The sequence below is a fragment of the Vannielia litorea genome, from assembly GCF_018424695.1.
Lineage (GTDB): Bacteria > Pseudomonadota > Alphaproteobacteria > Rhodobacterales > Rhodobacteraceae > Vannielia > Vannielia litorea_A.
In genome coordinates this window covers 1-51,095 of sequence record NZ_QTNQ01000024.1, presented here as the reverse complement: position 1 = coordinate 51,095, position 51,095 = coordinate 1, and the positions used below count along the sequence as shown (strand labels likewise).

Genomic DNA, 51,095 nt, shown 5'->3' with positions numbered 1-51,095 from the left:
GTACGTAGACGTTGTCAAAGTAGAGCTGCGACCAGGTCTCGCCGTTCATGAAGGTGGAGGGCTTGCCAATGGTGAAGCCGGGGGTGCCCTTTTCGATAAGCACCGAGCCGATGCCACCGACCCCGGGCTACCTCCTGCAGGGCGTGCTGGTGCAGGAAATGCGCCCCGGCCGCGGCGAGGCGATCATCGGCCTCACCCGCGACCCGCTGGTCGGCCCCGTTGTGACCGTCGGCGCGGGCGGTGTGCTGACCGAGATTTACCGCGACAGCTCCACCCGCTGCGCACCGGTCACTCTGGACACCGCCCGCGAGATGGTCTCCGCCGTAAAGGGCTTCGCGCCCCTGCGCGGATATCGCGGGTTTGCCGAAGGCGACCTCGAAGCCCTCGCTCGGGCTGTGGCCACCTTCTCCCGCCTCGCCCTCGCGCCCGCCATCGAGGAGGCCGAAGTGAACCCGGTGGCAATCCTCGCGCCCGGCGCAGGCGTGGTGATGCTCGATGCCCTGATCCGCCTCCGAGAGGATGCCGTCACTTGAAGTCACTTAGCGCGCTCGCTGCCCTCTACACGGCTTCCGGAATCGCGGGGCTGGTCTTCAGCCTGATCGGAATACCCCTGCCCTGGATGATCGGCCCTCTGATCGCAACCGGCCTCCTTACGGCGACCGGCACTCTCGTCGTGCGCGTCCCGATTCAAACCCGCCCCTTCGGCCAGGTCACCGTGGCCACCTTCGTGGGCGCGCATTTCACCCCGGCGGCCTTCCACGCTCTGCTGCAAACCGCCCCGCTGCTGATCTTCGTGAGCCTGTTCATCATCGCCGCCTCGGTTGTGGTGAGCATCTTCCAGCGGCGGATTTACGGCACCGACGGCGTCACCGCCTTTCTCTCCGTCGTCCCCACGTCCCCCGTCGAGGCGGGGGTGCTGGCCGAGCACCACGGTGTCGCGCCCGCCCCGGTGATCTTTGCCCAGACCATGCGGATCGCCCTTGTCGTCACGATCTTTCCGCTGATGCTCTACCTCGCGGGTGACACCTCCGCCGCGCTGCCCCCGCCCGAGGTCGATCACGGCCTCGTCGCCTTCTGCGTCACCCTCGCCGGCGCTATCGTCGGCCCGTCCCTGTTCAAGCTGTTGCACTTGAACAACCCCTTCTTCCTCGGCCCGCTCTTCATGGCCGCCGCCCTCTCGGCGCTGGGTCAGCCCGCGTTCGACATTCCGCAGCCGGTGCTGGCGCTGGCCCAGGTCGTGCTCGGCACCTGGCTCGGCTCCTGCTTCACCCGGCGCACCTTCACTGAACGCAAGAGCCTCGTGAGCTCGGTGCTCGTGACCTCCTCATTGCTGCTCGTGCTCTGCGTGTTCGGGGCCTGGCTGGCCAGTCGAGTGTTCGACGCCATCTTCCCCACCATGGTCCTCGGCTTCGCGCCTGGGGGCACCACCGAAATGGCGCTCACTGCGGGTATTCTCGGACAGGACGTCGCCCTCGTGACGGCCATGCACCTCGCCCGCATCTTCGTGATAATGCCCAACCTGCAATGGCTCACCCGGCTCACCAGCCGCGCTGGCCACAAGAACGACGCCCCCTGAGGCGCCGACACACCCATCAGGAGACACCCCCCATGCCCCGCGCTTTTGAAGGCCTCAAGGTCATCGACGCCACCCACGTCCTCGCCGGCCCCTTCGCCGCATACCAGCTCGCCGTGCTCGGCGCCGACGTCATCAAGATCGACCGCCCCGACGACCCCGACCAGGTGCGCCAGCAAGGCCCCGACAAGGAGTTGAATGCGGCCAGCATGGGCACCACCTACCTCGCCCAGGGTGCCAACAAGCGCTCAATCGGCCTCGACCTCAAGACGGAAGGCGGGCAACAGGTGCTGAAGGCCCTGCTGAAGGACGCCGATGTCTTCGTGCAGAACTACCGCCCCGGCGCACTTGAGGCCCTTGGTCTCGGCTACGACGAGATCAGCAAGCTGAACCCCAGGCTCGTCTACTGCTCCGTCTCCGCCTTCGGCCGCGAGGGTCCGCGCGGCGAGGAAACCGGGTACGATTTCGTCTTCCAGGCCGTCGCCGGCCTCATGGCGCTCACCGGCAGCGAAGAGAGCGCGCCCCTGAAGACCGGTGCGCCCGTGGTCGATTATGCCACCGGCTACATGACCGCCTTCGCCATTTCCGCCGCTCTGTTCCAGCGCAGCCAGACAGGTCGCGGCCAGCACGTCGATCTCGCCATGTTCGACGCCACCTTGATGCTCATGAGCACCCATATCGCGGCCCTGAACATCGGCGGCAAGGCCCCCAAGCCCGAGGGCAATCGTTTCGCCCTGGCCGGGATCGGCGCCTATGAAACCGCCGACGGGCTGCTGATGCTGGGCGCGGCAAACATGCGCCAGCAAAAGCGCCTCTGGCTGGCTCTGGGCCGCCCGGACATGGTGAAGGCAACCAATGCGGAGCGCCTCGAAAGCCACGCCGCCGAGGAGGCCGTGCTGCAGGAGGTGTTTCTCACCCGCACAGCTGACGAGTGGCAGGACTTCCTCCGCCAGCACCAGGTGCCCGCAGGGCGCATCCGCACCATGGAAGAAGCGCTTGCCGATCCGCAGCTCGCCACCCGCGGCCTGTTGCAGGAAACCCCTGCCCCGCTGGGCCGCGAGGGCAAACATAAGGTGCCGGTTGCCCCGTTCCTGATGTCCGAAGGCAACCCAAGCATCGAACGCCCCGCCCCCTCCATCGGCGAACATACCGACGAGATCCTGGCAGCGGCAGGTTACACGCCCGACCAGATCGAAACCCTGATCGCCTCCGGCGCTGCGCACTGCCACAAACAAGGATAGCCCATCGCCCACCGGGACAGGCTCGCCAAAACCCGACCTTCCTCCGCCCAAAACCTGCCCCAGGTCGATTGGGCAATTTGAGGCACCGGCCAGCGTGCTAGTGTCACCCAATGGACTACCGCTGACCCGGCAATACCGTGAAGCTGGCTTCTGCCACCGAGATCGAAGGAGAGGAATTAGGAGCCTTACACCGCGTTATGCCCCATCCTTCCTTTAATGTCTGCGCCTCACGGAGCTGCGAAAGACAACCCTCTTGCCGAGGTCACTACGGGACCGTGCACTACTTGTGGTGAAGCCGATCAACACTGATCAGACCCGGCATGCCAACATCCCTGATGCGATGCCGTCGTGATCAACTTATGCCCGACAACGGGGCTTCCAGGGACGCTCACCGCGCGCGACAGAACCGGCCATCTAAACCGATACCAAACACCCGTAACACCCACCCAAACGCCTTCAGGCCAAGAGGGTCAACGAGAATAGTGAAAGGCCGGTCCCGGCCCGAAGCGGACCTTCGTGGTGAGCGCGGCAAGCGCCCGCTTCGCGCCCAAACGAACTGACCTGCCCCCAGCGAAATCCCTCACCGGAAGTAGAGTCTGCGCCAACTCTGAAGGAGCAGACACATGCGAAAGAACCGTTTCACCGAGGCGCAGATAATCGGGATGATCAAGGAGCAGGAGGCCGGGATGCCGACAGTGGAGGTGTGTCTTGAGCGAAGTCAAATCGCTCAAAGGTCGCAGGCGGCACTCAAATAGGCGCATGATCCGCAGCAGGTGCGCGCCAACGAGAGGATTAATGTGTTCGTCCCGGTTTGGCGCACGGGAAAGGGGGTAGGCAAAAGACCCAAACTTGCGTGGTTCGGACCGGCTTACCCTCCAAAACCCCACCGTCACAAATCGGAGCATTTGCCATCCATAGGGAACGGGATGGAGGGCATATTGGGGGCTGACCCATCTGGCGATCAGGCAAGCCCTTGTTAAAAACACTTATGTCGGATCGATTGGCGGACCCAAGAGGATTCGAACCTCTGGCCTCTGCCTTCGGAGGGCAGCGCTCTATCCAGCTGAGCTATGGGTCCGCGTGGCGCTTCGTATAACGGCCCTGCCCTGCCCCCGCAATCGGGAAATTCAGGGCCGGGTCAGGGTTTGCGGGCCTTGGCGAGCATGGTCATCTTCGGGATCAGCGGCGCGACGGAGACGGAGTCAAAGCCCGCCTTGCCCAACCGGTCGGCCAGGGTGCCCGCATCGAGCGAGCGCGCCTCGGGGGTGAAGGCGGTGTGCTGGAGCTGCCAGAGGGCGGCGAGCTTGGGGCCTTCGCGGGAGGCCTCCACGATGAAATCGTGGATCAGGTAGCGCCCGCCCGGCGCGAGATGGGCGAAGGCGCGGGAGACCAGGCCCGCGTGGGCCTCGGCGGGAACACCGGAGAAGAGGTAGGACATCAGAACCAGATCATTTGCCTTTGGCCAGATGTCGTCACGCCCGTCGCCCTCGACATAGGTGATCCGGTCGCTCAGCCCGGCCTTGGCCACGTAGTCTCGCCCCAGGGCAGCCACATTGGGGAAATCGACAATGGTGGCGTGCAGCTCTGGGTTGGCCTCGCAGAGCGTGATGGCAAAGGCGCCGGTGCCGCCGCCGACGTCGAGCAGGTGGCGGGCGCCGGAGAGGTCCAGCGTTTTGGCCAGTTGTCGCGCCGGGCCGAGGGAGCCGGCGTGCTGGCTTTCGGAGTAGAGCCGCGCCTCCTCCGGGTCGGAGAACCATTGGGCGTAGGAGGCGGTGGCCTCTTTGGGCAAGGAGCCTGTGAGCGCCTCTTCGATCTGGTCCATCAGCGGATACATCTGCCGGGCAACCTGGCGCTCCAGATAGTCGGAGAAGTCATATTTTGCGCCCTTCACCAAGAAGTTCTCGGCGGCGGGGGAGTTGGCGTAGCGGCCCTGCGCCACAGTCACGAGGCCAAGGCCCGCGAGCGCCGTCAGCAGGGTTTCGGCGCGCGGCGCATCTAGATCGGTGGCGGCGGCCAGTTGTTCCGCCGTCATCGGCCCCTTGGCAAGGTGAGAAAAGACCCCCTGCCCGATCGCCGCGAAGAGCGCCTTGGAGCCCATGAAGGCAAATGCAATCTCGGAAATCTCGTCGGCTTCGGTCAGTGCCACTGCGGCCTCGTCTGTTGCTGCAATGCGGCAAGACTAGCAGGTGGCGGCCTGAATACGACCCCTGAATGTCGTTTTCAGGCGAAAAGCTCGTGGCAGAGTTCCAGCGCCGAGACCAGCCGATCCACCTCTTCCTCGGTGTTGTAGAGCCCGAAGGAGGCGCGGCAGGTGGCGGTGACGCCCATGTGCTCCATCAGCGGCTGGGCGCAATGGTGCCCTGCCCGCACCGCAACGCCGCGCTTGTCGAGCACGGTGGAGATGTCATGCGCATGGCCCGCGCCTTCGAGGGTGAAGGAGAAGATCGCACCCTTGCCCGGCGCGTCGCCCTGCACGGTGAGCCAGTTGAGGCCGAAGAGCTTTTCGCGCGCATAGTCACGAATGCGGGCCTCATGTGCGGCGATGTTCTCCATCCCGAGGTCCATCATGTAATCGAGCGCCACGCCCATGCCGATGGTTTGCACGATGCCCGGCGTGCCGGCCTCGAACTTCATCGGCGGGTCGGTGTAGCTCACGGCCTCGCGGGAGACCTCGCGGATCATGTCACCACCGCCCATGAAGGGGCGCATCTCGGCCATACGCTCGGGGCGGATGTGGATGGCGCCAGAGCCGGAGGGGCCATAGAGTTTGTGGCCGGTGATGGCGTAGAAGTCTGCGCCGATCTCGGCCACGTTGACGGGCATGTGCACCGCCGCCTGGCTGCCGTCGATGAGGGTGGCGACGCCCTTTTCGCGGGCCGCCTTGGCGATGGCGGCCACGTCGACCACGGTGCCCAGCACGTTGGACATATGGGTGACGGCCACGAGCTTTGTGCGCGGGCCGATGGCGTCGATCACCTTCTGTGCCGGGAGCGAGCCGTCGGCCTCGGGCTCGACCCACTTCAGCACCACGCCCTGCCGCTCGCGCAGGAAGTGCCAGGGCACGATGTTGGCGTGGTGCTCCATCACGCTCAGAACGATCTCGTCGCCCGCCTCCAGCCGGGGTGCCGCCCAGCCATAGGACACGAGATTGATCCCCTCGGTGGTGCCGGAGGTGAAGACGATCTCTTCCTCGCGCGGCGCGCCGAGGAAGCGGGCCACCTTGCCGCGCACCGCCTCGTATTTGTCGGTTGCGAGGTTGGAGAGAAAGTGCAGGCCTCTGTGCACATTGGCGTATTCCATCTCGTAGGCCTGCGTCACCGCGTCGATGACGGCGCGGGGCTTCTGGGCCGAGGCGCCATTGTCGAGGTAGCTGAGGGGCTTTCCGTTGACCTCGCGGGCGAGGATCGGAAAGTCGGCGCGGATGGCGTTGACGTCATACATTGGTGGGCATTCCGGGAATCGTGACGCCTGCTGCGGCGAAAATGATCGACAGGATGATGGACAGGCCGAAGATGGCGCCCAATCCGGTGAGAAGGATGCCGAGGAACACCAGCGGAGGGCGGCTGAAGCCGTGCAGCGCCGTGGTGAAGCTTGTCAGCAGGTAGAAGAAGGCGAAGACGTTGAAGAACAGCACGCCGGCGGCGAGGCCAGGCAGGAGCACGATCAGCAGGATCTCGACGGCCTGAAGCACGACGAGGGCAAATTGCAGCAGCGCCATGAGCAGGATCGCATCTTCCAGCCGCCCGGCGCCACCAAAGGCGCGCCCGACCCAGTGGATGCCGAAGATCATCAGGGTCAGCAGGCAGGCCTGGATCGCGCCCAGCAGGATCGGGTTGAGCGCCAGCGCGGGGCCAAGCGCGCCCTCGGGAGCCTCGGTTGGGCCGAGCATGAGGCCGAGGAGCTGGGCAAAGATCAACTCGATCACCAGCACCAGAGCGAAGACTTGCCACGCCACGGTAGAGGGCAACCGAAGCGCCATCACGGTTTCCATCGCCTCGCGCGGGCGACGGGCGCAAAGCTCCAGCAGTTTCAGAAGGTTGGGGGCCTCGGTCATGCGGCGGCCCCATCAGCAGAGGGGCCAAACTCGGCCTCGGCGAGGCAGAGCCCCCAATGGGCGAAAAAGCCGACGATAACGACCACCCCCACGAGCGTGGCCTCCGGCCCGTTGCCGATGAAGCCCCGGGTGAGCCCGTAGAGCAGCATCAGCGGCGAGACGACAAGCACCGTCCAGAACAGCGCGAGCCGCGCGCCATAGGCGCTGCCCCGCCCGCCGAAGGGCCGGAGCGCAAGATGGGACAGCCCCGCAAGGGCATAGAAGACGATGGGCATGATGAAGAGCCAGGCCAGAAGGGTGCCGCCGATCAGCATTTGCAGGGGCTGCTCGGCCTCTTCGCCCAACCGCTGGGCCAGCTCGGCATCACGCGCCAGCCGGGGCCATTGGGCAACGAAGATCACGAAGCAGCCCGCCATCAGCAGCATGAGCGCCCTGTCTTCGCGCTGCCCGGCGGCGAGCATCCGGCGCAGCGTGGCGCGCGGCGCACGCCAGCTGGCCAGCATGTTGGTGGTAATGGCCACGACGCCCCCTGCCCTTCAGCCGCTGTGCCGCTGGAGCCAGGCGGCAAGCCGCTCGGTCAGCTCACCGGCGAGATCCTTGTTCTCGATCTCCTCGATGGCCTCGGCCACGAAGGCCAGCACCAGAAGGCTCTGCGCCTCTTTGCGCGGGATGCCGCGCGACAGCAGGTAGAACAGCGCATCCTCGTCGATCGCCCCGGTGGTTGAGCCGTGCGAGCAGGCGACATCGTCGGCGTAGATCTCCAGCTCGGGCTTGGCGAGGAACTGGCTGTCATCGTCCAGCAGGAGCGACTGGCTGATCTGGTAGCCGTCAGTCTTTTGCGCGCCTTCCTTCACCAGGATCTTGCCTTGGAAAACACCCTTCGCCCCGTTGCGCAGCACCTTCTTGAAGACCTGCCGGCTTTCGCAGTTCACCGCGTCATGGGTGATGAAAACGGTGTCATCATGGTGGAAGGTGCCATCGCCAAGGCAGGCCCCGGCGATATGGGCGGTGGCATTGTCACCGGTGAATTCGATGACCGCTTCATTGCGGGTGAGCACGCCGTTGACGGTGAGGGTGAAGCTCTTGAAGGTGCTCTCTTCGCCCAAACGGGCGAAGATGTGGCTCACCGCGCGGCGCTGATGGTCGCGCCCCTGCGCGCGGATGTGGTGGAATGCGCCTGTGTCGGCCACGTCCACCTCCAGCACCTTGTTGAAGCGCGCTGCGGCGGGGCCGTTTTCCAGCAGGGTCAGCTCGGCGCCCGGCTCCACCTTTACAACATGGTGCAACATCGCGTCGGAGGCGGTCTGCTGGTGCAGGTAGGTGATGTGCACGGGCTTCCTCACCTTCTGCGTCGCGCGGATCAGGATGCCGTCGGCGGCCAGCGCGGTGTTGAGCGCGGCAAGCGGGCGGGCGACCGGGCTCTGGCCCCGGGCTTCCAGCGTGCCGTAGAGGCCCTGCGCCCAGTGGATATCGGCGCTTTCGGCTTCGGACAGCCGGGCGATCTCGATGCCCTCCCCTTCGAGGCTGTCGGAGGCCTCGGCATCGAAGACACCATCCACGAAAGTCAGGTGCAGCCTGTCGACCGCACCGAAGATCAGGCTTTCCTGCGGATCGAAGGTGGCGGCCTCCACCGGCTCGGGCTGGCTGAGCGTAGTGGGGTCGGTGAACTTCCAGTATTCGTCGCGGCGATGGGGCAGCCCCATTTCAACGACGCGGCTCAAAGCCTCCTGGCGCGGCGCGGCGGACCAGCCCGAGGCGGCGGGCATGGGGGTGGCACCCAGACGGGCCTCTGCCTGTGCCCGCCGGTCGGCCGCCATGGCCTCCTTGCGGTTTGCTTGCCGTGCCATCACGCCATCTCCGCGAGAATGTCGGCATAGCCGTTGTGCTCGACCTCAAGCGCCAAGTCCGGCCCGCCCATCTTGACGATACGGCCATCGGCCATGATGTGCACAACGTCGGGTTTGATGTGATCGAGCAGCCGTTGGTAATGGGTGATGACGAGGAAGCTGCGCCCCTCGGAGCGCAGCGCATTCACCCCATCGGCCACCAGTTTCATGGCGTCCACGTCGAGGCCGGAGTCGGTTTCATCCAGCACGCACATCTTGGGGGCCAGCATGGCCATCTGCAGGATTTCGTTGCGCTTTTTCTCGCCGCCGGAGAAGCCCATGTTGACCGGGCGCTTCAGCATTTCGGCGTCGATCTTGAGGCTCTTCGCCTTGGCGCGCACCTCCTTGAGGAAATCGGTGGCGCTCATCTCGTCTTCGCCACGGGCCTTGCGCTGCGCGTTCACCGCAGTGCGCAGGAAGGTCATGTTGCTGACGCCCGGAATCTCGACCGGGTACTGGAACGCCAGAAACAGCCCCTCGGCGGCGCGCTCTTCGGTTTCGAGGTCCAGCAGATCGACCCCATCCATCACCGCAGAGCCTTCAGTGACCTCATAGCCTTCGCGGCCGGCAAGTACGTAGGACAGCGTCGATTTGCCCGAGCCGTTGGGGCCCATGATGGCATGCACCTTGCCTGTCTCGACGGTAAGGTCGACACCCTTCAGGATCTGCTTGTCCTCTTCTTCAAGTTTGACGTGGAGGTTTTTGATTTCCAGCATTTTTCTTACCTTTTCATGGCGAATGGCCCGGCGGCCCGTGGGGCTGCCGGGAGCGTTTGAAGCCAGCCCTGCGGGCCGGTCAGAAGAGCGTGATTGAATAGCCCACGCGGATCAGCGAGGCGTATTGGTCGTTGAAGAGCGTGGCGGCCAAGCCGGGCGCTATATGTGGAAGCATGGACTCGAACCACAGAATTTCTGCCAGCACCCCGGCCACCGTTCCACCGGTTCCCAGAAAGCCGCGCGCCGGCAGGGCATGCCCCAGCACATAGGCGATGGCCATGATCGCCACGATGCCCACCATCGAGCCCCGCCCGTCGATATAGGCCATGGCGTCGCCGCCCAGCCAGAGGTGAAACTCCACCATCGAAGCGCCAAGGCTGGCGAGGAAACCAAGGATCAGCCCCCGGGCCACGTCCATCGGCCCCGGCTCGGTGTTGGCAGCGCGAATGGGGGCACGCGACTGCGGCTGTGGCGCTGGCGCTGGCGCTGGCGCTGCGCCGGGTTGTGGCGCGGTGCCCAACCGGGCAAGGCGATCCTGAAAGTCCTGCTGCGACATCACCATTACTCCCTACACCGGCAAACGCTGCAACAGGTGCCCGTAGAGCACCATGTTCGGGTCGGTCGTGGTGACCACGGCATTCACCCAGGCCGGGCCGAAGATCTGCACGAAGAGATCCGGCGCGCGGTGGACGGCCATATGCATCGTCAGCGCCCCGGTCGCGACGCCGAGCGCAGACACCATGACCTGCGGGATGGAGCGCATCGAGACGATCTGCGCCAGCACGAAGCTGAGCACCAACGCCAGCACGGCGTCGATCAGCAGCGTTTCGGTCAGCACTCCTCCGCCCTCGGGCACCCCGCTCACCGCCAGCCGAGCATAGCGCGCAACCAGCATGGCGATGAGCCCCAGCCCGAAGGCCATGGGCAGGGAAATGCCGTGAAACAGCCGCGCAACCGGCCCGCGACGGCCCTTGCGGCGCGCGGCCTGTATCGGCGCATGCACCACCCCGTCGGGCGCCCACTGCTTGCCCTTGTTGATCCGGGTGATCCGGCTGTTGAAGGTATCCATGTTGGCCATGGCTGCGTGGTGCCTCGGTCCTCGTCTCGCGCGTTAAGACGAGGTTTACCAAGGGAATGGGGCAGGATTGGGGTTTGAGCGTCCAAAAACGTTGACATGGTAAACACTTCAGCGCCCGATTTCGCAACGTTGCGTCACCTCGCCCGGCCCTGCTCCGGGCCTCCAGCTGGCGCCCAAGACCCGATACCGCAGGTGCAACCAGCCCCCGGGCCAGAAGCCTGCGCTCCGGCTGCGGCGGCATGGTCTTCCGCATCGTGAATATCGAGAACAAACCTTGCATTTCAGCGCCTTACGAGAGGGTCACCGCCGTGCCGGAGGCGGAAACCATCAGCATGTTGTTGATGACCTCGTAGTCGAGATCGACGCCCACCACCGCATTGGCGCCAAGCTCGGCGGCGCGCTCCTCCATTTCGCGCAGCGCGGTCTCGCGGGCGCGGCCCAACTCCTGCTCATAGGCCGCCGAGCGCCCGCCGACGATGTCACGGATGCCGGCGAAGAGATCGCGGAAGATGTTGGCTCCAAGGATCGCCTCGCCGGTGACGATGCCTTTGTAGGAGGTGATAGACTTGCCCTCGACGGAGGGGGTGGTGGTGGTGATCATATATCCAAAGCCCTCACACGATTGCGGTTCAAAACCTCGCTGATGTGCGAAATAATGTCTGTGAGCCACGATTTACGCACCTCGCCGCCCTGCTCACGAAAGGCATACAAATCGTCGCCTGCGGCAAAAAGGTGGGCGACGACTTCGCCGTGCAGCAAGAATTGAAGCTCCGTGTGCTCACAGCCACGCAGGCGAACATCGTTTCCGAGGTCACAGTATCCCTTAATAACTTCTGTCAGTTGGTTGAATGAAATCATACGACTCTCCCTTGGTTGAGTGGCCTGATTCTACCGTGGTGACTCGCGGAACTGCGGCAAACTTCACCCAACCGACCCTTCCAGCGAGATCGCCACAAGCTGCTGGGCTTCCATGGCAAATTCCATCGGCAGGGCCTGCAACACCTCCTTGCAGAATCCGTTGACCACCAGCGCCACGGCCTCTTCCTCGTCCATGCCGCGCTGGCGGCAATAGAAGAGCTGGTCGTCGTCGACCTTGGAGGTGGTGGCCTCGTGCTCTACCCGGCTGCTGTTATTCTTCACCTCGATGTAGGGCACCGTGTGTGCGCCGCAGTCGGAGCCGATGAGCAGGCTGTCGCATTGGGTGTAGTTGCGGCTGTCCTTGGCCTTGGGATGGATCGAAACGAGGCCGCGATAGGTGTTTTGCGCCTTGCCCGCCGAGATACCCTTGGAGACGATCCGCGACCGGGTGTTCTTGCCGAGATGGATCATCTTTGTGCCGGTGTCGGCCTGCTGCATGTTGTTGGTGATGGCGATGGAGTAGAACTCGCCCTGGCTTTCATCACCGCGCAGAATGCAGCTCGGGTACTTCCAGGTCACGGCAGAGCCGGTTTCCACCTGGGTCCACATCACCTTGGCGCGGTCGCCGCGGCAATCGGCGCGCTTGGTGACGAAGTTGTAGATCCCGCCCTTGCCGTTCTCATCGCCGGGGAACCAGTTTTGCACGGTGGAATACTTCACCTCGGCGTCATCCATCACCACGATCTCGACCACGGCGGCATGCAGCTGCGAGGTGTCGCGCTGGGGCGCGGTGCAGCCTTCGAGGTAGGACACGTAGGCGTTGCTGTCGCAGATGATCAGCGTGCGCTCGAACTGGCCGGTATTTTCGGCGTTGATGCGGAAGTAGGTTGAAAGCTCCATCGGGCAGCGCACGCCCGGGGGGACGTAGACGAAGGAGCCGTCGGAGAAGACGGCCGAGTTGAGGCAGGCATAGAAGTTGTCGGCCTGCGGCACGACCGAGCCGAGATACTTCTTCACCAGCTCGGGGTGTTCCTTGATGGCCTCGGAGATGGAGCAGAAGATCACGCCCTTACTGGCCAGCTCAGCCTTGAAGGTGGTGCCCACGCTGACGCTATCGAACACAGCATCCACGGCGACCTTGCGGCCCTCGGCCGGGGCGCTCTCCGCCCCTTCGACGCCTGCCAGAATCATCTGTTCTTTCAGCGGGATACCGAGCTTTTCGTAAGTGGCCAGCAGCGCCGGGTCGACCTCGTCGAGCGACTTCGGCTTTTCCTTCATCGAGGCAGGCTTGGCGTAATAATACTGCTTCTGGAAGTCGATCTCGGGGTAGTCGACCATCGCCCAATCGGGCTCTTCCATCTGCTTCCAGCGCTCGAAGGCCTGAAGCCGCCAGTCGGTCATCCACTCCGGCTCGCCGTTGTTGGCCGAGATCAGGCGCACGATCTCCTCGTTCAGCCCCATGGGGGCGAAATCCATCTCGATGTCGGTGTTCCAGCCGTATTTGTAGGCCCCCATGGCCTTCACGGCTTCCACGGTTTCGGCGTCCACGCCTTCTTTCACGTCAAGATCGTTCATCGTCTTTCCTTTCAACGGCTTGGGGTGCGTTCTTCACGCAACCCGCGCCTGGTGTTTCCTGTATGCGGCGGCCCAGCTCTCGGCGAAGCGGGCGATGTCATCCTCGGTTGTGTCGGGCCCCAGAGAGACCCGGATGGCCGAGCGGGCGGTGGCCTCGTCAAAGCCCATGGCGCGAAGCACCCGGCTTTCCTTCACCTTGCCCGAGGAGCAGGCCGACCCGGCGGAGATCGCGAACCCGGCGAGATCCATCGACATCACTTGGGTTTCGCCCTTCCAGCCCGGCGCTGCAAAGCAACTGGTGTTGGGCAGGCGCTTGGCCTCTTGCCCCACGAATATGGTGTCCGGCGCAGCCTCTGCCACCCTGGCTTCCAATATGTCGCGGGCCTCTGCCACGCGGGCCCAGTCACCCGCCTCCAGCCGCTTCTGCGCAGCTTCAACTGCGGCCCCGAAGCCTGCAATTCCAATCACGTTTTCGGTGCCGGAGCGGCGGCCCATCTCCTGCCCGCCGCCCTTGAGCAAGGGGGCGATATCCAGCCCCTCGCGGACGATGAGCGCGCCGACGCCCTTGGGGCCGCCCAGCTTGTGGGCGGAGAGAATGGCCAGATCGGCGCCCGACCAGCCAAAGGCGAAGGGGATGCGGCCCACGGCCTGAGTCACATCGAGCAGCAACAGCTCGCAGGGGCGCTCCTGCGGCAGTTCGGCGATCACGCCGGTTTCACTGTTGGCAAGGCCCATGGCGTAGATCCGGCCCTCGCCGGCATGGTGCGCCCAGAGCGCATCATGCGCCATCGGCTCCACCACGGCCCCGGCGGCCAGAACCTGCGCCGCCTCGGTGGCCCCGCCGGTGAACACCACCTCCTGCGGCTTGCAGCCGACGCCTGCGGCCACCTGCGCCCGCGCCCGCTCGACTGCGGCCTTCGCGGCCCGGCCCTCGGCGTGCACCGAGGAGGGGTTGCCGACAATCTCCATTGCCGCAAGCATCGCCGCCCGTGCCTCGGGCAGCAGCGGCGCCGTGGCGTTGAAATCGAGGTAGGTACGGCTCATGCCATCAGCCCCCGTTCCTTCAAACGGACGGAGTAATCCGCCAGGAGGCGCTCGGCGGCCTCCAGAGGCAGGGAAATCCGGCTGGCCGCCACCACACCTTCGGGCCGGTCATGGCCAAGAACGCGCGTGACCGTCAGCAGCACCGCGCCGCTCAGCTCGACGCGCGCGGCATCGGAGCCGGTCATCGCATTGTAGAGCCTCCCGAACAGGCCCGACGCCCGCCGCCGTGCGTTGGCCGCTTCGGCCACGCGGCGGTGCAGGTATTGCAGGGACAAGCCCTCATCCATGCCGACGGTATCGGCCATGTCGGACAGGCGCCCGACGAAAGGCGCGGCCCCGATGACGGATGGGGTCACGGCATTCGCGGTGAACTTGCCCTGACTGGATCGCTGGCTCACGCTTCGGCCTCCGCTTCTTCTTCGTCAACGACCTCGAAGAAACTCGGCACCGCGGGGCAGGTCGCCATCGGCTTTTCGATCACCGAGGCGAGCGTGGCCTGGTGCAGGTAGACATAGACATGGGAGGAAAGGCCCTCCCAAAGGCGGTTGACCATGCTCTGGGCGCGCGACCCGGAGACAGCGCCCTTGGCCCCTGCCCCGGTGTGCAGCGCGCTCACCGTCTCGTCGACCGCCTCCAGCACCTCGGCCACGCGGATTTCGTCTGGGCAGCGCGCAAGGCGGTAGCCGCCGCCCGGGCCACGCACGCTCTCCACCAGTCCGGCCTGCCGCAGTTTGACGAAGAGTTGTTCGAGATAGGACAGCGAGATGCTCTGGCGCTTGGACACGGCCGCAAGAGAAACGAGCGCCCCCTCGTCGCCGCGTTGCGCCAGGGCCAGATCGGCCAGGGCAACCATCGCATAGCGTCCTTTGGTCGAAAGCTTCAAACGTCCGGTCCTTGCGGCTGAGAGCCCCCGAGGGGCCAAATTGCATTGACGACGAAGGCAATGGCAATTACCTCCATCGCACCCGTCCGGGTGGGTTCGCGCCGATTTAGAATAATTCTAGTTTCGGCCCGCGAAAGCGTCAACCGCCCCCGGGCATAAAAGAGGACAAAAAAGGTCAGGTATGCCCGAAGTGATTTTTCCCGGCCCCGAGGGTCGGCTCGAAGGCAGGTATCACCCCCAAAAAGGCGTCAAGGACGCTCCCATCGCCATCATCCTGCATCCGCATCCGCAGTTCGGCGGGACGATGAACAACCGGGTCGTCTATAACCTGCATTACACCTTCCATAAGATGGGCTTCACGGTGCTGCGGTTCAACTTCCGGGGCGTGGGGCGCAGTCAGGGGGAGTACGACCAGGGGATCGGCGAGCTGTCGGATGCCGCCTCGGCGCTGGATTACCTCCAGTCGATGAACACCAACGCCAAGCATTGCTGGGTTGCGGGCTTCTCCTTTGGCGCGTGGATCGGGATGCAGCTGCTGATGCGGCGCCCCGAGATCACCGGGTTCATCAGTGTCTCGCCGCCCGCGAACATGTATGATTTTTCCTTCCTCGCGCCCTGCCCCAGCTCTGGGCTGATCCTGAACGGCACAGCCGACCGCGTGGCGCCGCCCAAGGACACCCACGCGCTGGTGGACAAGCTGCACGAGCAGAAGGGCATCACCATCACTCACACCGAGATCGAGGGTGCGGGGCACTTCTTTGAAGATCCCTACATGGACCAGATGTTGGGCGAGGTGGACGGCTACGTGCGCCGCCGCCTGACCGAAACCACCCGCTGACGCGGCTCAGGCGGGCGCTGCGCCCGCCGTCTCCGCGCGCTCCAGCCAGCCGCGTGCCCCGGCACGGACGGTGGCGAGGGTGATGCAGAGGGTTGCGGCAGCGAGCCCGTTGGCCACGACAGGCGGAAGCTGGTGCAGGGGCGGAACCGGTGCGCCCGCCCCGAAGATCGCATGGATCAGCAGGGGCTGGCCAACAGTAAGGCCAAAGATCACCCCGGCCATCGCGGCGAGCAGCCCCAGAAGCGGCAGGCCCGCGGGCACCTCGCCCGTGCGGCGGGCAAACAGCAGCCCGGCAGCATAGCCCGCCACACCCGCCGAAAGCAGTCCGGCGGCGGGCAGCCCCTGACCCAGCGCCCGCAACAGCAGGATTTCCGACAGGCCCAGACTGAGGGACATGGCCGCGCAGCACAGCGCGAAATAGCCGGCGACAAGGGCTTGGGTCGTCATCCTGCTCGCTCCTTCTGCTGGGCCTGTTCTGGTCAGGCCCTTGGCTCCCCTTTGGCGTTCGGGGCCCGGCCGCGCGTGCGGGGAGCGGGGGCGCGGCGGATCGCGAGCAGCTTACCCCCGTGCCCTTACTGCGCCATCCGGAAATAGGCCGCCTCGTAATTGTCTTCCATGCCTGTGACGCAAAAGCCCATGTTCATGTTCGAGGTGCCGTCGATCCGGGTGCCCGAGATCATCGAGGCCCCCTCGATCCCGTCGGCATTGGCCGAGAATTCGATGTTGGACTTGGCCACCAGCTGGCCGCCATACATCCGCAGGTCGGAGGCAAACTCCATGCCGCCAAGGCTGAGCATCTGCGCGCCGCCGCCCTCGGCGCAGTGGTCGTCGCGCCCGACCTGGAGCGTGGAGGGGGCGTTCATCGACTTGGCGCCGGTGTTGGTGGTGGCGATCACCACGTCATGCAACTGGGTGCCTTGGCTGAATTTCACCTCGCAGTTCGTCACCAGGACGATCCGTTCTAGCGGCACGCTCGGCGAGAGGGTGAGTTTGCAGTTGTTCGCCCCCATGGCCCGGTGCAGCCGCCCGGTCTGGAAATCGGCCTCGGTCAGGGTCTTGCCCGAGAGGTCCACCGCCGTCGTGGTGGTGATGTAGTCCGGCAGGAAGGTGTCTTGCTCGTCGATGAAGTTCTGGATGATGGCGGGGAGCCGGTTGATGATGCGCAGTCGGTAGACGCCGGAGCGCAGCGCGGCCTCCAGGCCTTCGTTGGTCTCAAAACCGGACTGGGGCAGCACGATATCGCCGGTGTCGGGCATCGACACGATGGTGCCGGCCTCGAAGACATTGTTCGAGTTCAGCTCGACATGGCCGTTCGCGTGGATGCAGAAGCCGTTGTAATAGTTGTTGTTCGACTGGATATCCACGACCTCCTCGGCCACGAACCCTTCCCTGAAGCAGGTGGGCCGGTAGGTGGTGAAGACCGAGTTGGTGGCCACGTCGAAGGTATCGCGCCCGACGAAGCCGAAGAGATAGGGCGTAATGCCGTTCTGATTTTCGGCAATCCGCTCTGTCGTCACCAGCACCGCATCGCGGGAGGTGTCGGAGGGGCGAAAGGCCTGCAACTCGTAGGACCAGGTCCCAAAGGTGATATCCTCGGGCCGCAGCACATCGCCGTAGACATCGGCGGGCATGCCGTAGCCCACCACGTCGAGCGCCATCTCCTTGGCTTCGGCGGCGGAGTGTGTATCGCGATAGTAGAGCGCGGCATGGGCGGCGGCGTCGGCCATGATCTGAAGCTGGCTCTGGGCCGCGCGCAGCCGGGCCACATCAAGCGCGATGGCGGCGATGACGCAGGTGGTGAGCGTCAGCATGATGCCGAGGCCGGTCACCCCGCCATAATCGTCTCGCCAGAAGCGCAGCCGGCGCCAGGCCGGCGCGGCAGCCATGGCTCAATACTCCACGAAGTGCCGCGACCCCACGGTGATAGTGGTTGTCAGGAGCGAGTTGATCAGCCCGGTCGCCGCGAGATCGGAGCTGGGGATGCGGACATAGGAGTTGACCATGCCCTGCGTCACCGAGCTTTGCACCACGGCATTGGGCGAGAGCGAGGCGAGCTGCGTGGTAATGTAGGTTTCCACCTCGTCAGAGCTCGACAGCCGCCCGATGGAGAGCGAGCGGTTTGCGTCCTGCACCACCCTGTAGGCCTGGTTTTGCCCGAAGAAGATGAAAGAGGCATCCGCCGCAAGGCAGATGAGCCCGATCATCGCGGGCACCCAGAGGGTGGCCTCCACGGTGGCGCTGCCGTCTTCGGTTTTTGCGAATGTTGCGAGCTTCCTCAAGATGCCCATCGCCCTGATCCTTCTTCACGCCCCGACCCGTGGCGACACTCGGCCCGAAACATGGCGCAAAGGGGGCAGAGGCGCGGTGCGGGGTTGAACTTCGTGCAGGATTCTAAGCAAATGCGGGCGAGCAGAACCACGAAGCCGGGAGATCCGTGATGGGCGTTTTGGAAGACCTTGCAGACGAGCTGGCGAAGGACACGATTGCAAATGCCGCCAAGCTGGGCGACGAGGATGACGTGATCCGCGCCGTGGCCAAGAAGCTGGGCACCTCCTCGACCACGATGGAAGAGGCCTTCATGACCTCGATCCGCGTGCGCCTGGCCGAACGCCGAGCGCGGGCCTTCCTGACCAAGCAGATCGAGCAGGGCTTCCTCGAGAAGGACACGGGCCCGCAGCTCATGGATGACGGTCATTGACCACTGACCTCGACCGGCAGGCGGCTTTCCTCACGGAGGCCTGCAAGCTGCGCGGCATCGAGCGGGCGTCGAAGCTGGCGGATGGCTCGCGGCACGAGAACTCGGGCGAGCACAGCTGGCATCTGGCGCTGGCCGCGTTGGTGCTGGAGGGAGAGGCGCCCGAGGGCGTGCGCATCGACCGGGTGATCCGGATGGCACTCATCCACGACCTGGTGGAAATCGATGCGGGCGATGCGCCGATTTTCGAGGCCGGGCTGGACCAGGCCGCGATCGAGGCCGCCGAACAGGCGGCGGCAGACCGGATCTTCGGGATGCTGCCCGAAGCGCAGGGCGCCGAACTGCGCGCGCTCTGGGACGAGTTCGAGGCCGCCGAAACCCCGGACGCCCGTTTTGCCAAGGCGCTCGACCGGTTTCAACCGCCACTGCTGAACCTCGCCAACGGCGGCGCAAGCTGGACACCCTATGGCGTGGATTACGGCAAGGTGGAGGCTCGCTTGCGCCCCACGATGGAACGGGGCGCGCCCGGGCTCTGGGCCTGGATCGGGCCGAAGGTGCGCGCCTTTTTCGAGCGGGAAGACGGCTGAGGGGCGCCCTGCCCTGACCGTGCGGCCTGACGGCCCTGCTCGGCCAGTGGGGGCCAGCCCCCACACCCCCGGAGGTATTTTCCGCAAGAAAATGAACAGGGTCGACGCTCAGTGGTCGGCGCACAGGTCTGCGTCGAAGGGCTTGAGGGATGGCGGCCTGTACGCATCGAGTGCGCGGTAGCGGGTGCGCGCGGGCGTGGAGATATCCCAGACGTAATCCGGGCCGATGGAGACCTCGGTGGTGCCGCCCGTGGCCGGGTCCGGCACCTTCATCCGGCCGACGCGGTGCAGCACGCGACGGCGGAGCATGCGGGTGAAGAAGCCGGGCGGACCGGACTTGTTGAAGAGCGAAGGCTCCAGCGGGTTTTCCTGCGCCTCCAGCACCGAAAGCGCCGTGCCGTCGAACTCCAGCTCCTGCTCCTGCGCGCCTTCGACAATCCAGCGCAGCGCGATGTTGGACAGGCCGGTAATATCACCACCCCCACCGACCGAGCCGTGATCGCCCGCGAACCAGAGCTGCTGGTAGCTGCGCGCCTGCTCGGGGTTTTCGCGGTTCAACTCACCGAGGTTGCCCCAGAGCGTGGGGGGAAAGGCCTTGCGGCGCTCGTCGAGTGACACCGCGTGGCGGGCGGACATGACCATCGAGCTGAGTTGCGTGTCATGAAACCCTTGGCTGCGGTTGAAGATCTGCGCCAGCCACTTGTAGTAGCCCGGAATCCCGAGCGCGCCGACGGTATCCCAGATGCCGAGGTAGGTGACGGTGAGCAGCGGCACCGGCGGATGGCCCTGAGCCGTGCGCCAGTCGGCCTCTTTCTGCGAGGTGACCACATCGGGCGAGAAGCCGAGCCGAAAGCCATGGCTCTCCTCGCTGGAGGGTTTGGTGGCCGGATCGGCGCTGCGGTAGCGCTTGAGCGCCTCCGGGGCCTTCCAGGCCTCGGTGTGGCGCGGCAGGCCCGAGGCGCGGATGAGGCCCACCAGCGACCGGGCGGTGAACGCGCCGCGCGAGAAACCGAAGATGTGGATCTCGTCCCCCGGCTCGTACTGCTCGATCAGGAAGGTGTAGCCGGCGAGGATGTTCTTCGTCACGCCGACACCGAACACCCCGCCGGTGATCTTGTCGAGCTTCTTGCGCCACCCCGTTTTGCCGAAGCCGGTGCCGACACCTGGGATGTATTTGAGGATCTGGGTCGTTCCATCCTCCGCCGTGCGCCGGGCCATGCTGTGCAGGTGAAAGACGTTGGTTGGGTGCGGCGCGTCTGGCGTGTTCCAGGTGCCGTCGCAGAAAATCGCGATGCGCTTCATGGGTAATGCTCCAGTGTCAAATGCTCCGGGCAGACCCGGCAGGAAATGGTGGCATTCTACCATGAGATGTGCGCGCTGTCGCGGGTCGGGTGACAGGGCGGCGGGGCGTGGCTAGGGTGGCGGCGCAACTTGCCGGAGGGCGCGCGCGTGTCGAACACCGCCATCATCATCCTTGTTTCGGTGGTCTTCCTCGGCCAGATCGCGCTGGTCGGGGCGCTGCTGTGGTGGGCAAAGAAGCGCGAGGCTCTGCTGCGCGCCCATTGTGCGGCGGCGGGGTGGAGCTTTGCCACCGGGCGGGAGGGCCGCAGGACGGTCACGCGCATCGGCAGCCCACGCGAGGGCTGGGAGCTGCGGATCGTGGTGCAGCGTTCGGGCAGTTCGAGCTCCAGCACCTCGACCCGCCATACCGAGTGGCGCGACCGGTCGCTTGCGTTGCCCCACGGCCTTTCGATCCTGACGCACGACATCCCGGCGAGCCGCGCCGCCGATGTGGAGCGGTTTTCCGGCATGCTGGGCGGCGGGCTGGCGCAGGCCATGCTGGGCAAGCTCCTGGGCAGCATGGCCGAGGAGGTGCCCGACCTGAAGCCGGTGCCGCTGGAGGGCAGTCCGGCACTGCTGATGGCGACACCCGGCGCAGAGGATGCGCTGCGCCCCATAGCGTTGCACCCCGCCATCCCGGCCAGCCCCCTGCCCCGCAGCGCGCGCCCGGCGATCATCCGGGGCCGTGACGGCCTGTCAATCCGCCTGCACGGCGCCCTGAAGCGCCCCGAACAGATCGACGCGGTTGTGGAGCTTGGGCAGACCCTTGCGGCAGCCCTGCGCGCCTCGGAAAGCTGAGGCCTGCGACAATCGGTATACAACGGCATACCTTCCATGCGCCAAGGATATGGGATAGGACAGCCGCAACATCCCGATTCCGCGCCGCAGCAGGTGCGCGGCGGGCCTTAACAACAGCTAGCGAGGGGGCTCCAACATGGCCGACAGCAACACGCCCGACATCATCTACACCAAGGTCGACGAGGCCCCGGAACTGGCCAGCGCCTCGCTTCTGCCGATCATCCAGCGCTTCGCCAAAGCGGCGGGCATCTCGGTGGGCACCAAGGATATTTCGCTCGCGGGCCGCATCCTGGCGACCTTCCCCGAGCACCTGAAAGACGATCAGCGCATCGCCGACGACCTCGCCGAACTGGGCGAGCTGGTGAAGACCCCCGAGGCCAACGTCATCAAGCTGCCCAACATCTCGGCCTCCGAGCCGCAGCTCGTGGCCGCGGTTAAGGAGCTTCAGGACAAGGGCTTCGCCCTGCCTGATTACCCCTACACCCCTGAAACCGATGAAGAAAAGGCGGTTCGCGCCAAGTATGACACCATCAAGGGCTCGGCGGTGAACCCGGTGCTGCGCGAGGGCAACTCCGACCGGCGCGCGGCGAGCGCGGTGAAGAACTACGCCCAGGCCAACCCGCACCGCATGGGCGAGTGGACCGCCGACAGCAAGACGCGCGTGGCCTCGATGGACGGCGATGATTTCTTCTCCAACGAGAAGAGCGCCACCCTTGGCGGAGCCGCCACCGCGAAGATCGTGCTGGAGGGCGCCTCCGGCGCGACCGTGCTCAAGGATGGCGTCAGCTACCCCGCAGGCACGGTGGTGGATGCCACTTTCATGTCTGCCTCCGCACTGGATGATTTCCTTGCCGCCGAGATCGAGAAGACCAAGCAGGAGGGCGTGCTGTTCTCGCTGCACATGAAGGCCACGATGATGAAGGTCTCCGACCCGATCATCTTCGGCCACGCGGTGAAGGCCTGGCTCGCGCCGGTCTTCGAGACGTTCGGCGACAAGCTGGAAGCGCTCGGCGTCAACCCCAACGGCGGCATGGGCGCGCTGCTCGACAAGGTGAAGGATGAGCCCGAGATCATGGTAGCCATCGAAGAGTGCCGCGATGCCCGCCCGCCGATGTATATGGTGAACTCTGACAAGGGCATCACCAACCTGCATGTGCCGAGCGACGTGATCATCGACGCCTCCATGCCCGCCCTGATCCGCGCAGGCGGCAAGGGCTGGGGACCGGACGGCAAGGAGCATGACACCGTCTGCGTGATCCCTGACAACAGCTATGCGCCGGTCTATGACGAGGCCATCGAGTTCTTCAAAGCCAACGGCAAGCTGAACCCCGCCACCGCCGGGACGGTGCAGAACCTTGGGCTGATGGCGCAGAAAGCGGAGGAATACGGCTCACACCCCACCACCTTCGAGATCCCGGAGGATGGCACGGTGAAGATGGTGCTGGAGGATGGCACGGTGCTGCACGAGCATGCGGTGAAGAAGAGCGACATCTGGCGCTCCGCCTCGGCCCGCAAGGCCCCCATCGAAGACTGGGTGAACTTGGCCATCGAACGGCAGAAGGCGACCGGCTATCGTTCGATTTTCTGGCTCGACGAAAACCGCGCCCATGACGCGCAGCTCATCGCCATCGTGAAGCCGATCCTCGAAGCCAAGGGCGTGGCCGACAAGTTCGAGATCATGGCCCCGCGCGAGGCCACCCGTGCGTCGCTGGAGACGATCACGCGAGGAGAGAACACCATCGCCATCACCGGCAACGTGCTGCGCGACTACCTGACCGACCTCTTCCCGATCCTCGAGCTGGCGACCTCCGCCAAGATGCTCTCCATCGTGAAGCTGATGCAGGGCGGCGGCCTCTTCGAGACCGGCGCCGGCGGCTCTGCCCCCAAGCACGTGCAGCAGCTGCACGAAGAGAACCACCTGCGCTGGGACAGCCTCGGCGAGTTCTGCGCGCTGGGCGAGAGCTTCCGCTTCCTCGCCGACGTTAAGGGCAACGCCAAAGCCAAGGTGCTGGGCGACGCGGTAGATACCGCCACCCAAGGCATCCTCGATCATGACCGCTCCCCCTCCCGCAAGGTGGGCGAGCCCGACAACCGCGACAGCCACTACTGGTTTGCCCGCTACTGGGCCGAGGCGCTGGCCGCGCAAAGCGCCGACGCCGAGCTGGCCGAAGAGTTTGCGCCCATTGCCAAGGCACTGGCCGAGGGCGAGGCTCAAATTACCGGCGAGCTGGCCGCGCCGCAGGGCAAACCTGCCGACACGGGTGGCTATTACATGAACGAGGCAGGCAAACTGGCCACGGTGATGCGCCCCAGCGAAACGCTGAACGCGATCATCGGATAAATCACACGCGGCGGCCCAAGTGGCCGCCGCAGTTTTGCCGGCGCTTAACCAGGTTGCGCCAAGGATGCCGAAGGCCTCAAGGAGACGCGCGAATGTCGAAGATCAAAGTCGAGAACCCGATGGTCGAGATCGACGGCGACGAGATGACCCGGATCATCTGGGACTTCATCAAGAAGAAGCTGATCGAACCCTACCTCGACATCGACCTGCTCTATTATGATCTCTCGATTCAGGTGCGTGACGAGACCGACGACCAGATCACCATCGACGCCGCCGAGAAGATCAAGGAAGTGGGCGTGGGCGTGAAATGCGCCACCATCACGCCCGACGAAGCGCGGGTGGAGGAATTCGGCCTCAAGAAGATGTGGCGCTCGCCCAACGGCACCATCCGCAACATCCTGGGCGGCGTGGTCTTTCGCCAGCCGATCATCTGCAAGAACGTGCCGCGCCTTGTGCCCGGCTGGACCTCGCCCATCGTCGTCGGTCGCCACGCCTTTGGCGACCAGTACAAGGCGACCGACTTCCACTTTCCCTCCGCCGGCAAGCTGACGATGAAGTGGGAAGGCGCCAATGGCGAGGTGATCGAGCGCGAGGTCTATGATGCGCCCGATGCGGGCGTCTACATGGGCATGTACAACCAGGATGAAAGCATCCGCGACTTCGCCCGCGCCAGTTTCAACTACGGGCTCAACGTGGGCTGGCCGGTGTATCTGAGCACCAAGAACACCATCCTCAAGGCCTATGACGGACGCTTCAAGGACCTGTTTCAGGAGATCTACGAAGCTGAATTCGAAGAGAAGTTCAAGGCCGCGAACATCTGGTATGAGCACCGGTTGATCGACGACATGGTGGCCTGCGCGCTCAAGTGGAACGGCAAGTTCGTCTGGGCCTGCAAGAACTACGACGGTGACGTGCAGTCCGACACCGTGGCGCAGGGCTTCGGTAGCTTGGGCATGATGGCCTCGCAGCTGATGACCCCGGATGGCCAGATCGTGGAGGCCGAGGCGGCCCACGGCACGGTGACGCGGCATTACCGCCAGCACCAGGAGGGCAAGAGCACCTCCACTAACTCCATCGCCTCGATCTACGCCTGGACCGGGGGCCTCAAGCACCGCGCCAAGCTCGATGGCAACGTCGCCCTGCGCGCCTTCGCCGAAACGCTGGAACACGTCATCATCGACACCGTTGAGGCGGGCCACATGACCAAGGATCTCGCCCTGCTCGTCGGCCCCGATCAGGGCTGGCTCACCACCATCGGCTTCCTCGAGAAGATCGACGAGAACCTGAACAAGGCGCTGACCGGCTGAGTCAAAAGGGCCCGCTCGGCGCGGGCCCTTCCTCGTTTCAACGCCCGAAGTAAGCGTTCACGGTGTCGCGCGCGACCTCCTGAAGGAAGGCGGCATCCTCCGCGCCGACCTTGCCGAAGTAGTCGTATTCATTGCCCACAGGATCGGCGCCATAAAGCGTCGCATAGGCTGTGGCGGCCGCGAGGAAGCTGCCGAGCAGGCTGGGGTGCGACCCGTCATAATCCTTGTGCAGAGCCATCTCCGGGCGGCGCTTGTAGGCCTCCTCGAAGGCCAGCGCGACGGGTATGACGATGGCGTCGAGCTCATTTCCCGCCTCGGTATAGAACCGCTCGTTTGCGCGGATATTCTCGGGGTCGGCGCTCTTGTGCGGGTCCACATAGGCATGCGGCATGTAGAGCGCGACCTTGCCGCCGCGCTCGGAAATCAGCGCCGCGGCGGCCTTCGCAGCCTCCATGTAGCGCGTCTGGTTCTTCTCCGAGAGCGCGGCGTTGGAGTGGCCCTGAAGGATCACCAGTTCGAAAGGCTCTTCCACCCCGATCGCGCCGGGCTGGGTGAGCCAATCGATGTTATGATGGTCCAGCCGCGCACCACCGATGGTGGCCGATTTGTACTGCGGCTCGACATCGGTGCCCGCCATGACCATGCGGCGCAGGTGATTGTGCAGGCTGTCGTTGTAATACAGGTAGCTGTTGCCCACGAGCAGCACGCGGGCCGGGCTTTCGGCCTGCGGCTGGGTCACGGAGGGCGAGGCCTCCTGCGCCGCGAGCGGCTGGAGTGTGAGCGGTGTAAGGCATGCGGCCATCATGGCCGCGCGGAGCACTGTCCGGCGGATCATCTTGTTTCCTCCCATTGGATGTGTCTGCGCGTTTCGCAGAAGATGTGCCAGCACTGTCGGGGGCTACCGGAGAGCTGACAACGCAAAAATATGCTCACAGCAGACAACCTATCCAACCGAAACATTATCAATGGTTTACATGGCGAACCTGAACCAACGCCGCGCTCTCGACGTGCGAAAACCCACACACTCAATCGCGGCTCTGTGTGAACATCCACACAGCGATGACTCGCCACGCCCGCCGCCATGAGCTACAGCGGACAGAACGGCGCGCCGTGATCCCTCCTCCTTGCTTTCGGTGCCATCATGCCCAAGACCTATCTCTTCCTCGTGCTCGCCATCGTGGCGGAAACCATCGGCACGGTGGCCCTGCCGGCGACCAAGGGCTTCACTCGGCTGGCGCCCGCCGCCGTCGTGGTCGTCGCCTATGCGGTGTCGTTCTACTTTCTGTCCCTGACGGTAAGGGTGATGCCGGTGGGTGTGGTCTATGCCATCTGGTCGGGCCTCGGCATCGTTCTGATCGCGCTCATGGGCTTCCTGCTTTACAACCAGCGGCTCGATCTGCCCGCCGTGCTCGGCCTCGGCTTGATCCTCTCCGGCGTCCTCGTGCTGCATCTTTTCTCGGCAACCACTGGCCACTGAGGCCCGCCCATCGGGCAACGGACGCCACGTCACACCCGCAGCCTTTCGCGCGGGTTTGACGCCACCCTCCCCCTGCGCCACAGCAGGCTCATGGCGCTTGCTGACGAAAAACCGCATTACACCCTCCTCGAAGATGCCCAAGGCCTCCTGATCGCCTCGGCGCAGGCCGCCCTCGGCGTGCACCTGCTGCGCGCGGCGGGCCTCATCTCTTCTGGCACGGCGGGCACCGCGCTGATCATCGCCTACCTCTCGGGCTGGTCCTTCGCGCTGGTGTTCTTCACCATCAACATCCCCTTCTACGCCTTCGCATGGGCCGCGCGCGGCCCCGCCTTCTGCCTGAAGTCTCTGGCCACCGTCACGCTGATGTCTCTGATGACAGCGGCGCTGGACCCGCTCCTGCTGATCGAGCATATCCACCCCGCCGCCTCTGCCGTGCTCTTCGGGGTGGCGGCGGGTGTGGGGCTGCTCGGCCTCTTCCGCCACACGGCCTCGCTCGGCGGAGTTTCGATCATCGCCCTCATCCTGCAAGACAGATACGGCTTCCGCGCGGGTTGGACGCAACTGATCCATGACGCAGTGCTCTTCACCGTCGCCGCCTTCGTACTGCCGCTCTCCGCCGTGGGCTGGTCGCTCCTCGGCGCGGTCATCCTCAACCTCGTGGTGGCCTTCAACCACCGGCGCGACTGGTATGTTGTCACATAGCCCCTAGCCTTTCGCCGCAGCGCAGGATATGCGCGGCGCGAACAGTCAAAGAGAGCCCCATGGACCTGCGCAACATCGCCATCATCGCCCACGTCGACCACGGAAAGACGACGCTCGTCGACGAGCTGCTGAAGCAATCCGGCGCCTTCCGCGAAAACCAGGCGGTGGCCGAGCGGGCGATGGACAGCAACGACCTCGAGCGCGAGCGCGGCATCACCATCCTCGCCAAAGCCACCTCGGTCGAGTGGAAGGGCACGCGGATCAACATCGTCGACACGCCCGGCCACGCCGACTTTGGCGGCGAGGTGGAGCGTATTCTGAGCATGGTCGATGGCGTGGTGCTGCTGGTGGATGCCGCCGAAGGGCCGATGCCGCAAACCAAGTTCGTGACCTCGAAGGCCCTCGCCCTTGGCCTGCGCCCCATCGTGGTGCTCAACAAGGTCGACAAGCCCGATGCCGAGCCCGACCGCGCACTTGACGAGGTGTTCGACCTCTTCGCCGCACTCGATGCCGATGAAGACCAGCTCGACTTCCCGCACCTTTACGCCTCGGGCCGCTCCGGCTGGTGCGACCCCGAGCTGGACGGCCCGCGCAAGGACCTGGACGCGCTGTTCAAGCTGATCGTCAACCACGTGCCCGCGCCCAAGCAGCAAAAGTACGCGGATGAGGATTTCCGGATGCTGGCCACCACGCTGGGCGCGGACGCCTTTATCGGGCGCACCCTGACGGGCCGCGTGGAATCGGGGCGCATCAAGGCCGGTGCAACCGTTCAGGCCCTCACCCGCAATGGCCAGAAGATCGAGCAGTTCCGCGTCTCCAAGATCCAGGCGTTCCGCGGGCTTGGCCTTCAAGAGATCGAAGAGGCCGTGGCCGGCGATATCGTGACGCTGGCGGGCATGGCCAAGGCCACCGTCTCCGACACCATCTGCGCGCTCGCCGTCGAAGAGCCGCTCGATGCCCAACCCATCGACCCGCCGACGATTTCGGTAACCTTCGGCATCAACGACAGCCCCCTTGCGGGGCGCGACGGTAAGAAGGTGCAAAGCCGGGTCATCCGCGAGCGCCTGATGCGCGAAGCCGAGGTGAACGTGGCCATCAAGGTCACCGACACGCCCGGCGGCGAGGCCTTCGAGGTCGCGGGCCGGGGCGAGCTGCAAATGGGCGTGCTGATCGAGAACATGCGCCGCGAGGGCTTCGAGCTTTCCATCTCGCGCCCGCAGGTGCTGATGCGCGAGGAAGACGGTCAACGGCTGGAGCCGATCGAAGAGGTCACCATCGACGTGGATGACGACCACTCTGGCGCGGTGATCGAAAAGCTCACCGGCGCGCGCAAGGGCGACCTCGTGGAGATGAAGCCTGCAGGCGCGGGCAAGACCCGGATCATCGCCCATGTGCCCTCGCGCGGGCTCATCGGTTACCACGGCGAATTTCTGACCGACACGCGCGGCACCGGCGTGCTCAACCGCGTGTTCCACGGCTGGGCCCCCCACAAGGGCCCCATCCCGGGCCGCCGCGCGGGGGTGCTGATCTCGATGGATGCGGGCGAGGCCGTGGCCTATGCGCTGTGGAACCTCGAAGACCGGGGCCGCATGTTCCTTGGCGCGCAGGCGCCGGTGTATCAGGGCATGATTATCGGCGAACACAGCCGCGAGAACGACCTCGAGGTGAACCCGCTGAAGGGCAAGAAGCTGACCAACGTGCGCGCCTCGGGCTCGGACGAAGCAGTGCGGCTGACCACGCCCATCACAATGTCGCTCGAAGAGGCGATTGCCTACATCAACGACGACGAGCTGGTCGAGGTCACGCCCAACGCGGTGCGTCTGCGCAAACGCCACCTTGATCCGCATGAGCGCAAGCGGGCTGCGCGCTCAGAGGGGTAGCCGGGCGGCCTCCCCCGCCCTAGGTTTGGAGCAAAGGGAGGCCTACCCATGCAAAAGATCCAATCCCAGGGCGTGCATCACATCACCCTGACCGGTGCCGACCGGCAAACATCCATCGACTTCTGGGAGGGCATGCTGGGCATGCCCTTCATCTTCGAGCAGCCCAACCTCGACAACGCCGAGGAAAGCCATCTCTACTTCGATCCCGGTGACGGGCGGCTGATTACCATCTTCACCAACGAGAACCGCAAGGCCGACCGGCGGCGCACGCCCACCGAGCCGGGCTGCGTGCATCACATCGCCTTCATCGTCTCCAAGGCCACGTGGAACCAGGCCGAGGCCCGGCTGGAAGCGCGCGGCATCGGCCATTCCGGCCCCAAGGACCGGGGCTTCATGGATTCCCTCTATTTCAAGGATCCGCTCGGCCTGCTGATCGAGCTGGCCGCCTACAAGTTCGAGCCGCCCGCAGGCTGCACCCACGCCGAGGTGCTGGCCGAGGCGCACAAGATCCGGGTGGCTGCGGGGGACGAGGCGATTGCCGATGTGCACCTTGCCGATGCAATCGAGGCGCTGGTCACGCGCCGCACGGGCACGCTCTCGGAGGACCGGAGCGCGAAGAACCCTTACGCCTGAACGGCTTACTCCGAGGTTTCCACCACCATCAGCTCGCGCTCGGAGGCCCCTTTGGCGTGGCTCAGCGCCTCCTGGTACTCGGGCGAGTTGTAGCAGGCCACGGCCTCTTCGACCGAGGGGAACTTTGCCACTACGTTGCGCGGGCGTTCCTTGCCCTCAAGCTGCACGAACTTGCCGCCGCGCGCGATGAAGCTGCCGCCGTGCTTGGCAATGGCCGGTCCGGCCAGCTCGGCATATTTGCCGTAGGCCTCGGCGTCGGTCACGGTGACGTGGGCGATCCAGAGTGCGGGCATGTTTTATCCTCCGATGATGGCTTCGGCCGCGGCAATGGCCTCGGGCGCCTTCGACGGGTCCGCCCCGCCGCCCTGCGCCATGTCGGGCCGGCCACCGCCGCCCTTGCCGCCAAGCTCTGCCACGGCAGCCTTTACGAGGTCCACCGCCGAGAGCTTGTCGGTCAGGTCGGGCGTGACACCGGCGGCCACCGCCGCCTTGCCGCCCGCATCGGCCACCAGCAACACCGCGCCGGAGCCGAGCTTTTCCTTGTGGGCGTCGATCAACCCGGGCAAATCCTTGCCCGTCACGCCCGAGAGCGCCAGGGCGATGAAGGCCACGCCGTTGATCTCTTTCACCTCCGCCTTGGCCTCGCCGCCGCCCGACATCGCCAGTTGCTGGCGCAGCTGGGCCACTTCGTTGGTCAGGCTCTTGCGCTCGTCGAGTAACGACTTCAGCCGGGCGATCACATCCGGACCGCTCGTCTTGAGCAGGCCTTCGATCTCGCTTAGCGCCACGTCGCGCCCGCGCAGCTCGGCCAGGGCGGCCTCACCCGTCAGCGCCTCGATCCGGCGCACACCGGCAGAGCTCGCGGCCTCGGAAGTCAGCGCGAAAGCGCCAATGTCGCCCGTGCGGCCCACATGCGTGCCGCCGCAGAGCTCGATCGACCATGTCTTTCCGTCGCTGCCCTTGCCGGTATCAGCCCGGCCCATGGAGACAACGCGCACCTCCTCGCCATACTTCTCGCCAAAGAGCGCCTGCGCCCCGATGGCGCGTGCATCGTCCGGCGTCATGATCCGGGTTTCCACCGGCGTATTCTGCCGGATGAAGGCGTTTACCTCGCGCTCGATCTCACCGATCTCCTCGGCGGACAGCGCCTTGCCGTGAGAGAAATCAAAGCGCAGCCGATCCGGCGCATTCAGCGATCCGCGCTGCGCCACATGGTCGCCAAGCGCGCCGCGCAGGGCCTCGTGCAGCAGGTGTGTGGCCGAGTGGTTGGCGCGGATCAGGCTGCGGCGGGCGTGATCCACCGTAAGCTCCGCGCCCTGCCCAACCTCGAGCGTGCCCTCCTCGACGCGGGCGAAATGGATGAACACGCCCGCCACCTTGCGCGTGTCTGTCACCACGGCGCGCCCGGTCTCGGATTTCACCAGCCCGGTATCCCCGACTTGGCCGCCACTTTCTGCGTAGAACGGCGTCTGGTTGACAACCAGCTGAATTTCATCGCCTTTCGCCGCCTTGTCAGCCTTCTCACCGGCCTTCACCAGCGCGAGGATCTGCCCTTCGGCAACTTCTGTGTCATAGCCCAGAAACTCCGTGGCGCCGCTCTCCTCGGCCATGTCATACCATAGCGCATCATCCGCGGCATCGCCGGTGCCGGCCCATGCGGCGCGGGCCTTGGCCTTCTGTTCGGCCATCGCGGTATCGAAGCCCTCGGTGTCCACCGCCCGACCCTTCTCACGAAGCGCATCCTGCGTGAGGTCGAGCGGGAAGCCATAGGTATCATAGAGCTTGAAGGCCGTCGCACCGGGCAGCTCGGCGCCCTCGGGCAGCCCACCCAGCTCGTCGTCCAGCAGCTTCAACCCGCGATCGAGCGTCTGGCGGAAGCGGGTTTCCTCGGCCAGCAGCGTCTCCTCGATGAGCGCCTTGGCGCGGCCCAGTTCCGGGTAGGCCCCGCCCATCTGGCGGACCAGCTCGGGCACCAGCCGATGCATCATCGGGTCTTTCGTACCCAGGAGATGCGCATGGCGCATCGCGCGGCGCATGATCCGCCGCAGCACATAACCGCGCCCGTCGGACGCAGGCATCACACCATCGGCGATGAGGAAGGAGGTGGAGCGCAGGTGGTCGGCTATCACCCGGTGATGCACCGAGCCGTCGCCATCGGGATCGGAGGAGCTGACGTTGGCCGAGGCCTCGATCAGTGCGCGCATCAGGTCGGTGCCGTAGTTGTCATTGGTGCCCTGGAGCAGGGCCGCCACCCGTTCGATGCCCATGCCGGTATCGATTGACTGCGCCTCCAGCTCCCGCCGGCTGCCGTCCTCGAACTGCTCGTATTGCATGAACACGAGGTTCCAGATTTCCACAAAGCGGTCGCCGTCTTCCTCCGGCGTTCCCGGAGGGCCGCCCCAATACTTCTCGCCATGGTCATAGAAGATTTCGGTGCAGGGGCCGCAGGGACCGGTGTTGCCCATCTGCCAGAAGTTGTCATTGGTGGCGATGCGGATGATGCGCTCATCCGGCAGCCCGGCGACCTTCTTCCACAGGTCGGCCGCCTCGTCATCGGTGTGATAAACCGTGACCAGCAGCTTGGAGGCGTCAATGCCCAGCTCCTTCGTCACCATCTCCCAGGCAAAGGGAATCGCCTGCTCCTTGAAATAGTCGCCGAAGGAGAAGTTCCCCATCATTTCAAAGAAGGTGTGGTGCCGTGCGGTATAGCCCACGTTGTCGAGATCATTGTGCTTGCCTCCCGCGCGCACGCATTTCTGCGCGGTGGTAGCACGGGTGTAATCGCGGTGTTCGACCCCGGTGAACAGGTTCTTGAACTGCACCATCCCCGAGTTGGCAAAGAGCAAGGTCGGGTCGTTGCGGGGCACCAGCGGGGAACTGTCGACAACCTCGTGGCCCTGTCGGGCGAAGTAGTCGAGAAAGGCGGTGCGGATGTCGTTGAGCGTGCGCATTATCTTGTTCCGAAAGGGCGGAAAGTGGGTCCGGGCAGGTTTAGCCCCCTGCCCCGGCACTGTCCACGGGCGAATGCGAAAAGGGCGGCCGTTGCAGGCCGCCCTGTGTCATCGGATATCTCTTGGGTCAGCCCTCGAAGAGCTCGTCGTCTTCGCTTGCGGCCGCCTTCTCACCGCCCGGCATGTCGAAGTCGAGCCCGTGGGAGGCGCGGATCTTGTCTTCGACTTCCAGCGCCATATCGGGGTTATCGCGCAGGAACTGCTTGGCGTTCTCGCGGCCCTGACCGATCCGCTCGTCTCCGTAGGAATACCAGGCACCCGATTTCTCCACGACGCCGGCCTTCACCCCCATGTCGATAAGCTCGCCCATCTTCGAGATGCCTTCGCCATACATGATGTCGAACTCGACCTGCTTGAACGGCGGCGCGACCTTGTTCTTCACCACCTTCACGCGGGTCGAATTGCCCACCACCTCGTCACGATCCTTGATCGAGCCGATGCGGCGGATATCGAGGCGGACAGAGCTGTAAAACTTCAGCGCGTTGCCGCCCGTGGTGGTTTCGGGGCTGCCGAACATCACGCCGATCTTCATCCGGATCTGGTTGATGAAGATCACCATGCAGTTCGAGCGGCTGATCGAGCCGGTGAGCTTGCGCATGGCCTGGCTCATCAGGCGGGCATGCACGCCAACGGAGCTGTCGCCCATGTCGCCTTCCAGCTCGGACTTCGGCGTGAGGGCCGCGACCGAGTCGACGACAACGAGGCTAACGGCGCCGGACCGCACCAGCGTGTCGGTGATCTCGAGCGCCTGTTCCCCGGTGTCGGGCTGGGAGATGAGCAGCTCGTCGAGGTCGACGCCGAGCTTGCGGGCATATTGCGGGTCGAGCGCGTGTTCGGCGTCGACGAAGGCGCAGACGCCGCCCTTCTTCTGCTCTTCGGCCACGCAATGCAGCGTGAGCGTCGTCTTGCCCGAGCTTTCGGGGCCGTAGATTTCGATGATGCGGCCCTTGGGCAGGCCGCCGATGCCGAGCGCGATGTCGAGACCAAGGGAGCCTGTCGAGGTGGCCTCGATGTCCTTGAGCACATTGTCGCCGCCGAGCTTCATGATCGAGCCCTTGCCGAACTGCCGCTCGATCTGTGAAAGCGCGCTGTCGAGCGCCTTCTGCTTGTCGCTGTTGCCTGCTTTGCCCATATCCAGAAGTTTCGCTGTGGCCATTGGTTTCCGTCCTTATTCCACATGCCGGTTGGGCCGGCAATGACTGCTGTTGTTCACCTCTTGTTCCGCAAGTTATGCGATCAAAACGAGAACAAAGCAAGATGAATCTTGATGGCCTCAGTGTTGACGGCCCTTGGTTAATGAAGCGTGAACGTTTACGAAAAACGGCGCAAAGCAGGTTGTGAGGGTTTGGATGCTGGTATTCTGGGACGCGCGGCTGGTGCTTCTGGCGACCCCCAAGACGGGCACGCATGCGCTGGAATCGGCCCTCGGAAACGAGGCCGATATCGCCTTCCGCCATCCGCCGCTGGTCAAGCACATGGGATTTGCCTGGGTCAACCGGCTGATGCCGCGCATTGTGGGTGAAGAGGAGTGGCCGTCGTTCCGCACCGTGGCCGCCATGCGCGAGCCGCTGGACTGGCTTGGCAGCTGGTATCGCTACCGCCGGCGCAACGACCTGATCGGTCAGAGCAATTCGACGCGCGACATGGATTTTTCGACCTTCCTGCGCGGCTACCTGACGGATCCCCAACCCGATTACGCCAAGCTTGGCCGGCAATGGAAGTTCCTGACACGGGAGAACAAGCGTGTGGGCGTCGATCATCTCTTTGCTTATGAAAACATCGGCGAGATGGTCAGCTTTCTTGAAAACCGGCTCGACCGGACGATCACGCTGGAGACCGAGAATGTCTCGCCCAAGGCCAAGCTGGAGGTCGATCCAGAGCTTGCGGCCCCCCTGGCCAAGGCGCTCGAAGAGGACTTTCGGCTCCATGACGCGCTGATCAGCGGCGGGGATTGGAAGAACATCTAGAGGGCGGGCACAACGGGCGGCGGCGAAGACGTTGTCCGCCGTTGGGCGGCGTTCTCGCGAATTGGCCCCTCAGTGGATCTGGTCATGCACCGTGGCCGTCAACTCGTTGAGAGAAAACGGCTTGGGCAGAAAGACCGAATTCGGAATGAGCGCCTGTTCGCTGTCGAAACTGTCTTCGGCGTATCCCGAGACAAAGATAACCTTCACATCGGGGCGCATTTCCAGCGCCTTCTTGACCCAGCTCGGGCCGTCCATGCCCGGCATGATGACATCGGTCACGAAGACATCGACCTTGAGTTCGATATCCTCGAGCATCGAAAGGGCCTCCTCGGCGTTTTCGGCCTCGAGAACGGTGTAGCCGCGCATGCGCAGGGCGCGGGATGCAAAGGCGCGGACCGGGGCCTCGTCCTCCACCAGCAGAACGACGCCCTCGCCCTTCCCTGCCGGCTCGCGCGGCAGCGTGTCGAGCGCGGTGCGCGGGGCCTCTGCCGGGCGTTCGTAGGCGGGGAAGTAAAGGGTAAAACTGCTGCCCTGGCCATGCACCGAATCGGCGAAAATGTAGCCGCCGCTCTGCTTCACGATCCCGTAGGCCGTGGACAGCCCAAGCCCGGTGCCTTCACCGGGGCGCTTGGTTGTCCAGAAAGGCTCGAAGATCTTTTCGATCTTGTCCGGCGCAATGCCCACACCCTCATCGGAGACCGAGACCACCACATATGTGCCCGCCGGCACGGTGGCGCGGTCACGCTTGAGCTCTTCGTCGAGCGTTCGCGTCTGGGTTTCGACGGTGATGGTGCCCCCCTCCTTCATCGCATCGCGCGCATTCACCACGAGGTTCATGATGACCTGCTCAAGCTGGCGCTTGTCCGCACGGATGGCGGGCAGGTCGGGCTCATGGGTCAGTGTGAGGCTGACACGCTCGCCGACGAGACGATTGAGAAGATGCCCGAGGTCAGACAGCGTGTCGCGCATGTCGAGCACCTCGGGCTGGAGGTTCTGCTTGCGGGAAAAGGCCAGCAGCTGGCCGACAAGGCTGGCGGCCCGATTGGCGTTCTGGTTGATCTGCACGAGATCGCCGTAATCCGGATCGCCCTGGTCATGGCGCAGGAGCAGAAGGTCACAATGGCCGGAGATCGCGGTGAGCAGGTTGTTGAAATCATGCGCCACGCCACCGGCGAGCTGGCCTATGGCCTGCATCTTCTGGCTCTGCACGAATTGTGCCTCGAGCGTCTTCAGCTCGGTCGCATCTGTAAGAACCGCGACCAGAGAAGGCTCTCCATCCTCTACCACGCGGCTGAGCGAAATCTGCAGGAAAACGTCCTTCACCGGCAGCTTGGCGCGGGCAACTTCCGGACGCAGCGGGCCCCGCCCTTCAGCCGCTTCCGTTACCCAGTCGCGCACCGAGCGGCCCAACCCTTCCACCAGTTCGGAGAACGGCATGTCGATCAGCCGGTCCTCGCCCAGCAACTCGCGGGCCAGCCGGTTGGCCATGGAGACAGCGCCGTCCCGCCGGATGCGCATCAGCGCGACGGGCAGGTGATCCAGCAGTTCCGGCGAGGTTGCGGCCACCGTTGAAGGCCGCTCTGCCCCCTGAGCCGCAGGCAGCAGGTAAACCTCGCGCCGACCGCCCTGCCCCGCGATCTCCACCGCGTAACACTGCAATTCGCCTGCCGGACCAGAGATGCGCTGGGGGCCGCTCACCCCCTCCTCGGTGGCATCGAGAATGACATCGGACAGCCGCTTGGCGCGCCCGCCAAGAACGCGACGCAGCGCCTCGTTCATGAACAGCACCGCGCCCGCCTTGTTCACCGTCATCATCGGCAGGCTGAGGCTTTCGGCGCCGCGCCCGCCGTCACGTTCCACGAGGTCTTCCATCCGCCACAGAAAGCCCTCCTCCCCCAGCCGGTGGACCACCAAGCGCATGTGGCCCTTGCGCGTGACCACGTCTTCGCTGGCATGGCCACGCGCCTCGGCCCGCGTCTCGAGGCGGCTCAGGAGGGCTGCCGGGTTTGCCAGGAGTTCGCGCAGAATGCGCGGCAGGGTCTCTCCGGGCTCTGCGGAAAAGCGTTTGCGCGCGCTCTTGTTGAGGTGAGACACGGCCCCGTCGAGGCCGGTGGTGAAACAGGGCGCGGAATCATGCTCGGTGAAGCCCGCGACGGTTTCGGCCATCTGCTGCTCGACGCTGGCCTGCCGCCCCGAGAGCAGCTGCATCAGCACCACCAGCGCCATCAGCGTGGAGCCTGCCGCAATGCACAGCAGCGAGATCATTGGCGAGGGCAGCGCCACGCCCACCCCCAAGAAAACGACCGCAACGCCAAAGATGTGCCAGGCACGCCCCTGAAAGGCCCGCGCTGTGCGCGCAAGCGGCGTCGGGGTCAGCGCAGAGTGCGACACGAGTTGGCCTCCCTTCGATTCGTTGCACCGCAGAGTCGCCCGAAAATCGTTAATCGCCGATTAATTCTGTTCCGGTTCCGCGCCGTCCCGGCGCCTCAGCCTCGCCCGGACCGGCGAAACACTGCAAGAAAAAAGCCGTCTCCGCCATCCAGCGGCGTCAGCCGTCTCTGGCGCTCGAGGGTCCAGCCAGCGTGCCGGGCCAGAAACCCCTCGGCCTGCTCGGAATTCTCCGCATCCAGCAGCGAGCAGGTCATATAGGCCAAGGCGCCGCCCGGAGCCACGAGGCCTGCGGCGGTGTCGAGAATCTGCGCCTGTGTCTTGCAGAGGCTGTCCAGCCCCGCCCGGTCGAGCCGCCACTTGGCCTCGGGCTGACGGCGCCACGCGCCGGAGCCGGAACAGGGCACATCCGCGACCACCAGCTCAAAGCGGCCCTGCGGAGACGCGGTAATCTCGATCTCCGCACCAGCCCGCGCCGCGCGCGCAGGGATGTCGTTCATCCGCTGGGCATGGGCATCATGCGCCACGAAGCGCAGGCCCGGCGCGCGGGCCGCGAGGGCGAGGCTCTTGCCGCCGCCACCGGCGCAGTAATCGAGCAAGCGGCCCGCTTCGGGCAGCGGAATATCGGCGCAGACCGCCTGCGAGCCCGCGTCCTGCAACTCCACGACCCCCTCAGCAAAGGCCGCTGTCTGGCGCAGACGGCGCGCGCCTGAGGTGACCCGCAGGGCAGTTTCGGCGAGCGGATGCGACTCCGCCTCGATCCCCTCCCCGGCCAGCGCGGTGCGGGCCGCATCGCGCGATGCCTTCAGCGCATTGACCCGCAGAAACACCTCTGCCCGCGACTGCATGGCCCGGCAAACCGGCTCGAACCCCTCATCAAGCGCCGCGCGCAGATCCTCGGCGAGCCAATCGGGCACATCCAGCGCCTCGGCATCTTGTGGCACCCGCCCGGAGGCCGCCTCCTGGGAGGAGAGCGGCGCCGGGGCATGGCCCTCGCCGGTGAAAACCTCTGCCGGGTCGCGCCCCTCGGCGCGCAGCAGGCCCAGCATCAGCGCCCGGCCCGTTTCTCCGCCGCCAAGGGCTGCGAAACTGCGCCAGCAGCGCAGCGCGTCGAACACATGATCGCGGATCGCGGCCCTGTCCTTGGAGCCGGCAAAGCGATGCGCCCGGCCCCAGCGGCTGAGCGCCTGCTCGGCAGCAAGCCCGCCGCCGATGGCGTCAAGCACCTCGGCGGCGGCACTGATGCGGGCGGCAGGGGTCATCGCACTTCAACTCCCACCCGCAACCCACTTACCCGATACGGTAATTCGGGCTCTCGCGGGTGATCTGCACGTCATGCACGTGGCTCTCTTTCAGCCCGGCGCCGGTGATCTTCACGAACTGGCAGTTGCGGCGCATCTCTTCGACGGTCGCGCAGCCGGTGTAGCCCATGGCCGCCCGCAGACCGCCCACGAGCTGGTGAATCACCGTGCCCGCCGAGCCCTTGTAAGGCACCTGCCCCTCAATGCCCTCGGGCACAAGCTTGTCAGAGGCGGCATCCTTCTGGAAGTAACGGTCAGCCGAGCCGCGCGCCATGGCGCCGAGCGAACCCATACCGCGGTAGGCCTTGAAGCTGCGGCCCTGGTAGAGGATCACCTCGCCCGGGCTCTCATCGGTGCCCGCGATCATAGAACCGACCATGGCGCAGGAGGCCCCGGCGGCGATGGCCTTGGCGAAATCGCCGGAAAACTTGATGCCCCCGTCTGCAATCACCGGCACGTCGCCCGCCGCCGCCGCGCAATCCATCACCGCGGTGAGCTGGGGCACGCCCACCCCCGCCACCATCCGCGTGGTGCAGATCGAGCCTGGCCCGATGCCCACCTTCACCGCATCCGCGCCCGCGTCGATCAGCGCACGGGTGGCCTCGGCTGTGGCCACGTTGCCCGCGATGATCTGCACCTCGTTCGAGAGCTTCTTGGCCCGCTTCACCGCCTCGATCACCCCTTCGGAATGGCCATGGGCGGTGTCGATCACCACGATGTCCACCTCGCTGTCGATCAGCGCTTCGCTGCGCTCGAAGCCCGCATCCCCCACCGAGGAGGCCGCCGCCACCCGAAGCCGCCCCAGGCTGTCCTTGCAGGCGGTGGGGTTGAGCACCGATTGCTCGGTGTCCTTCAGGGTGAGCAGGCCGGTAAGCTTGCCGCTCTCATCGGTGACCAGCAGCTTCTCGATCCGGCGGGCGCGCATGAGGCTGATCGCCTCGTCGCGGTCGGCAGGCTCGCGCAGGATGGCGAGGTTTTCGCTCGTCATCATCACCTTCACCGGGGTTTCATCGGTCTGGGCGAAGCGCATGTCGCGGTTGGTGACGATCCCTACCACCCGGTGCTTCTCATCCACCACCGGGAAGCCGGTGAAGCCATAGCGCTCGGTCAGGGCGCGGGCATCGCCCAGCGTCTGCTCGGGCGTCAGCGTGACGGGGTTGTAGACGATGCCGCTCTCGAAGCGCTTCACCCGGCGCACCTCGCGCGCCTGCTCCTCGATCGAAAGGTTCTTGTGGATCACCCCGATGCCACCCGCCTGCGCCATGGTGATGGCCATGCGCCCTTCGGTCACCGTATCCATCGCCGAGCTCAGCAGCGGAATGTTCATGGAGATGGCCCGCGTCACCTTGGTCTGGGTGTTGGCGGTCGAGGGCAACACGTGGCTCTCGGCGGGAACGAGCAAAACATCGTCGAAGGTCAGCGCCTCGCGAATCTCCATCACGGCTCTCCTTGTGAGGGTTCGGTTGGCGCTTCCCTATTTCATGGATGCTGCAAAAGCGAAAGGGCTTATCGTGGTGTCACGCCAGAAGGCTGCCAGGTCTGGCGGTCACTCTGCCGTGACGCGGGCAGCGAGATCGGCGAAGATCTCCTCCGTCGAGGGGCTTTGCACGGTTTCAGTGACGAAGCCCCATGAAAACAGCGTCTCCGCCTCGTATTGCCGGTTGATCCGCAGGTAGAGCGGCGTCAGCTCCGCCGGGCGGATGATCCCGGTGGGCGGAAGCGCTACCAGCATGTGCACGCCCTTGAGATCCTCCGGCACCGGCGCGGGATACCAGGCGGGCGGATCGAATGGCGCCTCCTCCCACCAGACCGGCGGAAGGGAGATGAAGGCATAGCGAAACCGACCCCGCGTTGCGCGGTCGGGCGTGGGATCGTTCAGATTGGTGCGCGCCACCAGCTCCCCCCGGTTGTCGATCAGCGCCGGGTAGAGGCTGACGGTTTCGGCCTCGGTCACGAAGGGCAGCGTGGCGAAGTCGCAGGGCCAGCAGGTGATGCCCGCGTGGTTGCCGTCTTGCAGGTGGATCAGTGCGCCGGGCTCCAGCACCAGCCGGTCGGCCTGAGGCTCGGAGGCGGCAAGGCGCGCGGTGATCCGGGCGCTCTCGACCCGCTGGAGCACCGGCGAGATGCAGCTTGCCGCCACCGCCAGGACAACCCCCACCGCCCAGGCCCAACCGCGCCGCCCGTTCACCAACCAGATCAGCAGGCCGATGCCCCCGGCAACGGCAAGGGTGGCAAGCACAGCGGCGACATAGGGCAGCGCCATTGCGATGAAGAAGATCACTTCCATGGCGCGCAGTTAGGCCCGCTCTACCCCGGGGCGCAAGATGCTCAAAGCCGCGCGCCCTCATCCGGGCCGTCGTCAAATGACGCGGTGCGGCGAAAGGCGATGGTCAGCACGCTGGCGCCGATCAGCACGTTGATGGCGTAAACGACACTCGACGCAAAATCGACCAGCGAGGTCCACCAACGCGATACTGCCTCCTGACCGGGCTCCCACAGCCCGTCACTGTTCATCGCGACGAAAGCGACGAAGAAAGCGGCCAACACCGGCACCCAGAGCAGCGCGGACCATGCGGCGGCAGAAGCGAACCAGCGGCGAAAGCTGGATTTGGCCGCGCGGCTCCAAACACAATCCCGCTCGATCGCCACCGCCGGCAACGCCCGGGCGAAGTTGAAAAACAGAAAGATCCAAAGCCAAGGCACGGGGAGCAAGGCCAATAAGCTTTCGGGGCCAGTCAAAAGGCTAAAGGGGAAGCTGAGTTCCTCCTCAAGAAGGAAAACATCAGGTTCGGTGACCGGGCTAAGAAAGTCCTTGCCCAAACCCACAAGCCAGAGCAGCAGAACAGCCACCCCCAATGTGACGACCATCGCCCCCAACACGGCCATGAACCAGCCGACTGCATAGCGCATCACTGGCTGGCGATAGCGCGTGCCCATCGGCCCCGGCCTTTCCTCCAGCAGCGCCGCCCGGTGCCAGCCGACAGCCGCCCAGGAAAAAACGACGAAGTCGAGAATGATCGGAAGGAGCCCGTAGCCGTCGGGCTGAAGGCGCCAATAGAGTTCATAGGTCAGGGCAGAGATGAGAAGCGGCAGCCAGATCACCCGCAGGGCCACACCGCGCCCGCGCCAGACCTCGCCGACTGCCGGCCAGAAAATACCCTTGAACTCCACCGTTTACCCCTCAGGCCATCAACAAGGCGCAGGCTTGTTCAAACAGGCCCGAGGGGCAAGGCGTTTCTCAGCCGAGATAGTCCGAGCGTTGCAGCCCGTACTTGGCCATCTTCTCGTTCAGCGTTCGGCGCGGCAGGCAGAGCTCGTCCATCACGTTGACGATGGAGCCTTTGTGGCGGCGCATGGTGTTGTCGATCAGCATGCGCTCGAAGGCCTCCACGTATTCCTTGAGCGGCTTGCCCTCGGTGGTCATCACCGGCTGCACCTCGCCCTCGTCGTTCATCAGCAGCGAGGCGATGGTGCCCGAGCCGCGGCGGGCCTGGAGCACGGCGCGCTCCGCGATGTTGATGAGTTGGCGCACGTTGCCCTGCCAGGGCGCCTGCAACAGCTGCGCCGCCTCCTGGGCAGTGACGGTAGGCGCCTCGCAGCCATATTCCTCGGCAAACTGCTCGGAGAGGCGGGTGAAGAGCATCAGGATGTCTTCGCCGCGCTGGCGCAGCGGCGGCAGGGTGATCTTCATCGCGGCGAGGCGGTAGTAGAGATCGGGCCGCAGCATGTCTTCGCTGGTCTTTCCCTGCTCCTGCAGGTTGCTCACGGCAACAATGCGGGTTTCGGCAGGCGCACCCTGCTCGTTGATGAACTTCAGGAGCCGCGCCTGGAGCCCGGGCGAAAGCGCCTCGATATCCTCAAGGCAAAGCGTGCCGCCCCGGGCCTCTTCCACCAGCGGCATGCGGCCCTTGTCGGGGTCACCATCGAAGAGCTGCGCGGCCAGCTCCTCCTCGTCGAAGGCGGCGCAGGAGACGATGACAAACTCCTTGGAGGCGCGGCTGCCCACGGCATGAAGCGCATGGGCGGCCAGCGTCTTGCCGGTGCCGGTCTCGCCGTCGATCAGCACATGGCCGTCGGCCTGGCCGAGATCGAGGATGTCTTCGCGCAGCCGCTCCATCACCGGAGAGGCGCCGATCAGCTTTTTCATGATCGTGGTGCCGCCACCAAGCTCGCGGCGCAGCGCGCGGGCATCCAGGTTCATGCGGCGGCGCTGGGTGGCCTTCTTGGCCAGTGCCGTCATCCTGTCGGGGTTGAAAGGCTTTTCGAGGAAGTCGAAGGCCCCCACCCGCATTGCCTCAACCGCCATCGGCACATCGCCATGGCCGGTGATCATGATGACCGGCAACGCGGAGTCCTGCGCCATGAGCTTTTTCAGCAGGGCCATGCCGTCCATCCCGGGCATCCGGATGTCGGACACCACCGCGCCGGGGTAGTCGGGGCCGATGCCCTTCAGCGCCTCTTCGGCGGAGGGGTAGGTTTCTGTCTCGAACCCGGAGAGCGCCAGCCACTGGCTGATGGATTGGCGCATGTCCTGTTCGTCGTCGATGATTGCGATCTTCATAGCCTGTGCCATGTTGTTGCTGGTGTCCTGCTCTATTCCGCTGCCGTGGCGCTGTCTTGGTGCAGCATGGGCAATTGTAACTCGAAAACGGCGCCGCCTGCCCTTCCGTTCCGAGCGGTGAGACGCCCGCCCAACTCGTTGATGATCCCCGAGGAGATGGCAAGCCCCAGACCGACGCCATCGCCCGGCGCCTTGGTGGTGTAGAAGGGCTCGAACAGATGATCGAGATCCTCGATTCCGTGCCCGTTGTCACGCAGGGTGAGCGTGGCGGTGTCGCCGGTGGCAAGGATCAGCTCAAGCGAGGGCTCTTCAACATCGCGCGTGGCGTCCAGCGCATTCCGGAAGAGGTTGACGAGCACCTGCTCCACCCGCAGCCTGTCGGCCCGGATCATCACCGGCGCGTTCGGAAGGCTGCGTGCGATCGCAACGTGGCGGGCACGCAATTGCGGCTCCATCATCGAAAGCGCGGTGCTCACCGCATCCCTTAGATCAAAGGGCTCGAAAGCCACGTCACCCTTGCGGGCATAGCTCTTGAGCTGGCGGGTGATCGCCCCCATCCGGCCAATCAGGTCGTCGATCCGCTGGAAGCTGGAAAGCGCCTCCTCGGGTCGCTTGCGTTGCAGCAGCAGCTTGGCCCCTGCGAGATAGGTGCGCATCGCCGCCAGCGGCTGGTTCAGCTCGTGGCTGACAGCGGCCGACATCTCGCCGAGCGCCGCCAGCTTGGAGCTTTGCGCAAGCGTCTGCTCGGCCACTTCAAGGCTGCGTTCGGCCTTCTCGCGCTCGGCGATTTCCCGCTGCAGGCGCAGGTTCAACTGGCGAAGTTCTGCCGACTCGCGCAGCGCCACGCGCCGCTCCGAGCGGGCCTTGCGTGACAGCCACCAGAACGAACCGGCAAGCAGCAGGGCGAAGCCCATGATCTCCAGCGCCAGCACCCCGTTCACCCGCTCGCGCACCGAGCTGTAGGCGGTGAAGGAGGTCATCCGCCAGCCCTGGAACGGGATGCGCCCGTCCGTGCGCATCACCGCCTCTCCGAAGAGGTAGGCATCGGGCGGGATGAAGCTCCAGTCGGCGGTGGCCTCGATGGCCCGTTCGATCGCCGAGGGCGCATCCTGCTCGGCCAGCGCCTCGTCAATCTGGTGGCCGCGCCAGCGCGGCTCGGTCGAAAGGATCACCTGGCCGGTCGAATCCGTCACCAGCACGGCATCGGAAATGCCCGACCACTGGCGCTCGAACTTGGCAAGATCGACCTCCACCACGATCACGCCCACGCCCTTGTTGTCGTGCCGGATCGTGCGGGAGTAGGCGAACTCCATGGCGTTGTTTTCCTGCAAATGCAGGGTGAACACCGTGGTATCGGCCCGCTGCGCCTCCACGAAATGCGGCTCGGTGCGGTGGTTGGCGCCCAGCTGGTTCCGGTCGGTCGCGGCAACGGCCCGGCCCGAGGTGTCGAGCATGACGATCGACTTGGCGCCGATCTCGTCACGAAACTCGATAAGCCGCTGCGAGGTTGTCAGAAAGTCGGAGGTGTTCAGCGCGCCGATCAGGGACGGGTCACGCGAGAGCAGCAGCGGCACCACCTGGCTGCGCTGCAACTCGGTGATGATGTTGCCCGCGTACAGCGCCTGACGCAGCTCGGCCTGGTTGCGGGTGGTCTCGGTGAAGCGCTGGGTGAGATAGTGGTTGGTCAGCCAAACGGTCACCACGGCCAGGGCAAGGATCACCACCCAGCCCAGCCGCAAGAGCGTCCGGCGCACCCCGCGCCGCTTGGAGGCCTCTTCTGTCATGGCGCGAGTTTAGGCCCTGGCGCGGGTTTGGGAAAGCATATCACGGCTCCGGTGCCGAAGAGGTGAGCCAATCCGCAGGCCGCTCTTCGGCGCCTTCGGCGGCTCATCGCAGCTGCGAAGAGGGCCTGAAAGGGCTGATGAGCTGCCCCCGGCGCGCCAGCTCAGGCCGAAACCAGCGCCTCGGCCAGCCCTTTGAACATCGCCGCACCATCGGTGCCGCCGTGCTGCGCATCCACCGCCCGCTCGGGGTGGGGCATCATGCCCAGCACCCGGCGATTCTCCGAGAGAACCCCCGCGATATCCCCCATAGAGCCATTGGGGTTGTCGGTGTAGCGGAAGGCCACCCGCCCCTCGGCTTCCAGCGCCGCGAGGCCCTCGGCATCGACGTTGTAGTTGCCGTCATGATGCGCGACCGGCACCACCAGCGCGTCGCCTTGCGCATAGCCCGAGGTGAAGGCGCTCTCGGCGCTGGCCACCGTCAGCCCGACGTTGCGGCAGACGAACTTGAGCCCGGCATTGCGCATCAGCACGCCCGGCAGCAGCCCGGTTTCGCAGAGCACCTGGAAGCCGTTGCAGATGCCCAGCACGAAGCCGCCCGCCTCGGCATGGGCCACAACCGACCGGCAGATCGGCGAGTTGGCCGCAATCGCGCCGCAGCGCAGGTAGTCGCCAAAGGAGAAGCCGCCGGGGATGCCCACCACGTCCACCCCGCTGGGCAGCGCAGTGTCCTTGTGCCAGACCCGCGCAACATCGAAGCCGGCCTGCTCGAAGGCCACGGCAAGGTCTCGGTCGCAATTGGAGCCGGGAAAGGTGATGACGGCGGCTTTCATGGGCTGTCTCCTGCGTCAGCGGGTGAAATCGGTGATGACGGCAACGCCGGGAGGGGCGGCACCGTCGAAGAGGGCAAGCTCGGCGCTGGCGTCTGAGAGGGCCACGCGGCGGGCGATGAGCGGCGAAAGATCGAGTTGGCCGCTCTCGATCAGCGAGAGCAGCGAAGGGTAACGCCACGCGGGCATGCCGCGCGTGCCGTAAATCGCAAGCTGGCCTGAGTAGACGGCATCCCACGGCAGGGTCATGTTCACATGGTCGCCCGCAGGCATGCCGATCTGCACCATCCGGCCCAGTTTGCGCAGACACTTCAAAGCGTTGGCCGTAGTCTGCCCGATACCGAGCGCCTCAAGCGCCAGATCGGCCCCGCCCTTGGTGATCTCGCGCACCGCCTCCACCGGGTCGCCTGCAGCGGCATTCACCACCTCATCGGCCCCGAGGGCTTTGGCATGGGCGAGCTTCTCCTCGACGACATCCACCATGACTACCCGCGCGCCAAGCGCCCGCGCGATCATCATCGCCGAAAGCCCGACGCCACCAGAGCCCCAGACGGCGAGCCATTCACCCGCCTTCAGCGCCGCGCGGCCGGTGAGCCCGTGCCATGCCGTGGTCGCGCGGCACCCGAGCGACGCTGCCAGCGCCGGGTCCATCCCCTCGGGCAGGGCCGCGAGGTTCACATCGGCGCGCGGCACGGCGATGCGCTCGGCAAAGCTGCCCGCCTGGGTAAAGCCCGGCAGCACCTGCCTGGCGCAGATCGTCTGGTTTCCGCTCTGGCAATCGGGGCAGCCGCCACAGGCAAGGATGAAAGGCGCAATCACCCGGTCGCCCGCCTTCCAGCGGCTCACGCCCTGCCCCACCTCGCGGATCACACCGCAGAACTCATGGCCCGGCACATGCGGCAGGCTCACATCCGGGTCCGCCCCCGTCCACACATGCCAGTCAGACCGGCAGATGCCACTGGCCAGAACCTCCAGCACCACGCCATCCGGCGGGCACTCCGGCTCCGGCAGGCTCTCGATGGCCAGCGCGGCGCGGAACTCTGTGAGTATGGCGGCCTTCATAACGAATCCTATCCTTTGAGCGGATTACGCTGCCTTAGCCCGGATCGCCGGTCAAAGCCAGTTGCCCATGAGCACGAAGGCCGACCAGAAGTAAGGATGGGCGAAGTCATCCACCGCGCCCTCCACACCGCCCGCTTTCAGGGCGGTCGCGGCACGGTTGCCGCCCTGCCCCGCGCCACCGCCACGCAGCATGGCAATCTGCGCCCGGCGCAGCGCCTCGGCCTTGTCTTCGCCGCGCACGTAGAGCCCGGCGTAGAAGTCTCCCATCAGCACCGGTGTCGCCGCATCGGCGACCGGCCAGAGCGAGGCGAGCACCGCGCTCGCGCCCCCCATCAGCGCCGCCGCGCCAAAGCCGTCGATCTCCGAGCCGTCGCCACCCCGCGCCGTCTGGCAGGCCGAGAGGGTGAGCAGGTCCACCCCCGTCATGCGAAACTTGCTGGTCCGCAGCTCCGAGAGCGGCAGCCGCGTGCCGTCACCCAGCAGCAGAAAGCTGTCGTCGTCCTGCCCGGGCCGCAGCGCAAAATGGGAGGCGATGTGCAGAAGCTCGGGCGGGTTGCGCAGGGTGCGGCGCAGGGCGCGGGTGTCAAACGCGCTGTCCAGAAGGGTCTGCCCCGCCAGAACGCCCTCGCCATCATCCGCCGTGAACAGCGCCTCGATCTCGGCCGCCACGCCGGGCAGCGCCGAGAAGCCCTCATGCGCCTGCGTCACCCCAAAGCCCGCCGCACTTTCCGGCGCACGCGGCGCGCGGGCGAATTGGGTCTGCACCGCGGCAACGTAGAGCGCGAAGGCGTAGTCCTCCACCAGATAGCGCTCGCCATCGTGCAGCGCCGCGAAAGGCACGTAGCGCAGCACCCCGTCGGCGTTGATCATCACAACCTCGGTGCCCGCCGTGCGCAGCGCGCCGCGGATGGGCGCGAACAGCACCTCATACAGCCCCTGCAAATGCGCCTCGGCCTCCGGACTGCGCGCCTCGATGGCCTGAAGCGTGTCAAACACCATCCGCCGCATCTCCGCGCGCGGGATCTCCACCTTCTCATGCACGGTGGCACCCGGCAGCGTCAGAAACAGGTGCGTGGCCTCTTCCAGCATCGCCAGTTGCAAGATCGCAGAGGGACGTTCCCGGGCCTCCAGAATGGCCTGGTAGGCGCCGGTGGCATCGAACCGGGCGGCAAAGCCCTCGCGCCGAACCTCCTCCACCTCCGCCAGAAAGGCCCCCACCTCGGCCTCAAAGGCGGCCTCAGCCTCGGCCATGGCATCTTCCAGCAGGAACAGCTGCTCTTCCTCCTCCGCCGTCGCCTCGCCCGCATCGAGCCGCACCGAAAGCGCCTCCCAGGCCGCGCGGGCCTCGACCGGGCGCAACGCCAGTTCGGCCAGCTTCTCGGCGTCGCTCTTCTCGGCATCGGTCAGCACCGCCACCGTGTCGCGCAGATCGGCCTCGCCGTCGCGTTGCAGGAACTCAAAGGCCTCCTGCTCCTTCTCCATGTTCAGCACCGCCTGCGCCTCGGAAAACCGACCCTCCTCGATCATCAGGTCCGCAAGATCGCGATAAAGTCGGCCCCACTCGGCACGCAGGCCCTCGGTGTCTTCCTCCGAAAGCCCCTGGTTCAGCGCGCGGATCTCCTGCTGCGCATTCACCGCCATCTTGCCGAACAGGATCGCCTTCTCGCGCTGCCCCCGGGCGGCGAAGATGTTGCGCATCAACTCGAAGGTCCAGCGCTGGTTGTTCAGCGAGGACTTCGGGTTCGCGGCGATGTAGGGCAGTATCTCGACCGCGCGCTTCATCGCCTCCTCCTGCCGCCCGAGGTCGAAGGCGATGAGCCCGAGGTTCACCCGCACCACCGAGGCACCGTAGCTGTGCGGCCCCCAATGCTTGTCGATCAGCGGCAGCGCCCGCATCGACCAGGCGCGCGCGGGCTCCAGCTCTTTCAGATACCAATAGGAGGCGCCGATATTGGCGGTGATGTTCGCCACCGCCACGCTTTCGGGCCCGGCCACGCGCTCGTAGATCTCCAGAGCATCCTCGTTCAGCCCAATGGCCTCCCGGTGCCGCTTGAGCCCGTCCAGCGCATTGGCTTCCAGCATCAGCGTGTTGGCCACGTAAAACTCCCGCTCCGGCTCCTGCTCGATGAACAGCCGGTAGACCTGCCGCGCAAGGCCCGCGTATTCGATCGCCTGGGCGTAGCTGGACAGCTCGTTGAAGGCCATGGCGGCGTTTTCAACGCAGGCCCCCAGCGTGAGGTTGACGGCCTGTTCCTCCCAGCGGTCCCCGATCAGGCCGATGCAGGCGTTCGCCCAGGCCAGGGCCTGCCCGTGCTCGGCCAGGGCCGAGTACATATTGGTCAGAAGACCTGCCGCCATGGCGGCATAATGGGCCCCCGTCGGATCGTCGACATCATAGCCGTCATAGGCAACCCGAAGGTAGCCAAGGATCTGCCGGCGCTCGGCATCCGTCAGGTCGGGCGCGGCCAGGAGGGGCAGAACGTAGTTATAGGCCGCCGTCGGCTCGCCCGTCCTGGCGGTTTCGTAAAATTCCTGCGCCGCACCGGGAAGATGCGGAAAGTCGAAGCCCTGTGGCTCCTGCGCCGCAACGGCAGCGGGCTGTGCGACCCAGAGGAGGGTCAGAAGAGCGAAAAGAAGACGCATGGGCAGGCACTAAAATTGACGCAGCGAAAGGTTAGGCGATGCGCGCCACCGGGCAAAGGGCCAAATACGGCGGGCTGCTCAGGACTGCGCCCCCCGGCGGCGCCAGCGCAGGAGCAGAAGGCTGGCAAACGCGGCGGGCAGCGCGGTGCCCAGCCCGAGCACGGCAAGCGCGCCGGGGATGATCCAGGTCCACGGGCCGGGGATGCGGACATCGCCGTTGGTGTCCGGGTCATAGAGGATGGTGCGGGAGGATCCGACGGGAAAGTTCCAGGCCGAATGCGACATCCCCGCACTGGCGCGCACCTCGCGGCCATCGGAGCGGGTGTAGCGGAAGACGGGGGCGTAGTTGGTCACCTCCCCTTCGAGCGGCGACCATCCCTCGTAGGCGCGCAGTTCCACCACCTCCCCCTCGGCCTCCGCCATGCCCATGGGCGCGAAGAGCGCTTCGACGGCAAAGAAAAACGCCGCCCCCAGCAAGAGCACAGGAAGGCACCAGACCAGAAGCCACATCCGGCCAGAGATTTCACGGACCCCGTCATAGCGGGTGCGCATCAGGAAAGCGTCAGACATGAGGTGGAGTTTGTCCCCTGACGCAGCGCGCGTCCAGTGGGCAGCTCTTCGGCCCTCCCGGCCCCTCATCGCAGCTGCGAAGAGGACCGCAAGGGCCGATGAGCAGCCCCGGCGCTCATGTTACATGTGGATCGCGTAGCTCTCGATCACCGTGTTCGCCAGGAGCTTCTCGCACATCGCCTTCACATCGGCCTCGGTGCTGCCCTCGGCCAGTTCCAGCTCGATCACCTTGCCCTGGCGCACGCCTTCGACGCCCTCGAAGCCCATGGCCCCCAGCGCCGATTTCACCGCCTCGCCCTGCGGGTCGAGCACCCCCTGCTTGAGCATCACGTCAACGCGAACTTTCATGCGCGTTCTCCTCAGTTGATCAGTGTTGGCTTGCCCATGGCCGCCGGGCCGCCATTGGGCAGCACGCCGAGGCGGCGGGCGACTTCGGTGTAGGCGTCGGTCAGGTTGCCCAGATCGCGGCGGAACACGTCCTTGTCGAGCTTCTGGCCGGTCTCGATATCCCACAGGCGGCAGCTGTCGGGGCTGATCTCATCGGCTACGATGAGCCGCATGAAATCATTCTCCCAGATCCGGCCGATCTCGATCTTGAAGTCGATGAGCTTGATACCCACGCCATACATCACGCCGCTGAGATAGTCGTTCACCCGCAGCGCGAGGGCCACGATATCGTCGAGATCCTGCTGCGTCGCCCAGCCGAAGGCGATGATGTATTCCTCGGGCACCAGCGGATCGCCCAACGCGTCGTCCTTGTAGGAGAACTCGATGATCGGGCGGGGCAGCTGCGTGCCCTCTTCCAGCCCCAGCCGCTTGGCCATGGACCCGGCGGCGAAGTTGCGCACGATCACCTCCAGCGGGATGATCTCGACCGAGCGAATGAGCTGCTCGCGCATGTTCAGCCGCTTCAGGAAGTGCGTCGGCACGCCGATGTTGTTGAGCCCGGTCATGAAGAACTCGGAGAGCCGGTTGTTCAGCACCCCCTTGCCCTCGATCGTGGCCTTCTTCTCGGCGTTGAAGGCGGTGGCATCGTCCTTGAAATACTGCACCAGAGTGCCCGGCTCGGGGCCCTCGTAGAGAATCTTCGCCTTGCCTTCGTAAACCAGCTTGCGTCGTGCCATGGGGTCCGTTCCAGATGCGGGCTGTGGCGGCGCCTGTCGCGGGCCGCGGATGTCACGCCGGGCTATAGTGCAAGGGCTGGCCCGCCGCAAGCAGAGCGCGGTGGCGCGGCCCCTTGGCGGCAGGTGTTCCGGAGGCTAGGGTCGGCCTGGCTCAGAACGCGGGCATCCGGAGGGGGAGATGGCAGAAGATTTTGCGGTGCTGGACTTTGCGCTGGTGGCGGCCGCGCCGCGGGCGGTGGTGCGGGCCATCGCCACCGCGACGGATGCGCGCGATCGGCCTGCAGAGGCCACCGGCCTTCTGGGGCGCCTGTTTGGCCGCCGCCGTGCCACCGCGCCCAACGGCCCCGCCC

At 65.5% G+C, this 51,095-nt stretch carries 49 protein-coding genes, 1 tRNA gene and 1 pseudogene; 15 read left to right on the top strand and 36 right to left on the bottom strand.

Annotated features, from left to right (window positions below; all coding sequences use genetic code 11):
• The first annotated feature begins 110 nt into the window (after positions 1-110).
• The 4 genes and pseudogenes from DYI42_RS10675 to DYI42_RS10660 form a co-directional block, all read left to right on the top strand.
• A complete protein-coding gene (locus DYI42_RS10675; RefSeq protein ID WP_213545922.1) occupies positions 111-533 on the top strand; it encodes an acetate--CoA ligase family protein in 423 nt (140 codons plus the stop codon).
• Positions 530-1,576: an AbrB family transcriptional regulator gene (locus tag DYI42_RS10670; RefSeq protein WP_213545921.1), complete on the top strand. Its 1,047-nt coding sequence runs from the start codon at positions 530-532 to the stop codon at positions 1,574-1,576. Before DYI42_RS10675 ends, DYI42_RS10670 begins: the two co-directional genes overlap by 4 nt.
• A 32-nt stretch (positions 1,577-1,608) precedes the next feature.
• The gene (locus DYI42_RS10665) at positions 1,609-2,814 is read left to right on the top strand and encodes a CaiB/BaiF CoA transferase family protein (RefSeq protein WP_213545920.1); all 1,206 of its coding nucleotides are present in this window, start codon (positions 1,609-1,611) and stop codon (positions 2,812-2,814) included.
• A gap of 623 nt (positions 2,815-3,437) precedes the next feature.
• Positions 3,438-3,521: pseudogene (locus DYI42_RS10660) on the top strand (transposase); the annotation flags it as partial.
• Positions 3,522-3,815: 294 nt separating this feature from the next.
• Here DYI42_RS10660 and DYI42_RS10655 read toward each other — a convergent pair.
• From DYI42_RS10655 to DYI42_RS10585, 15 genes are all read right to left on the bottom strand, one after another.
• Positions 3,816-3,892: transfer RNA gene (locus tag DYI42_RS10655), tRNA-Arg, on the bottom strand.
• 60 nt (positions 3,893-3,952) lie between these two features.
• Complete coding sequence (locus tag DYI42_RS10650; RefSeq protein WP_342344641.1) at positions 3,953-4,960, bottom strand: methyltransferase; 1,008 nt, start codon at positions 4,958-4,960, stop codon at positions 3,953-3,955.
• Between the two features lie 74 nt (positions 4,961-5,034).
• A complete protein-coding gene (locus tag DYI42_RS10645) occupies positions 5,035-6,255 on the bottom strand; it encodes a cysteine desulfurase (RefSeq protein WP_213545919.1) in 1,221 nt (406 codons plus the stop codon).
• On the bottom strand, positions 6,248-6,868 hold the full coding sequence (locus DYI42_RS10640; protein ID WP_213545918.1) for a YIP1 family protein: 621 nt from the start codon (positions 6,866-6,868) through the stop codon (positions 6,248-6,250). The genes DYI42_RS10645 and DYI42_RS10640 overlap by 8 nt, the downstream gene beginning before the upstream one ends.
• Complete coding sequence (locus DYI42_RS10635) at positions 6,865-7,389, bottom strand: YIP1 family protein (RefSeq protein WP_213545917.1); 525 nt, start codon at positions 7,387-7,389, stop codon at positions 6,865-6,867. Before DYI42_RS10635 ends, DYI42_RS10640 begins: the two co-directional genes overlap by 4 nt.
• Before the next feature lie 15 nt (positions 7,390-7,404).
• Positions 7,405-8,715, bottom strand: coding sequence for a Fe-S cluster assembly protein SufD (gene sufD / locus DYI42_RS10630; protein ID WP_244867829.1), 1,311 nt, complete (start codon positions 8,713-8,715; stop codon positions 7,405-7,407).
• Positions 8,715-9,470 carry a Fe-S cluster assembly ATPase SufC gene (sufC, locus tag DYI42_RS10625; protein ID WP_213545916.1) on the bottom strand — a complete coding sequence of 252 codons (756 nt, stop codon included), beginning with the start codon at positions 9,468-9,470 and terminating at the stop codon, positions 8,715-8,717. Before sufC ends, sufD begins: the two co-directional genes overlap by 1 nt.
• A gap of 79 nt (positions 9,471-9,549) precedes the next feature.
• On the bottom strand, positions 9,550-10,026 hold the full coding sequence (locus tag DYI42_RS10620) for a hypothetical protein (RefSeq protein ID WP_213545915.1): 477 nt from the start codon (positions 10,024-10,026) through the stop codon (positions 9,550-9,552).
• Positions 10,027-10,038: 12 nt separating this feature from the next.
• Complete coding sequence (locus DYI42_RS10615; RefSeq protein WP_213545914.1) at positions 10,039-10,539, bottom strand: hypothetical protein; 501 nt, start codon at positions 10,537-10,539, stop codon at positions 10,039-10,041.
• Between the two features lie 298 nt (positions 10,540-10,837).
• On the bottom strand, positions 10,838-11,149 hold the full coding sequence (locus DYI42_RS10610; protein WP_213545913.1) for a heavy metal-binding domain-containing protein: 312 nt from the start codon (positions 11,147-11,149) through the stop codon (positions 10,838-10,840).
• The gene (locus DYI42_RS10605) at positions 11,146-11,406 is read right to left on the bottom strand and encodes a hypothetical protein (RefSeq protein ID WP_213545912.1); all 261 of its coding nucleotides are present in this window, start codon (positions 11,404-11,406) and stop codon (positions 11,146-11,148) included. Before DYI42_RS10605 ends, DYI42_RS10610 begins: the two co-directional genes overlap by 4 nt.
• Before the next feature lie 63 nt (positions 11,407-11,469).
• Positions 11,470-12,981 (bottom strand): Fe-S cluster assembly protein SufB, encoded by a 1,512-nt coding sequence (sufB, locus tag DYI42_RS10600; protein WP_213545911.1) that lies wholly within the window; start codon positions 12,979-12,981, stop codon positions 11,470-11,472.
• Positions 12,982-13,014: 33 nt separating this feature from the next.
• Positions 13,015-14,025, bottom strand: a complete 1,011-nt coding sequence (locus DYI42_RS10595) for a cysteine desulfurase family protein (protein WP_213545910.1) — start codon at positions 14,023-14,025, stop codon at positions 13,015-13,017.
• The gene (locus DYI42_RS10590) at positions 14,022-14,423 is read right to left on the bottom strand and encodes a hypothetical protein (protein ID WP_213545909.1); all 402 of its coding nucleotides are present in this window, start codon (positions 14,421-14,423) and stop codon (positions 14,022-14,024) included. The genes DYI42_RS10595 and DYI42_RS10590 overlap by 4 nt, the downstream gene beginning before the upstream one ends.
• Positions 14,420-14,908 (bottom strand): Rrf2 family transcriptional regulator, encoded by a 489-nt coding sequence (locus tag DYI42_RS10585; protein WP_213545908.1) that lies wholly within the window; start codon positions 14,906-14,908, stop codon positions 14,420-14,422. The genes DYI42_RS10590 and DYI42_RS10585 overlap by 4 nt, the downstream gene beginning before the upstream one ends.
• A gap of 181 nt (positions 14,909-15,089) precedes the next feature.
• Here DYI42_RS10585 and DYI42_RS10580 point away from each other — a divergent pair, with 181 nt between their 5' ends.
• A complete protein-coding gene (locus tag DYI42_RS10580) occupies positions 15,090-15,746 on the top strand; it encodes an alpha/beta hydrolase (RefSeq protein ID WP_213545907.1) in 657 nt (218 codons plus the stop codon).
• Positions 15,747-15,752: 6 nt separating this feature from the next.
• Here DYI42_RS10580 and DYI42_RS10575 read toward each other — a convergent pair whose 3' ends face one another.
• From DYI42_RS10575 to DYI42_RS10565, 3 genes are all read right to left on the bottom strand, one after another.
• Positions 15,753-16,193, bottom strand: a complete 441-nt coding sequence (locus DYI42_RS10575; RefSeq protein WP_213545906.1) for a hypothetical protein — start codon at positions 16,191-16,193, stop codon at positions 15,753-15,755.
• A 125-nt stretch (positions 16,194-16,318) separates the two neighbouring features.
• Positions 16,319-17,632 carry a pilus assembly protein TadG-related protein gene (locus tag DYI42_RS10570; RefSeq protein ID WP_244867827.1) on the bottom strand — a complete coding sequence of 438 codons (1,314 nt, stop codon included), beginning with the start codon at positions 17,630-17,632 and terminating at the stop codon, positions 16,319-16,321.
• Between the two features lie 3 nt (positions 17,633-17,635).
• Complete coding sequence (locus DYI42_RS10565; protein ID WP_213545905.1) at positions 17,636-18,034, bottom strand: TadE/TadG family type IV pilus assembly protein; 399 nt, start codon at positions 18,032-18,034, stop codon at positions 17,636-17,638.
• A gap of 149 nt (positions 18,035-18,183) precedes the next feature.
• On the opposite strand from DYI42_RS10565, the gene DYI42_RS10560 reads away from it, so the two are divergent.
• Together DYI42_RS10560 and DYI42_RS10555 are read left to right on the top strand one after the other, a co-directional pair.
• Complete coding sequence (locus DYI42_RS10560; protein ID WP_213545904.1) at positions 18,184-18,444, top strand: hypothetical protein; 261 nt, start codon at positions 18,184-18,186, stop codon at positions 18,442-18,444.
• Positions 18,441-19,028, top strand: a complete 588-nt coding sequence (locus tag DYI42_RS10555; RefSeq protein WP_213545903.1) for an HD domain-containing protein — start codon at positions 18,441-18,443, stop codon at positions 19,026-19,028. Before DYI42_RS10560 ends, DYI42_RS10555 begins: the two co-directional genes overlap by 4 nt.
• A 108-nt stretch (positions 19,029-19,136) precedes the next feature.
• Here DYI42_RS10555 and DYI42_RS10550 read toward each other — a convergent pair whose 3' ends face one another.
• Positions 19,137-20,330, bottom strand: a complete 1,194-nt coding sequence (locus tag DYI42_RS10550) for a DUF2235 domain-containing protein (RefSeq protein WP_213545902.1) — start codon at positions 20,328-20,330, stop codon at positions 19,137-19,139.
• A 147-nt stretch (positions 20,331-20,477) separates the two neighbouring features.
• On the opposite strand from DYI42_RS10550, the gene DYI42_RS10545 reads away from it, so the two are divergent.
• From DYI42_RS10545 to DYI42_RS10535, 3 genes are all read left to right on the top strand, one after another.
• On the top strand, positions 20,478-21,167 hold the full coding sequence (locus DYI42_RS10545; protein ID WP_213545901.1) for a hypothetical protein: 690 nt from the start codon (positions 20,478-20,480) through the stop codon (positions 21,165-21,167).
• Positions 21,168-21,303: 136 nt separating this feature from the next.
• Complete coding sequence (locus DYI42_RS10540; RefSeq protein ID WP_213545900.1) at positions 21,304-23,508, top strand: NADP-dependent isocitrate dehydrogenase; 2,205 nt, start codon at positions 21,304-21,306, stop codon at positions 23,506-23,508.
• A gap of 92 nt (positions 23,509-23,600) precedes the next feature.
• A complete protein-coding gene (locus DYI42_RS10535) occupies positions 23,601-24,815 on the top strand; it encodes an NADP-dependent isocitrate dehydrogenase (protein WP_213545899.1) in 1,215 nt (404 codons plus the stop codon).
• A 37-nt stretch (positions 24,816-24,852) separates the two neighbouring features.
• On the opposite strand, the gene DYI42_RS10530 is transcribed toward DYI42_RS10535, so the two are convergent.
• The gene (locus DYI42_RS10530; protein ID WP_213545898.1) at positions 24,853-25,650 is read right to left on the bottom strand and encodes a hypothetical protein; all 798 of its coding nucleotides are present in this window, start codon (positions 25,648-25,650) and stop codon (positions 24,853-24,855) included.
• A gap of 306 nt (positions 25,651-25,956) precedes the next feature.
• On the opposite strand from DYI42_RS10530, the gene DYI42_RS10525 reads away from it, so the two are divergent.
• The 4 genes from DYI42_RS10525 (at position 25,957) to DYI42_RS10510 (ending at position 29,507) form a co-directional block, all read left to right on the top strand.
• Positions 25,957-26,292, top strand: a complete 336-nt coding sequence (locus DYI42_RS10525) for a DMT family transporter (RefSeq protein WP_213545897.1) — start codon at positions 25,957-25,959, stop codon at positions 26,290-26,292.
• A gap of 90 nt (positions 26,293-26,382) precedes the next feature.
• Positions 26,383-26,994 (top strand): YitT family protein, encoded by a 612-nt coding sequence (locus DYI42_RS10520; RefSeq protein WP_213545896.1) that lies wholly within the window; start codon positions 26,383-26,385, stop codon positions 26,992-26,994.
• A gap of 59 nt (positions 26,995-27,053) precedes the next feature.
• Positions 27,054-28,874, top strand: coding sequence for a translational GTPase TypA (typA, locus tag DYI42_RS10515; protein ID WP_213545895.1), 1,821 nt, complete (start codon positions 27,054-27,056; stop codon positions 28,872-28,874).
• A 48-nt stretch (positions 28,875-28,922) separates the two neighbouring features.
• Entirely contained in the window at positions 28,923-29,507 is a 585-nt protein-coding gene (locus DYI42_RS10510) for a VOC family protein (protein ID WP_213545894.1), read from the top strand.
• 5 nt (positions 29,508-29,512) lie between these two features.
• On the opposite strand, the gene DYI42_RS10505 is transcribed toward DYI42_RS10510, so the two are convergent.
• The 3 genes from DYI42_RS10505 to recA form a co-directional block, all read right to left on the bottom strand.
• A complete protein-coding gene (locus tag DYI42_RS10505; RefSeq protein ID WP_213545893.1) occupies positions 29,513-29,800 on the bottom strand; it encodes a DUF1330 domain-containing protein in 288 nt (95 codons plus the stop codon).
• Positions 29,801-29,803: 3 nt separating this feature from the next.
• Positions 29,804-32,458, bottom strand: a complete 2,655-nt coding sequence (alaS, locus tag DYI42_RS10500) for an alanine--tRNA ligase (protein ID WP_213545892.1) — start codon at positions 32,456-32,458, stop codon at positions 29,804-29,806.
• A 127-nt stretch (positions 32,459-32,585) separates the two neighbouring features.
• Complete coding sequence (recA, locus tag DYI42_RS10495; protein WP_213545891.1) at positions 32,586-33,674, bottom strand: recombinase RecA; 1,089 nt, start codon at positions 33,672-33,674, stop codon at positions 32,586-32,588.
• 193 nt (positions 33,675-33,867) lie between these two features.
• Between recA and DYI42_RS10490 the strand changes: the two genes are divergently transcribed.
• Positions 33,868-34,485, top strand: a complete 618-nt coding sequence (locus DYI42_RS10490) for a gamma-glutamyl kinase (RefSeq protein ID WP_213545890.1) — start codon at positions 33,868-33,870, stop codon at positions 34,483-34,485.
• Between the two features lie 69 nt (positions 34,486-34,554).
• Here the strand turns inward: DYI42_RS10490 and DYI42_RS10485 are convergent, their stop codons facing one another.
• The 13 genes from DYI42_RS10485 to purC all read right to left on the bottom strand — a co-directional run bounded on the left by DYI42_RS10485 (position 34,555) and on the right by purC (position 50,745).
• The gene (locus tag DYI42_RS10485; RefSeq protein ID WP_213545923.1) at positions 34,555-36,750 is read right to left on the bottom strand and encodes a hybrid sensor histidine kinase/response regulator; all 2,196 of its coding nucleotides are present in this window, start codon (positions 36,748-36,750) and stop codon (positions 34,555-34,557) included.
• 221 nt (positions 36,751-36,971) lie between these two features.
• Positions 36,972-38,135 (bottom strand): RsmB/NOP family class I SAM-dependent RNA methyltransferase, encoded by a 1,164-nt coding sequence (locus DYI42_RS10480; RefSeq protein WP_213545889.1) that lies wholly within the window; start codon positions 38,133-38,135, stop codon positions 36,972-36,974.
• Positions 38,136-38,163: 28 nt separating this feature from the next.
• A complete protein-coding gene (gene guaB, locus DYI42_RS10475) occupies positions 38,164-39,612 on the bottom strand; it encodes an IMP dehydrogenase (protein ID WP_213545888.1) in 1,449 nt (482 codons plus the stop codon).
• Positions 39,613-39,720: 108 nt separating this feature from the next.
• Entirely contained in the window at positions 39,721-40,461 is a 741-nt protein-coding gene (locus DYI42_RS10470) for a hypothetical protein (RefSeq protein ID WP_213545887.1), read from the bottom strand.
• 41 nt (positions 40,462-40,502) lie between these two features.
• The gene (locus DYI42_RS10465) at positions 40,503-41,345 is read right to left on the bottom strand and encodes a hypothetical protein (RefSeq protein WP_213545886.1); all 843 of its coding nucleotides are present in this window, start codon (positions 41,343-41,345) and stop codon (positions 40,503-40,505) included.
• A gap of 67 nt (positions 41,346-41,412) precedes the next feature.
• Positions 41,413-42,747 carry a sigma-54-dependent transcriptional regulator gene (locus DYI42_RS10460; RefSeq protein WP_213545885.1) on the bottom strand — a complete coding sequence of 445 codons (1,335 nt, stop codon included), beginning with the start codon at positions 42,745-42,747 and terminating at the stop codon, positions 41,413-41,415.
• A 20-nt stretch (positions 42,748-42,767) separates the two neighbouring features.
• Entirely contained in the window at positions 42,768-44,519 is a 1,752-nt protein-coding gene (locus DYI42_RS10455; RefSeq protein ID WP_213545884.1) for a sensor histidine kinase, read from the bottom strand.
• 161 nt (positions 44,520-44,680) lie between these two features.
• Positions 44,681-45,349 carry a phosphoribosylformylglycinamidine synthase subunit PurQ gene (gene purQ / locus DYI42_RS10450; RefSeq protein ID WP_213545883.1) on the bottom strand — a complete coding sequence of 223 codons (669 nt, stop codon included), beginning with the start codon at positions 45,347-45,349 and terminating at the stop codon, positions 44,681-44,683.
• A gap of 15 nt (positions 45,350-45,364) precedes the next feature.
• Positions 45,365-46,408 carry a zinc-dependent alcohol dehydrogenase family protein gene (locus tag DYI42_RS10445; RefSeq protein WP_213545882.1) on the bottom strand — a complete coding sequence of 348 codons (1,044 nt, stop codon included), beginning with the start codon at positions 46,406-46,408 and terminating at the stop codon, positions 45,365-45,367.
• A gap of 51 nt (positions 46,409-46,459) precedes the next feature.
• Entirely contained in the window at positions 46,460-49,051 is a 2,592-nt protein-coding gene (locus tag DYI42_RS10440) for a CHAT domain-containing protein (RefSeq protein WP_213545881.1), read from the bottom strand.
• A gap of 78 nt (positions 49,052-49,129) precedes the next feature.
• Positions 49,130-49,621 carry a DUF3592 domain-containing protein gene (locus DYI42_RS10435; RefSeq protein WP_213545880.1) on the bottom strand — a complete coding sequence of 164 codons (492 nt, stop codon included), beginning with the start codon at positions 49,619-49,621 and terminating at the stop codon, positions 49,130-49,132.
• Positions 49,622-49,741: 120 nt separating this feature from the next.
• On the bottom strand, positions 49,742-49,969 hold the full coding sequence (gene purS, locus DYI42_RS10430) for a phosphoribosylformylglycinamidine synthase subunit PurS (RefSeq protein WP_213545879.1): 228 nt from the start codon (positions 49,967-49,969) through the stop codon (positions 49,742-49,744).
• Between the two features lie 11 nt (positions 49,970-49,980).
• Entirely contained in the window at positions 49,981-50,745 is a 765-nt protein-coding gene (purC, locus tag DYI42_RS10425; protein WP_213545878.1) for a phosphoribosylaminoimidazolesuccinocarboxamide synthase, read from the bottom strand.
• Positions 50,746-51,095 lie beyond the last annotated feature (350 nt).

Excerpts from the sequence above, each read along its gene's own strand:
- DYI42_RS10675 (WP_213545922.1), top strand. The coding sequence starts at position 111 with ATGCCACCGACCCCGGGCTACCTCCTGCAGGGCGTGCTGGTGCAGGAA.
- DYI42_RS10665 (WP_213545920.1), top strand. The coding sequence starts at position 1,609 with ATGCCCCGCGCTTTTGAAGGCCTCAAGGTCATCGACGCCACCCACGTC.
- DYI42_RS10645 (WP_213545919.1), bottom strand. The coding sequence starts at position 6,255 with ATGTATGACGTCAACGCCATCCGCGCCGACTTTCCGATCCTCGCCCGC.
- DYI42_RS10640 (WP_213545918.1), bottom strand. The coding sequence starts at position 6,868 with ATGACCGAGGCCCCCAACCTTCTGAAACTGCTGGAGCTTTGCGCCCGT.
- sufD (WP_244867829.1), bottom strand. The coding sequence starts at position 8,715 with ATGGCACGGCAAGCAAACCGCAAGGAGGCCATGGCGGCCGACCGGCGG.
- sufC (WP_213545916.1), bottom strand. The coding sequence starts at position 9,470 with ATGCTGGAAATCAAAAACCTCCACGTCAAACTTGAAGAAGAGGACAAG.
- DYI42_RS10620 (WP_213545915.1), bottom strand. The coding sequence starts at position 10,026 with ATGTCGCAGCAGGACTTTCAGGATCGCCTTGCCCGGTTGGGCACCGCG.
- DYI42_RS10615 (WP_213545914.1), bottom strand. The coding sequence starts at position 10,539 with ATGGATACCTTCAACAGCCGGATCACCCGGATCAACAAGGGCAAGCAG.
- DYI42_RS10610 (WP_213545913.1), bottom strand. The coding sequence starts at position 11,149 with ATGATCACCACCACCACCCCCTCCGTCGAGGGCAAGTCTATCACCTCC.
- DYI42_RS10605 (WP_213545912.1), bottom strand. The coding sequence starts at position 11,406 with ATGATTTCATTCAACCAACTGACAGAAGTTATTAAGGGATACTGTGAC.
- sufB (WP_213545911.1), bottom strand. The coding sequence starts at position 12,981 with ATGAACGATCTTGACGTGAAAGAAGGCGTGGACGCCGAAACCGTGGAA.
- DYI42_RS10595 (WP_213545910.1), bottom strand. The coding sequence starts at position 14,025 with ATGAGCCGTACCTACCTCGATTTCAACGCCACGGCGCCGCTGCTGCCC.
- DYI42_RS10580 (WP_213545907.1), top strand. The coding sequence starts at position 15,090 with ATGCCCGAAGTGATTTTTCCCGGCCCCGAGGGTCGGCTCGAAGGCAGG.
- DYI42_RS10575 (WP_213545906.1), bottom strand. The coding sequence starts at position 16,193 with ATGACGACCCAAGCCCTTGTCGCCGGCTATTTCGCGCTGTGCTGCGCG.
- DYI42_RS10570 (WP_244867827.1), bottom strand. The coding sequence starts at position 17,632 with ATGGCTGCCGCGCCGGCCTGGCGCCGGCTGCGCTTCTGGCGAGACGAT.
- DYI42_RS10565 (WP_213545905.1), bottom strand. The coding sequence starts at position 18,034 with ATGGGCATCTTGAGGAAGCTCGCAACATTCGCAAAAACCGAAGACGGC.
- DYI42_RS10560 (WP_213545904.1), top strand. The coding sequence starts at position 18,184 with ATGGGCGTTTTGGAAGACCTTGCAGACGAGCTGGCGAAGGACACGATT.
- DYI42_RS10550 (WP_213545902.1), bottom strand. The coding sequence starts at position 20,330 with ATGAAGCGCATCGCGATTTTCTGCGACGGCACCTGGAACACGCCAGAC.
- DYI42_RS10540 (WP_213545900.1), top strand. The coding sequence starts at position 21,304 with ATGGCCGACAGCAACACGCCCGACATCATCTACACCAAGGTCGACGAG.
- DYI42_RS10535 (WP_213545899.1), top strand. The coding sequence starts at position 23,601 with ATGTCGAAGATCAAAGTCGAGAACCCGATGGTCGAGATCGACGGCGAC.
- DYI42_RS10530 (WP_213545898.1), bottom strand. The coding sequence starts at position 25,650 with ATGATCCGCCGGACAGTGCTCCGCGCGGCCATGATGGCCGCATGCCTT.
- DYI42_RS10525 (WP_213545897.1), top strand. The coding sequence starts at position 25,957 with ATGCCCAAGACCTATCTCTTCCTCGTGCTCGCCATCGTGGCGGAAACC.
- DYI42_RS10520 (WP_213545896.1), top strand. The coding sequence starts at position 26,383 with ATGGCGCTTGCTGACGAAAAACCGCATTACACCCTCCTCGAAGATGCC.
- typA (WP_213545895.1), top strand. The coding sequence starts at position 27,054 with ATGGACCTGCGCAACATCGCCATCATCGCCCACGTCGACCACGGAAAG.
- DYI42_RS10510 (WP_213545894.1), top strand. The coding sequence starts at position 28,923 with ATGCAAAAGATCCAATCCCAGGGCGTGCATCACATCACCCTGACCGGT.
- DYI42_RS10505 (WP_213545893.1), bottom strand. The coding sequence starts at position 29,800 with ATGCCCGCACTCTGGATCGCCCACGTCACCGTGACCGACGCCGAGGCC.
- alaS (WP_213545892.1), bottom strand. The coding sequence starts at position 32,458 with ATGCGCACGCTCAACGACATCCGCACCGCCTTTCTCGACTACTTCGCC.
- recA (WP_213545891.1), bottom strand. The coding sequence starts at position 33,674 with ATGGCCACAGCGAAACTTCTGGATATGGGCAAAGCAGGCAACAGCGAC.
- DYI42_RS10490 (WP_213545890.1), top strand. The coding sequence starts at position 33,868 with ATGCTGGTATTCTGGGACGCGCGGCTGGTGCTTCTGGCGACCCCCAAG.
- DYI42_RS10485 (WP_213545923.1), bottom strand. The coding sequence starts at position 36,750 with ATGATCTCGCTGCTGTGCATTGCGGCAGGCTCCACGCTGATGGCGCTG.
- DYI42_RS10480 (WP_213545889.1), bottom strand. The coding sequence starts at position 38,135 with ATGACCCCTGCCGCCCGCATCAGTGCCGCCGCCGAGGTGCTTGACGCC.
- guaB (WP_213545888.1), bottom strand. The coding sequence starts at position 39,612 with ATGGAGATTCGCGAGGCGCTGACCTTCGACGATGTTTTGCTCGTTCCC.
- DYI42_RS10470 (WP_213545887.1), bottom strand. The coding sequence starts at position 40,461 with ATGGAAGTGATCTTCTTCATCGCAATGGCGCTGCCCTATGTCGCCGCT.
- DYI42_RS10460 (WP_213545885.1), bottom strand. The coding sequence starts at position 42,747 with ATGGCACAGGCTATGAAGATCGCAATCATCGACGACGAACAGGACATG.
- DYI42_RS10455 (WP_213545884.1), bottom strand. The coding sequence starts at position 44,519 with ATGACAGAAGAGGCCTCCAAGCGGCGCGGGGTGCGCCGGACGCTCTTG.
- purQ (WP_213545883.1), bottom strand. The coding sequence starts at position 45,349 with ATGAAAGCCGCCGTCATCACCTTTCCCGGCTCCAATTGCGACCGAGAC.
- DYI42_RS10445 (WP_213545882.1), bottom strand. The coding sequence starts at position 46,408 with ATGAAGGCCGCCATACTCACAGAGTTCCGCGCCGCGCTGGCCATCGAG.
- DYI42_RS10440 (WP_213545881.1), bottom strand. The coding sequence starts at position 49,051 with ATGCGTCTTCTTTTCGCTCTTCTGACCCTCCTCTGGGTCGCACAGCCC.
- DYI42_RS10435 (WP_213545880.1), bottom strand. The coding sequence starts at position 49,621 with ATGTCTGACGCTTTCCTGATGCGCACCCGCTATGACGGGGTCCGTGAA.
- purS (WP_213545879.1), bottom strand. The coding sequence starts at position 49,969 with ATGAAAGTTCGCGTTGACGTGATGCTCAAGCAGGGGGTGCTCGACCCG.
- purC (WP_213545878.1), bottom strand. The coding sequence starts at position 50,745 with ATGGCACGACGCAAGCTGGTTTACGAAGGCAAGGCGAAGATTCTCTAC.